Below are 49448 nucleotides of genomic sequence, written 5' to 3'. Positions count from 1 at the left end.
ATTTTAGCTTAAACTCTGTAGAATAATTTTGGTTATGCTTTAGAGACTTTAGCCCCTCGTGCCCTTGATATTGATAGGCTGTAGCCCAGTCTTTAATAGTACAAGGATTGACCCCAAACTGACGAGCTAGTTGAGAACAGGAGGCTTTACCTTCAAGATACCAGGTAACAGCCCTCAGCTTGCCTTCAAAAGAAACCTTACTTTTTCTAGACATAATAAAAATCCTACTTTCGTAAACAGTACTTTATGTATTTTTACTGTCTACTTAAGTAGGACTATATCAGTCTCAGTTGCTTTTAAAGTTCGTTAACGACGTATTCAAAGAGTTTGAGGTCTTCTTCGCGTTTGTCTAGGAGAAGCTCTGGATGCCACTGTACACCAAGAAAGCGAAGGTCTGGACTATTTGACTCAACAGCTTCGACTGTGTTGTCCTCAGGATCACGCGCAATGACACGAAGGTCAGAGGCCAAGTGTTTGATACTTTGATGGTGGAAGGAGTTGATAGAGGTTCCACATCCGTAGATTTCTGCCAACTTGCTGTTCTCATCAACAATCATCTCATGGTAGAGGTAATCAGAAGGCTTGTCCTGCCAGTGATTTTCAATATCTTGATGGAGGCTACCACCTAGTGCGACGTTCATGAGTTGGGTTCCACGACAGATTGAAAAGATGGGTTTCTTCTGCTTAGTGGCTTCCTCGATGAGTGCCATTTCAAAGATATCCCGTTCGAGGAAGAAGTCATCTTCACTGGCATGGTTCTCTTCGTTGTAGAATTTAGGGTCAACGTTTTGCCCACCGATCAGGATAAGCTTATCAATCATGGAGATGTAGGTCTTGGCTTCCGAAGGATCGGATACTGGTAGTAGGATTGCTAGGCCACCGGCTCTTTGAACTCCTTCTACAAAGCCTGATGGGGCATAGGACCAGTTGATGTCTTCATGGGCTGGATTAGGCCTTACATTGGCAGTGATTCCGATAATTGGTTTAGTCATTGTTTCTCCTTGATTTTTCTTCTTCTTTCATGAAATAGAGTAGGGTTTGTAGTTCGCTAGTCAAGTCTACGTATTGGACTACCACATGGCGTGGAAGATTGAGGTTGACCGGAGAGAAACAGAGAATGCCTTCAATTCCAGCATCAACCAAAAGATCAGCCACCTCCTGGGCCTTAACTGATGGCACTGTCAGGATGGCTGTTTTGATATCTTCTTGGGCAATCTTGTCCTTAATCTGGGAAATCCCATAGATAGGAATCCTGTCCTCGGTTTGAGTTCCAACCAATTCGTTATCGTCTGTATCAAAAGCCATGACCAGCTGCATGCGGTTACGCTCTTGAAAACGGTAGTGGAGGAGGGCACGCCCAACATTCCCAACACCTACGAGGAGTACCTTGGTAGTCGCATTGTCATTTAGGAGTTCAGCGAAAAATGTCATTAGCTTGTTTACGTCATAACCAAAACCACGGCGACCTAGCTCACCAAAATAGGAGAAGTCACGACGAACAGTAGCAGGGTCAATCCCAATCGCTTCAGCAATTTGTTTAGAGCTTGCTTTGTCGATATTTTCACGATGGAATCGTTTGAAAATACGATAGTAGAGAGAGAGACGTTTGGCAGTGGCGTTTGGGATGTTTTTCTCAAATGTCATTGATCGCTTTCCTTTCTTTAATTAGTATGATTCTCTTATATTTTAAGAAAAGTTTGTGAAGATTGCAACAAAATAGAGTAGATGAGGCGATATAAAAAACCTATCACATGGATAGGCTATTTCTATGTAGTAAGAAAAAATTTAGACTTCTTCTTGCTCAAAAACGTTACGATCAACCAAACTCTGCATCAAGAAGTAGAATTTTTCTTGCAAGATGTGGTGATCTTCATTTTTAAAGATATTAACGTTACGAAGGCCAGATTTGTCTGTGATAGACAATTTGAAGCCTGTCAAGTCTTTGTTAATAGTGATTTTGAGTGGGAAACCTTCGCCTGAGTTAGGCACTTTTTCGAGAAGGCGGTGCAACTCGTAGTTTCCGATTTTATTTTGCACAAAAGTCGTATCACGTAGAGTGAATTTTTTGACATTAGGACTGATAGTGTAACGGTACTTACAGTCAGTCAAATGAATGCTTTTTTCAAATGCCATGTTAGTCTCCTATGATTTGATTAAGTTTTTCTGCTAGGGCCTGGAGTTCTTCAGCGGTATTTTCCTCTGATAAACTAATGCGAATGGCTGTTTTTAGCTTGTCAGAATCCTTGCCATAGAGGGATTGAATGACATGGCTGGGATCAACGGTTCCAGCAGTACAAGCAGAGCCTGTTGAGACAGCGAAACCAGCCAAATCTAACAGAGTTAAGAGAGGACCATTTTCCTTACCAGGAAAACTGATGTTGATAACGTGAGGTAGGCTAGGACCAGCGCTATTAATCTCGTAAGGAACGGTAAGAGCGTCTAGGAAAGTCTGACGAATTGTTTCCACATGTTGGTAATTGGCTTGGTAATTCTCGCTAGCATGCTTGTAAGCTGCGGTCATTCCTGCAATTCCGACTAGATTTTCAGTACTGGCACGGCGTTTTTCCTCTTGTTCACCACCATGGAGAAGGTTGTCAAAGTGCAAGTCATTATGATAGAGCATGCCGACACCTTTAGGTCCATGGAATTTGTGGGCGCTGATAGAGACGAAATCGGCACCGAGTTCCTCAGGGTGAATAGGAAGTTTCCCTGCAACCTGAACGGCATCCACATGGAAGGCAGCCTGGTGGTCAGCGAGTAAGTTCCCAATTTCCTTGACAGGAAGCAGTTGGCCAGTTTCGTTATTGGCATACATGACAGAAACGAGAATGGTATCGTCACGTAGAGCATCAGCGATTTGTTGTGCTGTGATAACCTGATTTTTCGGTTGAATATAGGTTACTTCAAAACCAAAGCGTTCTTCCAGATAGGCCATGGTGTGAAGTACCGAGTGGTGTTCAATGGCCGTCGTAATCAAATGTTTCCCCTTAGCTTGATTGGCGAGGGCGTAACCTTTGATTGCTGTATTGTTGCCCTCAGTCCCACCAGAAGTGAAGATAAGCTTGCGGGCAGGAACGTCGAACTGTTTGGCCATTTCCTCACGTGCTTCACGGAGTTCTTTGGAAGCTTGGCGCCCATAAGCATGAAGACTCGATGGATTTCCAAAGGTTTCAGTCATGACATGGGTCATAGCAGAGATAGCAGTGGCATTCAATGGTGTTGTCGCTGCATTGTCCAAATAAACCATAGCTTAGTCCTCGTTAGATTTATAAGCAAAGAGTGGGCTAAGTGGTTGGCGTTCAAAGATACGAGTAATAGCGTTGGCAATGAGCTTACTTGCCGAAATGTATTTAACGTTTGTAGGAACTTTTTCTTTAGTTGCAACGGAGTCTGTCACCAAAATTTCTTTGACTGGTGCAACGTTGAGGATTTCAGCAGCTCCACCTCCGAAGAGACCGTGGCTAGCTACGGCATAGATGTCTTTCACACCAGCACGTTCAAGGATTTTGGCAGCTTCAGCAAAAGTTTTACCAGTATTAAGAATATCATCAACAATGATGGCTGTTTTGCCTTCAACTTCACCGATGATATAGCCTTCTTCACGTTCAGCATCATCTTGGGCGTAGTCGATGATAGCGATTGGGGCATCAAGGTATTCTGCCAAACCACGTGCACGTTTGACACCAGAGTTTTTAGGACTAACAACGACAATATCACTACCTGTGAATCCTTTTTCGTTGTAGTATGCCGCAAATAAAGGCATCGTGAAGAGATTATCCACTGGAATGTCAAAGAAACCTTGGACTTGGACAGCGTGAAGATCAAGAGTCAAAATGCGGTTAACGCCAGCTTTAACAAGCATGTTGGCAATCAATTTAGCAGTGATTGGTTCACGTGAAGCAGCGATACGGTCTTGACGTGCGTAACCAAAATAAGGCATAACCACGTTGACAGAGTTTGCACTGGCACGTTTGCAGGCATCAATCATGATTAGTAATTCCCAGAGGTAGTCGTTGACAGGTTTATTAGTAGATTGGATGATATAGATATCGTCCCCACGAACAGACTCTTCGATGTTAATCATGATTTCTCCATCAGAGAATTGGCGTGAAGAAACTTTACCAAGTGGCAATCCGGTAGCCTCAGCAATTTTTTCAGCAATTTCGGGATTTGAGCTGAGAGAGAACAATTTCAATTGTGGGTTTGCTTTTTGATGTACCATGATAATGGTGACTCCTTTAATAAATAAGTGCTAAGCCCAGTTAGGGCTATTATAAATTAAACTACAGATAGTTCTATTTTAGCAAAAAGCAGCAGAAATTTCAGCCATCAAACTATGATATGAACGAAAATGACGAACCTTTGGAGAAAAATTGTCTCTTGTATGCGTTTTTAGACCAAACAGTAATGGTATTTCTGGCTACTCCTTTGGTTATCAAAAAAGACAAGGCACAAACCTTGTCTCAGAAATGGAATGAATTTTTTATAGACTTACATCGTAACTAATGAGCAGATTTTTATCAGCTATTGTTAATTAGTCTTTGTCGCGCTTGAGAGTAGCTACAAAGCGTGCTACCTTACTTTTGGCATATTTAAAGTTAATGTTATTTTCTTTAAGAAAGGCATCGAAGTCATCTTTGCCTTTTTCGGCATCCAAAACTTCCAACTCCAGTTCATAGTCTTTCTTGTCAGCGTAAACATTGACATCAAGGGCCATAAGCCCAATGTTGGTCTGGTATTCACGACGAGTTGTGGTTAAATGCCCGAGAACGGTCAAGTCCTCTAACTTAACCCCACGCTCCAGAAGAATGGACTTGATTTGGCAATCGGGAAAGTCTAGTGACTTGGTCATAGCCTTAGCCTCTGCACAATCCATGGTGACGTTGTACTCCATGTTTCCAACCTTCTCAGGAATTTTCAGAGTCAGTTCTCCGTGAGTCGAGAGCGTTCGGATGCGTAAAGACAACTTTTTGCTCTTCATATCACCCTGAATGGTGTCAATGTAATAGTTTGTTTGTGTAACAGGTGTTACATGGGAGAAAAGCATAGCCAAACGATTATACTCATCTTTGGTGAGTAGAGTTTTGTACTCTATCTCTAAATGGTTCATGTGTGTCCCTCCCTCGTCCTTTAAATATGGTATAATATAACAGATTGTTTTTATTTTATAAAAACTAAAGCTTTTGACAAGGAGGAGTCCTATCTTGACCATGGATTGGGAAGAATTTTTAGACCCCTATATTCAGGCCGTAGGTGAGCTCAAAATTAAGCTCCGAGGCATTCGTAAACAATTTCGTAAGAAAAATCGTCATTCGCCCATTGAATTTGTGACGGGCCGTGTGAAGTCAGTGGCTTCCATTGAGGAAAAAATTGCCCTACGTGGCCTGTCTATTGAGAATTTGGCCAAGGAAATGCAAGATATTGCTGGACTGCGTATTATGGTCCAATTTGTCGATGATGTGGATGAGGTTTTGGCTTTGCTTCGTCATCGTAGTGATATGACTATTGTTTCAGAGCGAGACTATATCAGAAACCGTAAACATTCGGGTTATCGCTCTTATCATGTTATCGTGTCTTATCCTGTTGATACCATTGATGGTCGTAAGGAAATCCTTGCCGAAATTCAAATTCGGACTTTGGCCATGAACTTTTGGGCCACTATTGAACATTCCCTTAATTATAAGTATCAGGGAAATTTTCCAGAGGAGATTAAACTCCGCTTGGAAAATACGGCACGCATGGCCTATCAGCTTGATGAAGAGATGCGTAAGATACGTGATGATATTCGAGATGCTCAGTTGCTCTTTGATCCAATCAACAGAACTTTGAAAGATAGTGTAGGAAATAGTGATGACACAGATGAAGACCTTTTCGGATGAGATGAAGGTGGCTATTATTGCTAATGGCAAGCCCCAGAGTAGGCGTGTTGCCTCAAAACTTTTTAATGCCTTTCGAGACGATCCTGATTTTTATTTAACCAAGAAAAATCCTGATGTGGTTATCTCTATCGGTGGTGATGGCATGTTGCTATCAGCCTTTCATATGTATGAAAAAGAGCTTGCTCGTGTCCGTTTTGTTGGCATTCATACGGGGCATTTGGGATTTTATACAGATTATTTAGATGGTGAGGTTGAGCAGTTGATTGAGACCTTGCGTAAAGATCGTGGCGACAAGATTTCTTACCCGCTCTTAAATGTCAAGCTAACCCTGGCTGATGGCCGTTCCTTTACATCAATTGCCCTCAATGAAGCAGCTATTAAACGTAATGAAAAACTATGGCAGCTGATGTCTGCCTAAATGACATCTTATTTGAGAGCTTCCGTGGGGATGGACTGTCTGTAGCAACACCGACAGGTTCGACTGCCTACAATAAATCCTTGGGTGGTGCAGTTCTTCATCCCACTATTGAGGCCCTGCAATTGACTGAGATTGCCAGTCTTAATAACCGTGTTTACCGTACCTTGGGCAGTCCACTTATTGTTCCTAAGAATGAGAAAATTACCGTTTATCCTACCCGAATGGGGAGCTACACGCTTTCGGTCGATAATAAAACCTACACTAATCGTAATGTGCAAAAGGTAGAGTTCTCAATTGACCAGCGTAAGATTTCCTTTGTGGCTAGTGCCAGTCATACCAGTTTCTGGGAGCGTGTACGTGATTCCTTTATCGGAGACATGGAAGAATGAGATATGAATTTACTGTGGGACGTTCCTGCCGAGTAAAGACTTTTTTGAAGGAGCATGATGTTTCCAAAGGACTTTTGGCTAAGATTAAGTTTGAGGGCGGTCATATCTGGGTCAATGGTGAGGAGCAGTTTGCGACCTACCCTGTTCATGAGGGAGATGTGGTCGCTATAGAGATTCCTGATGAGGAACCACATGATACCTTAACTCCCATCCCGTTTGACTTGGATATTGTCTATGAAGATGATAACTTCTTGGTGGTGAACAAGCCATATGGTTATGCTAGTATTCCAAGTGTCAATCATGACAACACCATGGCTAATTTTGTTAAATATCACTTTGTTAGCAATGATTATCCCAATCAGCGAGTGCATATTGTGACACGTCTGGACAAGGACACGTCTGGACTTATGCTTTTTGTCAAGCATGGTTATGCCCATGCACGTATGGATAAGCAGTTGCAGCAGAAGTCCATTAAGAAGCACTACTATGCCTTGGTGGAGGGTGATACTAAACTTGAGGAACAGGGAGAAATCATTGCACCCATTGCGCGTGATGTGGATTCCATCATCACACGTCGGGTCCATAAATCAGGGAAATATGCTCATACCAGTTATCGTTTGGTAGGTGATTATGGGCGAGTTAAGTTGGTTGATATTAACCTTCATACTGGACGGACGCACCAGATTCGTGTGCATTTTGCTCATTTGGGCCTTCCTCTTTTGGGAGATGACCTTTATGGGGGCTCTCTAGATTATGGGATTGAACGTCAGGCCTTGCATTGTCACCGTCTTGCTTTTGTCAATCCCTTTACCAAGAAAGAGATGGTCTTTGCGTCTTCCTTGACAGATGACTTTGAAACCGTTATCATGGACTTACAAACTAAAAAGATTGATTGAGGAGTATTTATGCGTAGTCTATTTGGTGAACTTCGTGAACGTATTTTAGGAAAGAACATTAAGATTGTTTTTCCTGAGGGTAATGACGACCGTGTGGTTCGTGCAGCCGCCCGTTTGAAATTTGAAGGATTGGTGGATCCTATTATCTTGGGAGACCCAGCTGAGGTTCACAAAATCTTGAATGATCTTGGTTTTGCAGATTTTAACTATACGATTATTAATCCTGAAACCTATGAAGGTCTTGAGGAAATGAAGGAAAAATTTGTTGAAATCCGTAAAGGAAAAGCGACAATTGAAGATGCGGACAAGTTGCTTCGTGATGTTAACTATTTTGGTGTTATGTTAGTGAAACTTGGTCTTGCTGATGGTATGGTTTCAGGTGCTATTCACTCAACAGCCGATACAGTACGTCCTGCCCTTCAAGTTATCAAGACAAAACCAGGCATTTCACGTACTTCAGGTGTTTTCCTTATGAACCGTGAAAACACTAACCAACGTTTGGTTTTTGCTGACTGTGCTATTAACATTGATCCAAACGCTCAAGAACTGGCAGAAATTGCTGTTAATACTGCTGATACAGCTGCCATTTTCGGGCTTGATCCTAAAGTGGCCATGCTTAGCTTCTCAACAAAAGGTTCTGCCAAATCACCAAAAGTGGATAAGGTTGTTGAAGCAACAGCTCTTGCTAAGGAGATGCGTCCTGACTTGGCTATTGATGGTGAGTTGCAGTTTGATGCAGCCTTTGTTCCAGCAACAGCAGCTATTAAGGCACCAGACAGTGACGTAGCAGGACAAGCTAATGTCTTTGTCTTCCCAGGTTTGCAGGCTGGTAATATTGGCTATAAGATTGCCCAACGTTTGGGAATGTTCGAAGCTATTGGGCCAATCTTGCAAGGTCTCAATAAACCAGTTAACGACCTTTCTCGTGGTGCTAGTGCCGAAGACATTTACAATCTAGCGATTATCACAGCTGCTCAAGCACTTAATAATTAAAAGTAATGATAAAAGGAGGTCTGGCCGAGTGGCTGGGCCTTTTTATGCAACTTTTGTGATTAAAAATAAATCAACTTAAACTAAAGGAAATCCTTTATTGATAAGGAATCGCAGTGGTTTTCATGTTTACAGATATTATCGAATTGTACAAAAGATTCTGATAATAACTGTTCTTTTTGATTATTTATACTATAATGAAGCTGTAAAAAATTTTATATTTTGGAGAAATCTTATGAAAAAAAGTAAATGGTTAGCCTTAGCAGGCGTTGCCGTCCTTAGTGTTGGTATTTTGGCGGCTTGTTCATCTAAGTCTAGTACTAGTGGTACTACTTATGGTTACGTTTACAGTTCAGACCCTGAAACTTTGGATTACATTACCTCAAATACAGGACCTACAACAACTGCTGTGACAAATGGTGTTGATGGTCTTATGGAAACAGATAAATATGGTAATCTTGTACCTTCAGTGGCTGAAGATTGGTCTGTCTCTCAAGATGGTCTAACCTACACTTATAAAATCCGTAAAGGGGTTAAATGGTATACCTCTGATGGTGAAGAGTACGCTGATGTTACAGCTAAAGACTTTGTAACTGGTCTTAAGCATGCGGCAGACTCGAAAGCCGGTGCTCTCTATTTGGTTCAAGATTCTATTGCTGGTTTGTCTGATTACTTATCAGGTGCTGATAAAGATTTCTCAAAGGTTGGTGTTAAGGCAATTGATGACCATACCTTGCAATATACACTTAAACGACCAGAGCCATACTGGAACTCTAAGACAACTTATGGTTTGCTTTTCCCAGTCAATGCAGACTTCCTTAAGACTAAAGGAAAAGATTTCGGTAAGTCAACAGACCCAACCTCTATCCTATACAACGGTCCATTCCTTCTCAAATCTTTGACAGCTAAATCATCAATTGAGTTGACTAAGAATGAAAACTACTGGGATAAGAAGAACGTTCACTTTGATGCTATCAAATTGACGTATGATGATGGTTCTGATCCAGAATCTTTGGAACGTAGTTTCACTGATGGTGCTTATAGTATTGCTCGTGTCTACCCAATGAGCTCTAACTATGCATCTGTCGAAAAGAAATATAAAGATAATATCTACTATACAGCAGCTGGTGCGTCAACGTCAGCTATGAGTGTTAATATTGACCGTCAAAGTTACAAATACACTTCTAAAAAGACTGACGCTGAAAAGACCTCTACGAAAAAAGCTCTTTTGAATAAAGACTTCCGTCAAGCAATTAACTTCGCTATTGACCGTACGGTATATCAATCACAAGTCAATGGTAAGGATGGAGCAGCTAAAGCCATTCGAAATCTCTTTGTTCCTTCTGATTTTGTGAGTGCAGGTGATAAGACCTTTGGAGATCTTGTTACTGAAAAGATGAGTTCATATGGTGATGAGTGGTCAGGCGTCAACTTTGCTGATGGTCAAGATGGTCTCTACAATGCTGAAAAAGCTAAAACTGAGTTTAGTAAGGCTAAAGAAGCTCTCCAAGGAGAAGGTGTTCAATTCCCAATCCACTTGGACCTTCCAGTTGACCAAAGTTCTAAACTTAATGTTGCCCAAGCGCAATCTTTGAAACAAACCATTGAAAAATCATTGGGAAGTGACAATGTGGTGATTGATATCAACCAATTGTCATCTGATGATATGCAAAATGCAACCCTTAATGCGCCAAATGCGGCTGCAGAAGATTGGGATATTTCAAATGGTGTTGTTTGGAGTCCAGACTATCAAGACCCATCCACTTATCTTAATATCTTTAAGACAACATCAAATGAAAACACTAAGACCTTCATGGGATATGATAACCCAAATAATGCGGCAGCAGCCCAAGTAGGACTTAAAGATTATGATGCCTTGCTTGACTCAGCAGATTCTGAAACAACAGATCTCAATGTACGTTATGATCGTTATGCTCAAGCTCAAGCTTGGTTAGAAGATAGTTCACTTGTTATTCCTTTGACGGTTGGTAACGGTGCAGCTCCAGTTGTCTCACGTTTGACACCATTTACAGGTTCATATACTCAAGTGGGTGATAAGAGTTCAGGTGACTACTTCAAATATGTTAAACCGCAAGAAAAAGTAGTTACTAAGAAAGAATATGAACAAAGTCGTGAAAAATGGCTTAAAGAAAAGAAAGTATCTAACGAAAAAGCTCAAAAAGATCTTGCCAAACACGTTAAATAATGCAATGGAAAGAGGCGCAAGCCTTTTTCTTTTGGCCAAAGATCTATCAAAATACCTTTGAAAGTAGCTATCAATTGTGAGAAAGAAGGCATAAGACAAAATATTCTGAAAATTGCTGTTATTTCGATTTTTATGGTATAATGGTGACATAACTATGATTTTTTGGAGAATGCTTATGAAAAAAAGAAGATAGTGCGTTACGAATGCTAAACAGAAAGACAAGCAAGGTTGTGGGGAGGTCATCCTCAGGCTACTTTGGTGAATCAGAGTGTCCTACCAGCGCATGCTTGATTGATAACAGACTCTGGTGACTACTCAAGTAGGAGCTGAGGGTTCTGGCAGATGTTCACGCATCTTGAACCTAAAAAAGCTGTTGTCACTAAGAAAAATGATGATAAAGCCCGTGAAAACTGGTTTAAAGAAAAGTCTAAGTCCAACGAACACGCTCAAAAAATCATGAGAATGACGTTAAATAAAAGGACGATAGAACTTTCTCATTTGATTGGGAAAGTTCTTTTGGAGTTAAAGGAAGAGACATGAAAAATACATTTTATTGAGAACCCTTCGTTCTCTATTGTCAATATTTGTCGTGACGGCCTTGACCTACACCATTATTTATACCATGGTGCCGAGGCGTCTGATTTTCAGACAGGACCCTAACTACAACAAGATTGCAAAGACAGCCGATTCGAAGGCTAACTATGAAAATACAATCTATGAGCGAATGGGTTATATTGATTACTATGACACCAAGGAATTGCAGGAAAAAGCAAGCTCGCTTGATAAGTCTGTAACGACTAAACCAACCAAGGCCAATAAGGCTATCTACCAAAAATATGTGGATAGTTTGGGACGTGGCTGGCATTTGCAGCAGTTTAAGGAAAGTAAGCAATTTTATGCGACACGTGATGTGCCAGTACTTGAACGTGTATTTGGCTTCTATAAGCACCTCTTTGAATTTGACAATACTGGATGGGTGAAAGATAAAACAAATCCTAACTTGAAACGTTACATTCGAATTGAAAATGATCCCGCTATTGGTTGGTCAGTGGTTGGTTCAGGGACTAAGCATAAATATCTGCTTTACTTTAATGGTCAGTTCCCATTTGTTCACCAAAACTTTGTGAAGATGAACCTTGGTACGTCTTACCCAACCTATGCTGATCAGGGTGTCCTTGATGTCATTACGCAGGGCCAAGGACAAACCTTAACAACTGATGTGAATTTCCCAACGGGTAAAAAGCCATCTTCAGTGGATATTTACTCTCGTACCTATAAATCACCAAGTCAGGCTGACGAAAGAGACCGTTCTTTGTTTGGCAATGATCCTTATACAGCAACGAAAAGTCATTACCAGTATCCATCAATGGTGACAAGCTCTGCTATTGCTGGATTGATTGGACTAGTCTTGTCTTATGCTTTGGCGATTCCATTAGGGTCATACATGGCCCGCTTAAAGAACACCCTCTTTGATAGTGTGTCAACAGGTATTTTGACCTTCTTGCTTTCTCTACCAACTATTGCCTTGGTTTATATCATTCGATTGATTGGTTCTGAAATTGGGCTTCCGGATTCCTTCCCAATCTTGGGTGCAGGTGACTGGCGTTCTTATGTCTTGCCATCTGTTATTCTTGGACTCTTGTCAACGCCAGGACTTGCCATTTGGATTCGTCGTTATATGATTGATTTACAATCTCAAGACTTCGTTCGTTTTGCACGCGCCAAAGGGTTGTCAGAAAAAGAAATTTCAAACAAACACATTTTCAAAAATGCGATGGTATCCTTGGTTTCAGGAATTCCAGCATCTATCGTAAGTGTTATCACCGGAGCTACCTTGACAGAAACTATTTTTGCCTATCCTGGTATGGGTAAAATGTTGATTGACTCTGTTCGTGCTTCAAATAATGCTATGGTTGTGGGTCTGGTGTTTATTTTCACAGCCCTCACCATCTTCTCATTGCTTGTGGGTGATATCCTTATGACAGTGATTGACCCACGTATCAAATTGACATCTAAAGGAGGTAAATAATGGCTTCAATTGATAAAAGTAAGTTCCAATTTGTAAAGCGCGATGATTTTGCCTCTGAAACAATTGATGCACCGGCTTATTCTTATTGGAAATCGGTGATGCGTCAGTTCCTTAAAAAGAAATCAACAGTAGTCATGTTGGGTATCTTGATTGCCATTGTTTTGATGAGTTTTATCTACCCGATGTTTTCAAAATTTGATTTCAATGATGTCTCAAAAGTTAATGATTTTAGTTTACGTTATGTCCATCCTAATGCTCAATACTGGTTTGGTACCGATAGTAATGGTAAGTCTCTATTCGACAGTGTTTGGTTTGGTGCGCGTAATTCAATTCTTATCGCTGTCATTGCTACCTTCTTTAATGTTGTTATTGGTTTGCTTGTGGGTGCTGTTTGGGGGATTTCTAAGACCTTCGATATGGTTATGATGGAAATCTACAACATCATCTCAAATATTCCTGACCTCCTTGTGGTTATTGTCTTGACTTATTCATTGGGTGCTGGTTTCTGGAATATGATTTTTGCCATGACTGTGACGGGTTGGATTGGGATTGCCTATAGTATCCGTATTCAAATCATGCGTTACCGTGATTTGGAGTATAACTTGGCTTCCCGTACACTGGGAACACCAACGGCAAAGATTGTGGTTAAAAATATCATGCCTCAGTTGGTGTCAGTTATCGTGACCATGGCTAGTCAGCTCTTGCCAGGATTCATCTCTTATGAGGCCTTCCTTTCCTACTTTGGTTTGGGGCTTCCCGTTACAACGCCTAGTCTGGGTCGTTTGATTTCAGACTATGCTCAAAACGTTACGGTCAATGCTTATCTCTTCTGGATTCCATTGACAACCTTGATTCTCGTTTCTCTTGCCCTCTTTATTGTTGGTCAAAACTTAGCGGATGCTAGTGACCCACGTACGCATAGATAGGAGTCCAATATGACAGAAAATAAAAATGTAATATTATCGGCTCGCGATATCGTCGTGGAATTTGACGTTCGTGACCGTGTTTTGACAGCTATTCGAGGGGTTTCCCTTGACTTGGTTGAAGGTGAGGTTTTGGCCTTGGTTGGTGAGTCTGGTTCAGGTAAATCAGTCTTGACTAAAACTTTCACAGGGATGCTTGAAGAAAATGGCCGTGTAGCCAGTGGATCTATTAATTATCGTGGTCAAGATTTAACAAAACTTAAGAGTCACCAAGATTGGGCACCAATTCGTGGAGCTAAGATTGCAACAATCTTCCAGGATCCTATGACCAGTCTGGACCCTATTAAGACTATCGGTAGTCAAATTGTTGAAGTCATTGTCAAGCACCAAGGTAAATCGCCTAAGGAAGCTAAGAAAATGGCTATTGACTACATGGACAAGGTCGGTATTCCTGATGCGGAGGAACGTTTCAATGAATATCCTTTCCAATATTCTGGTGGGATGCGTCAACGTATCGTTATTGCCATTGCCCTAGCTTGTCGTCCTGATATTCTTATCTGTGACGAGCCAACAACGGCTCTTGACGTGACGATTCAGGCTCAAATCATTGACCTCTTGAAATCGCTCAAAGAGGAGTACGGTTTCTCAGTCATTTTCATTACCCATGACCTTGGTGTCGTAGCCAGTATCGCTGATAAGGTTGCGGTTATGTATGCTGGTGAAATCATTGAGTTTGCTACGGTTGAGGAAATTTTCTATGAACCTTGCCATCCCTATACTTGGAGCTTGCTGTCAAGCTTGCCACAGTTGGCTGCTGATAAGGGTGAACTCTTCTCAATTCCAGGGACACCACCGTCACTTTATACACCGGTTGTTGGGGATGCCTTTGCCTTGCGTTCAGACTATGCTATGCAGATTGACTTCGAGGAAAAAGCGCCACAATTCCAAGTTTCAGATACTCACTGGGCTAAGACCTGGCTCTTACATGAGGATGCGCCAAAAGTTGAAAAACCTGAGGTCATCCAAAATCTACATGAAAAAATCCGTGCCAATATGGGATTTGCACATTTAGAAGATGAGGAGGAAGGCAATGCCTGAGAAGTTAGTTGAAGTAAAAGATGTGGAGATTTCCTTCGGTGAGGGAAGCAAGAAATTCGTTGCGGTCCACAATGCTAATTTTTTCATCAACAAGGGTGAAACCTTTTCCCTCGTTGGTGAGTCTGGTAGTGGTAAAACGACTATCGGGCGTGCCATTATTGGTCTAAATGATACAAGTAATGGCGACATTATATTTGACGGTAAGAAAATTAATGGTCACTTATCTCACTCTGAGAAAAATGACCTTATCCGTCGTATTCAGATGATTTTCCAAGACCCTGCAGCGAGTTTGAATGAACGTGCGACGGTTGACTATATCTTGTCTGAGGGTTTGTATAACTTCCATCTTTATAAGGATGAAGAGGACCGTAAGGCTAAAATCAAGGAAATCATCAAAGAAGTAGGGCTTCTCGAAGAGCACTTGACACGTTATCCTCACGAATTTTCTGGGGGACAACGTCAACGTATCGGGATTGCGCGTTCCTTGGTTATGCAACCTGATTTGGTTATTGCCGATGAACCGATTTCAGCCCTTGACGTGTCAGTCCGTGCCCAAGTCTTGAACTTGCTTAAGAAATTCCAAAAAGAGTTGGGATTGACCTACCTCTTTATTGCTCATGACTTGTCAGTGGTCCGTTTCATTTCTGATCGTATCGCTGTTATCTATAAGGGAACAATTGTGGAAGTTGCAGAAACGGAAGAACTCTACAACAATCCTATTCACCCTTACACAAAGTCACTCTTGTCTGCTGTTCCTATTCCAGACCCAATCTTGGAACGTAAGAAAGTTTTGAAGGTTTATGATCCAAACCAACACGACTATTCTGTTGATAAACCAGAAATGGCTGAAGTACGCCCAGGGCACTTCGTTTGGGGTAACAAGGCCGAAATCGAGACTTACCGTAAAGAACAAAGTAAATAAGTCTTTTCAATGCAAAAAAAATCGTGTTCCAAAAGGACCACGGTTTTTATTTTAGTCTAAATTCAAGCGCTTGGTCATGATATAGTAGGTACCAAAGTAGCTTGCAGCGATAATAATGATAGACTGAATGATACCCAAAATATATGTCAAATTGTTCATTGAATTACTTGTGACATTTGAAGTCAAAGCAGCGCTAAATCCAAAGAAGAAACCAATAAAGAATAGGATGGACTGAATAGCGAAATAAGCGACAAATCCCATAAGAATTTTGTTAGTGTTGAAGAGATTTCCGATGCTAATACAGAGGTAATAAAGTAGAATACCGGCAATTGTTCCTAAAATTGTAGCAGGGATGAAGAGGTAGAGGGCCCCCATTTCTTTTAAGATTTGACCAAAGTAGCTGGTAGTCAGGAGGATATCTTTCATATCAAGGTTGAAAGCGGCTATAATGCCAATTGAAGCGAGTACAACGAGAGATGAAATCGTATCTAAAATAAAGGCTACAAAGAGTTTAGACAAGACAAGCTGGTGCGCTGAAACAGGAAGCGTGTTGCTTAGGTAGCCTTCTCGTCCAAAGACGCTGGTCGCAAAGCGTTTGATGATGAGGACAATAGTTGCGATGTAGATGGTTCCCCAAACAACAATGGTAGCAATAACAATCAGTGTAAAGAAGGCCATAAAAAGTAGGCTTGGTTCCTTATGGCTATGTTCAAAAGTGACTATTAATTTTTGAAGCATTAAGCCCAAAGGTATGGACAGTAGGATGGCAATCCCATAGATGCCAAGGTACCACTTGCGGACTGATTGTAATTCATACTTAACTAATTTCCAAAACATGCTCATACCTCCTAGTTGTGGAACATCTCTCTGAAGAGCTTGTCAATAGACTTGCCATGGGCTTGGCGGATATTATCGGCATCTCCTTGAAGTTCAATCTGACCGTATTTTAAGAAAACAACCTCGTCTAAAATAGATTCAACATCTGAAATCAAATGAGTTGAGATGATAACAGAAGCTTCTTCCGAGTATTGGTTGATGATGGTCCTGAGGATATAGTCACGAGATGCAGGGTCAACGCCACCAATAGGCTCATCAAGAAGATAGAGCTTGGCCTCTCGGCTCATAACCAAAATCAACTGAACTTTTTCCTTGTTTCCTTTTGAGAGGTCTTTGAGACGAAGATTAGGTTGAAGGTTTAGATCTTCCAGAAGTTGCAAGGCAAGAGGATAGCGAAAGTCGGCATAGAAATCTTGGAAGAAGTCCAAGTAGTATTGGATGGTCTTACTTTCATCTAAATAGGTCGTGTCAGGCAGATAAGCCACTTGTGACTTGGTGATAGGTGATGGCTCAAATCCGTTAATCGTTACAAGACCAGAAGTTGGCTGAAGGAGGCCATTTAAAATTTTAATGAGGGTCGTTTTACCACTTCCATTTGGTCCTAGGAGACCAACAATCTTTCCTGAAGGGATAGTCATAGTCACATCTCTTAGGGCTGGGATACCATTGTAGGTTTTGGTGAGATTTGTTAAAGTTACAATATCAGTCATCAGTCTATAACTCCTTTCCTCTTTGTTCAATGTAGTCGGTGATAATGGTTTTAATTTCAGGTGAACTGAAGCCAATAGCCGACATTTCAGTGACAAAGTTCTTAATCAGGTTTTGAGCAATTTCGTGTCGTTTTTGGTTAATGAGTTTCTCGTCTTCGGTGACAAAGCGACCAGAAGTACGGGCAGAGTAAACCAAACCTTCTTTTTCCAGTTCTTGGAAGGCCCTTTGTACGGTGTTTGGATTAACACCGGCTTCTTGAGCGAATTCTCGAACGGGTAAAAGTTGTTGCCCCATGCTTAATTCTTTAGAAGCAATTTTAAGTTTGACACGATAGGCGATTTGAAGATAAATGGGTGATTTTTCATCAAATGTCCAAACCATAAGAGACTCCTTTCTAGGAAATATCATTACATTATTTTTGTACTACAGTAACGATACAACTTAAAAACATAATTTGCAAGTGAAATACTATATTTTCTCTCATAACTGTGGCTTTTCCCTAACTTATGTTTCTATTTTTGGTACAATAGGAGCAAGTGTATTCGACCTGAAGGGAGATTATTTTGAAAATTTTAGCAACAGATATGGATGGTACTTTTTTGGATCATCATGGTACTTATGATAAAGCACGTTTGGATAGCCTGTTGGATGCTTGTGAGACCAAGGACTATGTTTTTACAGTTGCCTCTGGACGGGCTCTTTTAGCCTTGGAGGAGCTTTTTGACGGGTTTGTGGACCGTATTGCTATCATTGCGGAAAACGGAGCCTTGGTTCAGTATAAGGGTCAGGTCTTGTTTGAGTCAAAACTAGAACCTAAAGATTATTTGGAAATTGCAGACACGACTTTAGCCTTGCCAACCTGTGAAGGAATACTTCTGTCAGGCCGCCAGGGAGCTTACGCACCTAACGACGCTGCCCCTGCCTATCTTAAGGCTATGGAACGTTATTATAAAAATGTCGTGGCGACAGACCTTGAATCAGTGACGGATGATATTTTTAAGGTGACTGCTAAGTTCCAAGGGGATACCATCATGGAGCGTGGTGACTATCTCAACACGATTTTTGAGGATATGACGGCTGTGACAACTGGCTTTGACTCTATGGATATTATTCTTAAGGGTGTGGATAAGGGCTTTGGCCTCTACCATCTCTGTCAAGAGTTAGGGCGTCAGGCTTCTGATGTTGTGGCTTTTGGTGATAATCTCAATGATATGGAGATGCTGACCTTTGCGGGTCGTGCCATTGCGATGGGAAATGCGCGTGATGAGATTAAGGCTGTAGCTGATGAAGTGATTGGTCACCATAAAGATGGTGCCGTCTTTGACTATATGGAAGGGTTGGTAGGTTCAGATGTCTGAGATTAAACTACTGGCCTTGGATTTGGATGGGACGCTTTTTACCAAGGATAAGCAGGTTACTGTTGAAAATAGAGAGGCTCTAAAAGCGGCAGAGGCTAAGGGGGTTCACGTGGTCATTACGACTGGTCGTCCTCTTCCTGCAATCGACCATATTTTGAAAGATTTGGGCTTGTTGGACGACAAGCATTACAGCGTGACTTTTAATGGTGGCTTGGTTCAGCGCAATAACGGTGATATCCTCGTAAAGAAGGAGATGAGTCGAGAGGATATAGAGCAGGTTTATGCTGCTTTTGAACCTCTGGGACTTCCCATGGATGTTCTCAGTGATGGCATCGTCTATGGTGTGCCAAGTAAAGGAAACCACTCTCTCTACCGCCAGGCTAATCCAGCCCTGACCTTTGTTGATGTGAATAGCATTGATGACATTCCGAAGAATATCGTCTATAATAAGATTGTTACGGTCTGTGAGGAGGCGTTTTTGGATGCACAAATTCCCAAATTGCCTAAACAGCTTTCCGAAGACTTTGAAGTTTTTAAGTCTCGAGAAATTATCCTTGAAGTGATGCCTAAGGGTGTTCATAAGGCTGAGGGCTTGAAACTATTGTCAGATTATCTGGGCATTGACCAAAGTCAAGTCATGGCCATGGGTGATGAAGAAAACGATTTGACCATGTTGAAATGGGCTGGTCTCGGTGTGGCTATGGCTAATGGTGTTGATAAAGTCAAGTCTGTCGCAGATGCTGTAACAACCAAAACGAATGAAGAATCTGGTGTGGCTGAGGCCATCCATAACTATATTTTAGAGAAATAAGGAGAACCAAATGGGTCTATTTGATCGATTATTTGGACAGAAAAACGAACAGTCACAGGAAGCTGCAGAAACTGTTGCCAGCAATGATTTAACAGATGACATTTCAGAAACAGAGTCTCTTGACAATCAAGACTTGCAAAACTTTGACTCAGAAGTCGAGTTCCTGGATCATCAAGATTTATCAACAAGCGAGTCAGCTAGTGAGAGTCAAACTGAGCAGGTAAGTCAGTCAGAAAATCCAGAAGAAGCTTTATCCACAGAATCTGTTGATGAAGTGGCTGACGCTGTAGACGTGAGCAGCGAAGAAGTATCTGAAGAAGAAACGGTTGAAGATTTTTCTGAGGATAGTATTGCTTCTAGTGAGTCAGAAGTAGGTCAAGAGCCTGAAGAAAGTCAAGCTGCTGTGGATAACCATTTTGCTGATGTCATGGCTGACTATTATGCCAAGAAAGCACAAGTAGCTGCTGCTGCCGAAAAAGGTGAGACAGTTACTTTTGAAGCGGTTCAAACCCGTCAAGTTGAGGAAAAACCTGAAGAAGTTGCTCCTTCTCAAGTAGAAACAGAACAAGAAAAGTATGATCGAACACTCAAAAAGACCCGTACTGGTTTTGCTGCCCGTCTGAATGAATTTTTCGCTAATTTCCGTCGTGTTGATGAAGAGTTTTTCGAAGAATTGGAAGAAATGCTAATTCTCTCTGACGTTGGGGTCAATGTTGCGACACAATTAACGGAAGACTTACGCTATGAAGCTCGCCTTGAAAATGTCAAAAAGACTGAGGATTTGCAACGCTTGATTATCGAAAAGCTTGTGGATATCTATGAGAAGGACGATGTTTACAATGAGCAAATTAACTTTCAGGATGGCTTGACTGTTATGCTTTTTGTTGGGGTCAATGGTGTAGGTAAGACGACATCTATCGGTAAGTTGGCACACAAATACAAACAAGAAGGTAAAAAAGTCATGCTGGTTGCTGCTGATACCTTCCGTGCAGGGGCTGTTGCCCAGTTGGTCGAGTGGGGGCGTCGTGTAGATGTTCCAGTGGTGACTGGCGCTGAGAAGGCTGACCCTGCTTCAGTAGTCTTTGATGGTATGGAAAAGGCTCTTGCTGAGGACGTTGATGTTCTCATGATTGATACAGCAGGTCGCTTGCAAAATAAAGACAACCTCATGGCAGAGCTTGAAAAGATTGGCCGTATTATCAAACGTGTGGTCCCAGAAGCTCCTCATGAAACCCTCTTGGCTTTGGATGCTTCAACAGGTCAAAATGCGCTTAGTCAGGCTAAGGAATTTTCAAAAATCACACCCTTGACTGGTCTTATCTTGACTAAATTGGACGGTAGTGCCAAGGGTGGGGTAGTTCTAGCCATCCGCCAAGAATTGGATATCCCAGTAAAATTGATTGGTTTTGGTGAAAAAATTGATGATATTGGTGAATTCCATTCGGAAGAATTTATGCAAGGTCTCTTGACTGGCTTGGTTTAAAAGATAAGAATAAAAGAGTGAGTGCTAGGAAAATAGGATTCACTTTTTTAATGGTTCCCTCACCTTGAAAAAAGTCGCTTTTATTGGTAGAATAGTAAGGTAAAAGGCATGCTCCGGTGAGTGAGCTGTCACGGAATCAATCAACAACCCCCAAGCTGTAGAAATGAGCATCTGCTTTTCTGTTTTTACGGCAAGTTTAAAGAGATTTTTAATCTTAGTTTAAGGAGAAGACATGTCTGATCGTGGACTTTTAATTGTTTTTTCAGGGCCTTCTGGTGTCGGAAAAGGAACTGTCCGTCAGGAAATTTTTTCAACACCTGACCACAAATTTGAATACTCAGTCTCAATGACTACACGTGCCCAGCGTCCTGGTGAGGTTGATGGAAAGGATTATTTCTTCCGTTCTCGTGAGGAATTTGAGGAGCTTATTCGCAACGGCCAAATGTTGGAATATGCTGAGTATGTTGGTAACTACTATGGAACACCATTGACTTATGTTAATGAGACCTTGGATAAGGGCATTGATGTGTTTCTTGAAATCGAGGTACAAGGAGCCCTCCAGGTTAAGAAAAAAGTTCCAGATGCTGTCTTTATCTTTTTAACACCACCAGATTTGAACGAACTTCAAGAACGTTTGGTTGGTCGTGGAACAGATTCTGAGGAAGTGATTGCTAAACGTATTGAGCGTGCCCGTGAAGAGATTGCTCTTATGAGCGAGTACGATTATGCTATCGTCAATGACGAGGTGCCTTTGGCTGCTGAACGTGTCAAACGTGTCATTGAAGCAGAACATTTCCGAGTAGATCGTGTGATTGGCCGCTATCGTAATATGATTTCAGAAAAGAAATTATCAGATAAATAAATTAGAAATAGGTATAGAATTATGATGTTGAAACCCTCTATTGATAAGCTTTTGGATAAAGTACCTTCAAAATATTCATTGGTTATTTTGCAAGCCAAACGTGCTCATGAATTGGCAGCTGGTGCCGAACCAACTCAAGAATTTTCAGCTGTCAAATCTACGCTTCAAGCCCTTGAAGAAATTGAATCTGGAAATGTCACAATCCACCCAGATCCAGAAGGTAAACGTGAATTGGCACGTTTGAAAGTTATCCAAGCACGTCTAGCTGCTGAGGAAGAAGAACGTAAAATCAAAGAACAAATCGCTAAAGAAAAAGAAGAAGGCGATAAAATCTAAAATCAAAGTCTAGCTTTGGTTTATGAGGACAGGGGGAGCTGAGGCATAGTGCCTCAGCTTCCTTCTTTATGATGATAATCCAACTCAGGAGGTCCTGAGCACTACAAAATACTGGTCTTAAGGCAGTGATGGGAGGAGATATATGGTTTTAGTTGCACAAATAATTGTAGATGTTCCTCTGATGCAGACGGACAGGCCTTATAGTTACCTTGTACCCGAATCAATGCAAGGTCAAATTGCCATCGGTATGCGGGTTCATGTCCCTTTTGGTAAGGGAAATCGTCTTTTGCAAGGCTTTATCCTTGGTTTGGAAGAGCAGGAAAATGGAGACAATCTTCCAGAGTTGAAGCCTATTGCGGAGCTTTTGGATTATGAACCGGTCCTAAATCAGGATCAGCTGGACCTGGCTGACCAAATGCGACACACGGTTTTTTCCTATAAGATTTCCATCTTGAAGTCTATGCTTCCAGGTCTTCTTAATTCTCAGTATGACAAAGTTATCATGGCGACTGATAAGCTGAGTGAAGAGGAGAGGGTCACTTTTCTTCAGGGGCGAGACCACATTCTTTTCTCCCAATTATCAGAGAAACAAGGTCAAGCTATTCCTCGTCTGGTGCAATCTGGTTGCGTAACGGTTGATTACATTGCCAAGGATAAGCAAAATATAAAAACGGAGAAGCATTATAGTGTTCAAAAGGGCATTTTAGAGACTTTGGACATTTCGCAACGAGCCAAGAAACGGTTAGAGTTAAGGGACTTCTTGCTAGGAAAAAGTGAATCTGGGAAGTTGGCTGCCCTCTATAAATTGTTTTCTCGAGATGTGGTTAAGTTTTTCATTGAAGCTGGAGCTTTGGTCATCACTGAGGTTGAGGTCAATCGTGCCGATAGCTACTTTGAAAAGGTAGCAAGGACAGATTTTCTGGAGCTTAATGCGCAACAGGCGCATGCTGTTGAAGTCATGACAGGTCAGATTGGTCGTGGTGGCAAACCGTTCTTGTTGGAAGGAGTGACGGGTTCGGGTAAGACGGAAGTCTATCTTCATCTTATTGAGCGGACCTTGGCCATGGGGAAAACAGCCATTGTCTTGGTTCCAGAGATTTCCCTGACACCCCAAATGACTAATCGTTTCATCTCTCGTTTTGGAGACTTGGTAGCCATTATGCATTCAGGCTTGTCAGACGGTGAAAAATTTGATGAGTGGCGTAAGGTTAGGTCTGGTCAAGCCAAAGTTGTTGTAGGGGCACGTTCGGCTATCTTTGCTCCCTTGGACAATATCGGAGCAATCATTATTGATGAGGAACATGAGGCTACTTACAAACAAGAGTCCAATCCTCGCTACCATGCTAGAGATGTGGCCTTGCTTAGGGCTAAGAGTCATGGCGCTATTCTTGTCCTTGGCTCAGCGACGCCTTCTATTGAGACACGAGCGAGGGCTCAGAAAGGGGTTTACCATTTTCTTGAGTTGACGGAGAGGGCCAATCCTAAGGCTAAAATTCCGCAGGTAGAAGTGGTGGATTTTAAGGATTTTGTGGGCCGTCAAGAGGCGAGTGATTTTACGCCACCTCTTTTGGAAAAAATCAGAGAACGCTTGGCACGTAAGGAACAAGTCGTATTAATGTTGAACCGTCGTGGGTATTCCTCTTTTGTCATGTGTCGTGACTGTGGCTATGTGGATGATTGTCCCAACTGTGATATTTCATTGACCTTGCACATGGATACCAAGACCATGAATTGTCACTATTGTGATTTTCAAAAAGCAATACCACACGTCTGCCCTAACTGTCAGAGTCGTCAGATTCGCTATTATGGGACTGGAACACAGAAAGCTTATGACCAGTTGACAGAACTCTTGCCTGAAGCCAGAGTGATTCGGATGGATGTTGATACGACACGTAAAAAAGGGGCTCACGAGAAACTCTTGGAGGCTTTTGGAAGTGGTAAGGCTGACATTTTGCTTGGGACCCAAATGATTGCCAAGGGTTTGGATTTTCCAAATGTTACCTTGGTAGGGGTCTTGAATGCGGATACGTCCTTGAATTTACCGGATTTTCGTTCGGCTGAGCGTACCTTCCAACTCTTGACTCAGGTGGCTGGTCGTGCTGGTCGTGCGGACAAGGAAGGGGAGGTTATTATTCAGACCTATAATCCTAGCCATTATGCCATTCGGTTTGCCCAGCAACAGGATTACGAAGGTTTTTATGCCTATGAGATGGGGATTCGCCACCAGCTGGCCTACCCGCCCTATTTCTATACGGTAGGAATCACGCTTTCTCACAAGGATGAAGAGTTTGTAGTCCGCAAGAGCTATGAGGTTATGGCTTATTTGAAAGAGCACTTGTCGGACATGGTGACTTTTCTGGGACCAACGCCTAAGCCTATTGCTCGAACACATAACCTTTATCATTATCAGATTATTATCAAATACCGTTTTGAAGATAACTTGGAAGAGACGCTTAATGGGGTCCTTGATATGACCCAGGAACCTGAAAATAAGGACCTGCGTCTGATTATTGATCACGAACCTCAGAGTTTTACTTAATCTAGAAAAGGAAAAATATGACAAAATTAGTATTTATGGGAACGCCTGCATTTTCAGCGACAGTGCTGGAAGGAATTTTGACAGATGAGCGTTACGAAATTGTCGCTGTTGTCACACAGCCAGACCGTGCTGTCGGCCGTAAAAAAGAAATCCGCATGACACCAGTTAAGGAAGTGGCCTTGGCGCATGATTTGCCTATTTATCAACCTGAAAAATTGTCGGGTTCAGAAGAGATGGCTCAAGTAATGGCACTAGGTGCTGATGGGATTGTGACTGCGGCTTATGGACAATTTTTGCCAAGCAAGTTGCTTAATAGCATGGATTTTGCGGTGAATGTTCACGCTTCTCTCTTGCCAAAATACCGTGGTGGGGCACCGATTCACTATGCCATTATCAATGGTGACGCAGAAGCAGGTGTGACAATTATGGAAATGGTCAAGGAGATGGACGCTGGTGACATGGTTAGCCAAAAGGCCTTGCCAATTCTTGACGAGGATAATGTTGGTACCATGTTTGAAAAATTGGCCGTCTTGGGTCGTGACCTTTTGCTCGAGACCTTGCCTGCCTATATTGCAGGAGAAGTTAAACCTGTTCCTCAAGATGCCAGTCAGGTAACCTTTTCACCAAACATTAGCCCAGAAGAAGAACGCCTTGATTGGAACAAGTCAGCACGTGACATCTTCAATCAAATCCGAGGTATGTACCCATGGCCTGTGGCCCATACTTTGCTTGATGGCAAACGTTTCAAGATTTATGAAGCAGACTTGGTAGAAGGTCAAGGACAGGCTGGTCATATCATTGAAAAAACCAAGAAGAGCTTGGTCGTTGCTACTGGTCAGGGAGCCATTTCACTTAAGACAGTTCAGCCTGCAGGAAAGCCTCGTATGGCTATTACTGATTTCCTTAATGGGGTCGGACGCAATCTTGAAGTAGGTGATGCATTTGGCCAATGATTGGAAAAAAACAGCCCGTGGACAGGCACTTGAAGTCTTAGAAGAAGTCTTCCAGGAAGGAGCTTACTCAAATATTGCTCTCAATGCCCATCTGAGCAAGTCGCATCTGACAGATAAGGACAAGGCCTTGGTGACGGAAATTGTCTATGGGACCGTGGCTCGTAAGATTACGTTGGAGTGGATCCTAGCCCATGTCATCAAGGACCGTGACAAGCTTGAACCTTGGGTCTATGACTTATTACTTTTGAGCCTCTATCAGTTGGCCTATTTAGATAAGATTCCAGCCCATGCGGTGGTTAATGATGCCGTTTCTATTGCTAAAAATCGTGGCAATAAAAAGGGAGCTGAGAAGCTGGTCAATGCGGTTCTTCGTAAACTATCTAGTCAGCCTTTGCCAGATCCAAGCACAATCAAACGTGTCAATAAACGTTATTCCGTTCAGTATTCTCTACCTGTATGGTTGGTTAAAAAACTTATCGACCAGTACGGGGAAGACCGTGCCCTTGCTATTTTCCAAAGTCTCTTTGTGAGAAATAAGGCTAGTGTCCGTGTAACGGATGCGTCACGTTTGAAAGAGATAGCGGAGACCACTGGGGCTGATCGTTCAGTCCTATCACCAGTCGGGCTTGTTAAGTCTTCAGGTTACTTTGCTGGGACAGAGTATTTTAAAGAGGGCTTATTGACCATTCAGGATGAGACTAGTCAACTGGTTGCACCAACTTTAGGGATTCAAGGCGAGGAAGAAATCCTGGATGCCTGTGCGGCACCTGGTGGTAAGACGGTTCATATGGCCTCTTATTTGACGAGTGGACATGTGACGGCGCTTGACCTCTATGATCATAAGCTTGCCCTTATCGAAGAAAATGCCCAACGTCTTGGTCTAGCTGATAAGGTTAAGACACAGAAACTGGATGCTAGTCAGGTACATCAAGTCTTTCCGGCTGATAGTTTTGACAAGATTTTAGTGGATGCTCCTTGTTCAGGGATTGGACTTATTCGTCGGAAACCTGATATCAAATATAACAAGGACCTCCAAGACTTTGAGTCCCTTAAGGCTGTGCAGTTGGATATCCTATCCAGCGTTTGTCAAACCCTACGAAAAGGTGGTATAATAACATATAGTACTTGCACCATCATAGCAGAAGAAAATCAAGAGGTGATTCAAGCCTTTCTTGAGAGCCATCCTGATTTTGAGCAAGTTGCCTTAGACCATCCATGTAAAGACATCGTGGTCAATGGCTGTTTGGCAATTACCCCCGAACAGTATTTAACTGATGGTTTTTTCATCGCACAGTTGCGTAAAAAAGCTTAGGGTTACAGAGGAGGAAATGCTGACGCAAGTCAGAAAGAAAACTATGGAAATATCATTATTAACGGACATTGGCCAAAAACGGTCAAACAACCAAGATTTTGTTAATAAATTTGTCAACCAAGCTGGTGTTACCCTTGTCGTTGTTGCAGACGGAATGGGTGGACACCGTGCTGGAAATATTGCCAGTGAGATGTCAGTAACTGACCTTGGTCGTGACTGGATTAACACTGATTTTCGTGAGTTGAGTCAAATTCGTGATTGGATGATTGCTGCTATTGATGCAGAAAATCGTAAAATCTATGAGCTTGGCCAAAACGAAGAATATAAGGGAATGGGAACAACTATCGAGGTTCTTGCCTTTGTTGATAATGCTGTGATTTTCGCCCATGTCGGGGATTCACGTATTGCCCTTATCCGTAATGGTGAGTATAAGCAATTGACGAACGACCACTCTTTGGTCAATGCTCTTATCAAGGCTGGTCAGTTGACTGAAGAAGAAGCAGCGGTTCACCCACAACGTAATATCATTACGCAATCTATTGGGCAAGCTGCTCCGATTGAGGCTGACCTTGGTGTCCAACAATTGGAACCAGGAGACTATATTTTGGCCAATTCAGATGGTTTGACCAATATGATTTCAGTTGAACAGATTGTACATATTGTCAATAGCCCTGGTTTCGTCGAAGAAAAAACGAGTCGTTTGGTAGCTGCAGCCAATGAGGCAGGTGGTCTTGATAATATTACCGTTGCTCTCATTAAGATAGAAAGTGAGGAAGGATAATGATCCAAGTTGGCAAATTGTTTGCTGGACGTTATCGAATCCTTAAATCTATCGGACGTGGTGGTATGGCGGATGTTTATCTGGCTAATGACCTGATTCTGGATAATGAAGAAGTGGCCATTAAGGTGCTTCGTACCAATTACCAAACTGATCAGGTGGCTGTGGCCCGTTTCCAACGTGAAGCGCGTGCCATGGCAGAACTCAGTCATCCTAATATCGTTGCTATCCGAGATATTGGCGAAGAAGACGGCCAGCAGTTCTTGGTGATGGAGTATGTGGACGGTTCGGACTTGAAGAAATACATTCAAGACCATGCGCCACTTTCTAACCAAGATGTTGTGCGTATCATGGGGGAGGTCCTTTCCGCCATGACTCTTGCCCATCAAAAGGGCATTATCCACCGTGACCTTAAGCCACAAAACGTTCTTTTAACTAAGGACGGTACAGCCAAGGTCACAGACTTCGGAATTGCGGTTGCCTTTGCAGAGACTAGTCTAACTCAAACCAACTCTATGTTGGGTTCTGTCCACTACCTGTCACCAGAGCAGGCTCGTGGATCTAAAGCGACTATCCAAAGTGACATCTATGCTATGGGTATTATGCTTTTTGAAATGTTGACAGGTCATATTCCTTATGATGGCGATAGTGCAGTAACCATTGCACTCCAACATTTCCAAAAACCACTACCATCGATTTTGGCAGAGAACCGTAACGTTCCCCAAGCTTTGGAAAACGTGGTTATTCGAGCAACAGCCAAAAAACTAGAAAATCGTTACAATAGTACTTTGGAAATGAGCCGTGACTTGGTAACGAGTTTGCATCCTAGTCATCGACGCGATGCCAAGGTAGTCTTTGATGATATGACGGATACCAAGACCTTGCCGAAGGTTGATCCAGTTCCATCAGCAAGTCTTGAGAAAAAAGCCGTTGCTACTGAGCCATCAGAGCCTACACCTGCTCCAAGTAAACAACCAAGGAAAAAAACGACACCAGCTAAGAAGAAAAAGAAGAAAAACTTCTTCTCAACCTTGCTCAAGGTTTTCCTAGGACTGGTCTTTATTGGTATTATCATCTTTGCCTATTTGGTATTTACCAATCCTGATAATGTTCAGGTGCCTAATGTGGTCGGACAAGAGTTGTCAACGGCTCAGACGAAACTTGAAAGTGCAGGCTTTAAGGTCGGTGATGTCAAAGAAGTCGAGGATGATTCTGTCGACAAGGGCAAGGTTATCAAGACAGATCCTACAGCTGGAACGACTCGTAAAGAAGGAACAAGCATTGATGTCTATGTTTCTTCCGGCGACAAAGGATTCACTCTGAAAGATTACAAGGGCAAAAACTACAAGGATGCTGTCAAAGACTTAACCTCAAATTATGGGGTATCTGAAGATCAAATTGATATTCAAAATGTCGAAGATGATAGTGCCGATGAAGGTGAAATCTTGTCACAGAGCCCTGGTAAGAATAAGACCTTTAATCCTAAAGATTCTAAGGCTAAGATCAAGTTCCGTGTGGCAACACCTAAGACCATCACTATGCCTGATGTAACAGGCTTGACAGTTTCAACAGCAGTGCAGACCTTGAACCGTAAAGATATTTCAAGTAGTAATATTGAATATCACGACTATAATACAGGCGCCAAGTTGGATAAGGATAAGGTTCCTAGTAGTACTGAAGTTCTTTATCAAGATCCACAAGTTGGTACTGCCGTTGATGGTACGGTGATTCTCTACGTTTCTATCACAACAGCAAGTTCAAGTCTTCAATCAAGCTCAACAAGTACGACTCATTCGTCATCTACCAGCTCAAGCACTGAAAGTACATCTTCAAGTACAGAAACATCTACAGAAGCTACCCACACAGAACAACAATAGACTGCTTGTCATTGAGACGCTCTGAAAAGATAGGAATGGTTTTATGTATGCGAACGAAGCAAGCATAAACCGAGACTTTTGACTACGATAACTATGCCTGAACTTTAGAGTTTCAGACGTTCGGAAGCTTCATGATTGTAGTCATGAGACTCCAAAGGGTTTCGCTGACGTTTGTCTTTATCTAAGGAAAGTCTCAACAGAATTAATATCAAAGAGAGGTTGTGAGACCTCTCTTTTTCTACACTTTTTGTCAATTGGCCTAAAATTTGATAGAATGAAGCCTGTATACTTTTATGTGAGAGGTCCTTATGACCAAATTTAATTTTTCTTGGTAGTGGAAGCCTTACTTTTGACTTTAGGGTTAATCACTATCTTTAACAATGATATTACCAGTTTTATTTTTATTTTAGTCTTGACTCTCTTGGCTATCCGTTTCTTTAATAAAGAGTCTAAGAGTGATTTTGTCTTGACCATTAGTTTAATTTCACTTTTTTTGGTTTCCATGTGGAATGTCTATGTGGTACTTGCTATCTTGGTGGGTGTAGCCTATGTCATGATTAACCATTTTTCACAGGTTAAGAAAAAGAATCGCTATGCCCTCATCAAGTTCAAAGAAGACGATTTAGATCCTCGGGCTGTGCGAAATCAGTGGATTGGGACCCGTATGGAGCCAGTGAGTGATCGCTATGATTTTGATGACATCAATATTATCCGTTTCTTTGGGACAGATGTGATTGATTTGACTCAGGTTATTGTTTCAGGTAGAGACAATGTTGTGATTCTTCAGAAACTGTATGGGCCAACAACGGTCTTGGTGCCCATTGATGTCTCTGTTAAACTTAACATTTCTGCTATTTATAGCTCTGTTACCTTCTTCAATGAAGATGAATATGACCTTCGTTATGAAAGTTTGACCTTGCAAGGTGCGGAGTATGAGCATGCCTATAGAACAGTCAAATTGATTCTCAATGTGGGAGCCGGGCCAGTGGAGGTACGTCGCAAATGAAGAAACAGTACCTATTTTTAATCCTTATTTACTCGGTTGTTGTCCTGGTCGGTGTCACCTTGGTTGTGATGGACAGTTTCAATCTCAATTTTTCATTGGTTTTTGGCAGTCTTTCCCAAGCGTTTCACTTTCTTTTTAACATGTTCTTTGTGGTTCTGAGTTTGCTCATTCTGCTCTATATCCTGTGGGCTATTGCTAATGATAATAGTATGCGGTCGGTCAATCAGGATTTGCGTCGGATTATCAATAACCAATCTGTTAAGCGCCAGGGAGATATTGAGTTAGACAAGAATATGATGCGCCTGTCTCATAAGATGCGCAAATTGACTGAAGACCTGCAAAAGACTGAGAATGCTCAGGCCCTTCAAAGCCGTGATATTATCAAGAAGGAGCGAGGTCGTATTGCTCGTGATCTTCATGATACGGTGAGTCAGGAACTCTTTGCGGCTAGTATGATTCTGTCTGGGGTCTCTCAAATGGTGGATCAGCTGACTAAGGAGGACCTCCATAATCAGATACAGGCGGTGGAAGCCATGCTTACTGACGCTCAGAATGACATGCGTGTTTTACTCTTGCATCTTCGCCCGACTGAGCTTGAAAACAAGACCTTGCAAGAAGGTTTGCAGATGATTCTTAAGGAGCTAACCGATAAATCCAATATTCGTGTGATTTACAAGGATATGGTTAAGAAAGTGCCTAAGCGGATTGAAAATAATCTCTTTAGGATTGCCCAAGAGTTTATCTCTAATACCCTAAAACACGCCAAGGCTAGTCAAATAGAGGTTTATCTCTACCAAAATAGTCAGGAGATTCAGTTGAAAATGCTGGATAATGGTGTTGGTTATGATTTGAATGCCTCGACTGACGAAATGAGTTACGGATTGAAAAATATCCAAGAACGTGTCGATGAAATGGCTGGAACCGTACAGTTCCTATCTGCTAAAGGTAAAGGAACCTCCATTGATGTTCGTGTGCCAATATTGAGAGGAGAAAATAATGTCGAATAAGATAAGTGTGATTTTGGTCGATGACCATGAAATGGTCCGTTTGGGCCTCAAGAGTTTCTTGAATCTTCAAGGAGACGTAGAAGTGGTTGGAGAGGCAGGTAATGGCCGTGAAGGTGTCGACCTGTCTTTGGAATTACGTCCAGATGTGGTTGTAATGGACCTTGTCATGCCTGAGTTAGATGGCGTACAAGCCACTTTAGAATTGCTCAAAGAATGGCCTGAAGCTAAAATTTTGGTTTTGACCAGTTATTTGGACAATGAAAAAATTTATCCGGTCATTGAAGCGGGTGCTAAAGGTTACATGCTCAAAACTAGCAGTGCGGCAGAAATTCTCAATAGTATCCGTAAGGTTTACCGTGGTGAGGAAGCTATCGAGACTGAGGTAGACAATAAGATTAAGTACCACGATAGTCATCCGGATTTACACGATGACTTGACAGCACGTGAACGTGATATCTTGGCGCTTTTGGCTAAAGGCTATGACAATCAAACCATTGCTAATGAACTCTTTATTTCGTTGAAGACTGTCAAAACGCACGTTTCGAATATCTTGGGTAAACTCAACGTAGATGATCGTACTCAAGCAGTAGTCTATGCTTTTAGACATCATCTAGTTTCACAAAACGATGATTAAGGTGGCTCATGTCAACTCGACTGTAAAAAAAGACCAAGAGTATTTGCTTAAAGAAAATTTTTTCTGATTTTGTCAGTCAAATATATTGACTTTATGTCTAGCAAGACATACAATAGAATTATCCTAAAACTTTTCTTTTTTCATATGAGGTCACTCAACCTCGTATCATCCATCTAAGTGCTCTTAGATGATGAAATCTCCTAATTCAAAGCAATCGGTTAACCGGTTGTTTTTTTGTGAAAAAATGTTAAAAAGTGTTGACAGTCATCCTATCTTTCTGTAAAATAGTAAGAGTCTTTTGGGGTATAGCCAAGCGGTAAGGCAAGGGACTTTGACTCCCTCATGCGTTGGTTCGAATCCAGCTACCCCAGTTTTATCTGAGGGTAAAAAGATAAACTATGGTCCGTTGGTCAAGGGGTTAAGACACCGCCTTTTCACGGCGGTAACACGGGTTCGAATCCCGTACGGACTATTAGTACCAGCTAGAGAAAGCTGGTTTTTTGTATCCTTTTTGATAGAATAGAGAAGCTAATTGGCCAAAACAAGACCATTCATGCTACTCTAAAATTAAAGTCAATAGAAGCATCTGACGTGACTAAAAAGACTCATGTGATGATGACAGACATAGGTTCGCCTTGCCTTAAAATAAGAATGCCCAAGCGATTCACTGAAGTCTTTCACCTTTCTAGCAAGGAAGAGTTTAAGTTACTGCTTACTTTGATTGAGAAAAATAAATAAGGAATTTAAATGACATACTATAACGTTGGAAAGATTGTAAACACACAGGGCTTACAGGGGGAACTCCGTGTTTTGTCTGTAACGGATTTTGCGGATGAACGTTTTAAAAAGAAGAGTCTCCTAGCCCTTTTTGATGACAAAGACAACTACATCATGGATGTTGAAGTTGCTAGTCACCGTAAACACAAGAACTTTGATATTGTTAAGTTTAAGGGACTCTATCATATCAATGATGTCGAAAAGTACAAGGGGTACAGCCTCAAAGTTGCTGAGGAAAATCTAACAGACCTTGATGATGGGGAGTTTTACTACCATGAAATCATTGGTCTTGATGTTTATGAAGGGGATACCCTCATCGGTCAGGTTAAAGAGATTCTCCAACCGGGGGCCAACGACGTTTGGGTAGTGAAACGCAAAGGCAAGAAAGACTTGCTCCTGCCTTATATTCCTCCAGTGGTTCTCGATGTTGATGTTGCGGCTGGCCGTATTGAGGTTGAGCTTATGGAAGGATTAGACGATGAAGATTGATATCTTGACGCTATTTCCAGATATGTTTGCTCCCTTAGAGCACTCCATCGTAGGCAAGGCCCAGGAAAAAGGTCTCTTGGAAATTAACTATCATAATTTCCGTGAGAATGCAGAAAAGGCTCGTCATGTGGATGATGAACCCTACGGTGGCGGACAAGGCATGTTACTTCGTGCTCAACCTATTTTTGATACCTTTGACAAGCTGCAGGTGACTAAACCTCGTGTCATTCTCTTAGATCCTGCAGGACGTACCTTTGACCAGGCCTACGCAGAAGAATTGGCTCAAGAAGAGGAGTTGGTCTTTATCTGTGGCCACTATGAGGGCTATGACGAACGCATCAAAACCTTAGTGACGGACGAAATCTCGCTAGGGGACTTTGTCTTAACAGGTGGAGAGTTGGCTGCTATGACCATCGTAGATGCGACTGTCCGCTTGATTCCAGAGGTTTTGGGTAAGGAAGCTAGTCATAAGGATGATAGTTTTTCATCAGGACTTTTGGAGTTTCCACAGTATACTCGTCCAGCTGAATTTCGTGGTATGAAGGTACCTGATGTTCTCTTGTCAGGACATCATGTCAATATTCGACGCTGGCGGATGGAGCAAAGTTTGCGTAAGACCTTAGAGCGTCGACCAGATCTTTTGGAAAACTATGATTTTACAGATGAAGAACGTCAGATTTTAGAAGAGATAAAAGCAGAAGGAAAATAAAATGTCAGAAGAAATGATTTACGATATCACCATTATTGGTGGTGGACCAGTCGGTCTTTGGGCAGCTTTTTATGCTGGCCTACGTGGCATGACTGTTAATATTATTGAGAGTTTGTCAGAGCTTGGTGGTCAGCCTGCCATTCTCTACCCAGAAAAGAAAATCTACGATATTCCGGCCTTTCCTCAAACGACAGGTGCGGAATTGACAGAGAACCTTTTGATTCAGCTCAAGCGTTTTGAAGACCGTGTCGATATTCATTTGAAAGAGGAAGTACAAACCTTTGAGAAGACGGATGGTGTCTTCACGATAACGACTAGTAAGGGTCAACACTTGTCTAAGGCTATCGTCATTGCTTGTGGAAATGGTGCTTTCGCTCCACGTCCTTTGGGTGTGGACAATGAAGAAGATTATGCAGATAATAACTTGTTCTATAATGTGCATAGTCTGGACCAATTTGCTGGCAAGAAGGTTGTGATTGCTGGTGGCGGTGATTCAGCCGTTGACTGGGCCAATCACTTGGATGGTATTGCTGAGAGTGTGACCTTGATTCACCGCCGTGATGCCTTCCGTGCCCATGAGCACAGTGTTGAGTTACTTCATCAATCGTCAGTTAACGTGATGACGCCTTATGTACCGCTTGAAATTAAAGGCGAAAATGGTCTCGCTCAGAGTTTGACGGTTCAAAAAGTGAAGTCAGACGAGGTTGAGGAATTGCCACTGGATTCCCTGATTGTCAGCTTTGGTTTTTCAACTAATAACAAAAATCTTCGCAATTGGAATGTCGATTACAAACGCTCTAGTGTTACTGTTAACGCTCAGTTTGAAACCTCACAAGAAGGGGTTTACGCTATCGGTGATGCAGCAGAATATGAAGGCAAGATTGATTTGATTGCGGTTGGTATGGGTGAAGCCCCTATCGCTATTAACCAAGCTATCCAATATATTAATCCAGATGGTAAGAACCGCCCAGTTCACTCAACGTCTTTGATTGAAGAATAATTTTAAAAGAAGACTTTGCTTTCAATTTCAAGAGAGACTTGTCTCTCTTTTTTCATGTTTAAAAACGTGGTATAATACAGCTATGGCTAGAACGAAAAAAACAAAAAGGGGACGGATTCTAAGAGCAGTAAGAAGCGGCCCACAAAAGCAGAATTAGACAGACAGAAGGCGATTAAGCGGATGCTATGGACCTTCTTTTTTGCCTTTGTCTTAATTTTCCCAGTCTTTCGATTGGGTTTCTTTGGGATAACACTCTACAATTTCTTTCGTGTGTTTGTAGGCAGTCTGGCTTATCCATTGATTTTTGCCATCTATGTCTATCTTTTTGGGTTTAAATGGTTGCGTAAACATAGCAATTATGTGACGGGATTTTGGATGGCTTTTGTAGGCCTCTTGATAGAGTTTCATGCCTATCTCTTTACCTTAGATCGTATGGATGGTCTAGATATTTTCCCTGGAACGATGGATTTGCTTTTTGGGGAATTTGTGAGTGTGCAGGTAGCTCGCTTCACAGGGGGAGGTTTGGTAGGTGCTCTCTTGTATAAGCCTAGTTACTTCCTCTTTTCAAATCTTGGTAGTTTCATGATTGGTGGCTTGTTCATTCTCTTGGGTGCTTTTATTATGAGTCCCTGGGATGTTTTGGATGTCATTGATTATGCTAAAGCAGTATGGCAACGAGGTGCTGAAAAGCGTTTGGAACGAACAGCTCTACGGCAGGAGAAGAAGGCAGAGCGTCAGGCCCAGAAAGAGCGTGAAGCGCAAGAACGTGCTGAGGAAGAACGTCTGGCTGATTTGACCGTTGATGAAGAGACTGGCGAAATTTTAGAGGACGAGGCAGAGGAATTACCGCAAGAGGCCGAGATTTATACTCCCGAACCAGAAATCAGTGATTATGCCTCTGAGGTCTACGATGACAATTTTCCTCCAGAGGATTATGAGGATTTTCAAGCGAACTTCCCTCCTTATCCAGAGGATTTGCCAACCGAAGAGTTTCCACCATCTATGGTGGTTGAGGGCGATGATGCTCCTGTTGAGGTAGATTTTACACCTAAGGAGCTCTTGCAGTACAAACTCCCTACTATCGATCTTTTTGCACCAGACAAACCTAAAAGTCAGTCTAAAGAGAAAAACATTGTTCGTAAGAACATACGTATCCTTGAGGATACCTTCAAGAGTTTCAACATTGATGTCAAGGTTGAGCGGGCCGAAATTGGGCCATCTGTGACCAAGTACGAGGTCAAACCTGCTGTTGGGGTTCGGGTCAATCGTATATCCAATCTAGCGGATGACTTGGCTTTGGCTCTTGCCGCAAAAGATGTCCGTATTGAGGCGCCTATTCCTGGAAAATCTTTGGTTGGTATCGAAGTTCCTAACTCTGAGATTGCGACGGTGTCTTTCCGTGAACTTTGGGAGCAGGCTAAGACAGATCCTAATAAACTCTTGGAAGTTCCTCTTGGTAAGGCGGTTGACGGTTCGGCTCGTAGCTTTGATTTAGCTCGCATGCCTCACTTGTTAGTGGCTGGGTCAACAGGTTCTGGTAAATCAGTTGCGGTTAACGGAATCATCTCAAGTATTCTGATGAAGGCTCGCCCAGATCAGGTTAAGTTCCTTATGGTTGATCCTAAGATGGTTGAGCTCTCTGTTTACAACGATATTCCACATCTTCTCATCCCTGTAGTGACCAACCCACGTAAGGCGGCTAAAGCCCTACAAAAAGTGGTGGATGAGATGGAAAATCGTTACGAACTCTTTAGTAAGTTTGGTGTACGTAACATCGCTGGCTACAATGCCAAAGTTGAAGACTGGAATGCCCAATCGCAAGAGAAACAGATTCCTTTGCCTTTGATTGTGGTTATTGTCGATGAGTTAGCTGACTTGATGATGGTGGCCAGCAAGGAAGTGGAAGATGCTATCATCCGTCTGGGACAAAAGGCGCGTGCAGCAGGTATCCACATGATTCTTGCCACCCAACGTCCATCAGTTGATGTTATCTCTGGCTTAATTAAGGCCAATGTACCTTCTCGTGTGGCCTTTGCCGTGTCTTCTGGAACAGATAGTCGTACCATTTTGGATGAAAATGGAGCTGAAAAATTACTCGGACGTGGGGACATGCTTTTCAAACCTATTGATGAAAACCATCCCGTTCGTTTGCAAGGGTCTTTCATTTCTGATGATGATGTGGAACGCATTGTGACCTTTATCAAGGAACAAGCCTCAGCTGACTACGATGAGAGCTTCGACCCTGGTGATGTTTCTGAAAATGATTTTGGAGGAACTTCATCTGCCAATGGTGGGGGGTCAGAAGGCGATCCGCTTTTTGAGGAAGCTAAGGCTTTGGTATTGGAAACGCAAAAAGCAAGTGCATCCATGATTCAACGTCGTCTATCAGTTGGTTTCAACCGTGCCACTCGTTTGATGGAAGAATTGGAAGAAGCAGGTGTTATCGGACCAGCCGAAGGTACCAAACCTCGTAAGGTTTTGATGACTCAAGAATAATGATTTAAAGTGGCCTGTAGCCTATAATATTCTAAAATGACTAAAGGATATGAGAAATAACTGCGTTTAGTGGATTTCTCATATCCTTTTTTTATTGGTAGGGAGAATAGTTCTTACTTTAGAAAAAAACGCTTTCAAATTCACCTTTATTTTGTGTTATAATGAGTGTATGTATTACTTAGATAGAAAAGGAGAAAAAATGGACAACAGGGTAATCGTTCATTTTCACAGTATGAACGGTGAATATTCAAAATATAGCATGTGGAGGTGGCTAGATGGCTACTGGGGAAAGGATGCGTTTTTTTCAGGCCAAGATGACTTTGGCTTAATTGGAGAAGTATCATTTCCAGCATCCCGTTTTATTGATTCTGTAAATTTGTTGGTAAAAAGCGGGAACTGGTCTAGTCAAACACATGATTATCATATTCGTCGTTTTTTGGGGGATGCTCCCAATGAGATTTGGTTGGTAGAGGGAGATCCTGAAGTTTACTATTCAAAGCCAGCTGCTTTAACTAGCAGTTGCTTTACTGAACGTGACCATCATGCCTTTGACATGGCCATTCGTAAGAAAGAATTCGATCAAAAATGGGGCTTTCAAGGCTGGTTAGGTCACAAATATCATGCCAAAGAAACAGAATTTCGTTTGTGGGCTCCTTTGGCTCATCGTGTTCAGGTCCTCATCTATAGAAAAGATGGAAAACGTCCTCGCATCATTAAAATGAAAAGAGGGACAAGTATCAACAAGGATCACCATCAGTTAAATAATCAGGGTGTGTGGACAGCTAAAATCAAACAAAACTTAGATGGAGTGGCTTACCAATATCGTGTGTATCATGAAGAAAGATTCTACCAAGACACACGAGATCCTTACAGCCTGGCACTTAGCTTAGATAACAAAAAGAGTCTGGTCGTCAATCCAGAACGAATGATTCCAAAGGGCTATCAAAAAGTCACAAAAGCCAATGCCCACTGGCGAACAAAAAATCCTTGTTCTGCAGTCATTTGTGAAATGCATATCCGTGACTTCTCTAAGTCAAAGACTTCAGGAGTCAAAGAAAAATACAGAGGAACCTACCTCGGTGCTTGTCAAGAGGGAACAAAGAATGCTCATGGTGATGTGACTGGATTTGATTACATCAAGGGTATGGGATACAATTACATACAATTGCAACCTGTTTTTGACCACCATAAGACCTATGACGAAAAGGGCAATATCCTATACAACTGGGGATACGATCCTGAAAACTATAATGTTCCCGATCGCCAGTTTGCCGCTGACCAAAAGAATCCTTTAGCCCCTATTTTAGAACTGAAGAATATGATTCAGGCCTATCATAAGGCAGATATTGGAGTTATTATGGACGTTGTTTATAATCACACCTACTCTTCTTACAGTTCACCCTTCCAATTGTCTGTACCAGCTTATTATTACCGTATGCATGACAATGGTTCGTTTCAAGATGGTTCTGGTTGTGGAAATGAAACAGCGAGTGAAAAGGAAATGTTTCGTAAGTATATGATTGATTCCTTGACTTACTGGGTTGAAGAATTTGGTGTTGATGGTTTTCGTTTTGACCTAATGGGATTGCATGATGTTGAAACAATGAATGCTGTCCGCTCAGCCATGGATGCTATTGATTCCCGTATTTTACTCTATGGTGAAGGATGGGATATGGGAATAGGTTTAGCCAGTGAACAAAAGGCTAAGAAGGATAATGCAGCCCTCCTTCCTCGTATAGGTTTCTTTAATGACAATTCACGTGATGCCGTTAAAGGGGCAGAAGTATATGGCCATATCAGTAAAGGTTTTGTTTCAGGTGCTCCAACAGAAGATAAAATTGCTAAGAGTCTCTTGGGAAGTCGTGGCTTTGTCAATTACTTGATGCCAGGACAAGTATTAAATTATATTGAGGCTCATGATAATTATAATCTTAACGATCTCATGAATCACTTACATCCTGAAGATTCTGAAGAAGATATTGAAAATCGTATTTACTTAGCTAATGCTTTAAATCTGAGCATGCAGGGAATGTGCTTCATGCAACTTGGTCAGGAGTTTCAACGGACTAAGATGGTGGGAACTGGACCTGATGGTGCCATTACCAATGAAGATGAACAACGTGCTATGAATAGCTATAATGCGCCAGATGAAGTTAGTCAGGTGGACTGGAACCAAGTTACGCTTAAAAAAACTTTGATTGCCAAGGTTGCTAAGTTGATTGAAAGAAAAAAACAAGTCCTGAATTTTCATACCATAGTTTCGCAGAAATTTATGATAATCTTTTTGTATTTAAAGCGGAGTATGACTCAGGTATTGTGGAATTACATGTTTCTGGTCATCTAAATAAAGCATTTGTTTTTAACAATGTGAAAAAAAGTTTAGATATTTTCTGACAGGGCATAGAAAATATGATATAATTTAGTAAACGCTTACATAGAGGCTTTGATAGCTCACGCATTATCTAGAAAAGTTTTAGTGTAGTAGAATTATCAATTTTCAGGAAGGAGAGATGATATGAAACATGATGAAGCTATGTATACATTTGGAATAGGTGAGAATTTCCATTTACAAAATTATCTAGGTTCACATGAGATAGATGGTAGTGAAGAGGGCTATGTTTTCCGTGTCTGGGCACCCCATGCTGAAAATGTTCAGGTGATTGGTGACTTTACAGGATGGTTTGACGAACCCTTAGACATGGTTAAAAATCATATTGGTGTTTGGGAGGTAACGTCAGACCTCCCAGAAGAAGGTCAGCTTTATAAGTTTTTGGTTAAGCGCAAGGGTGGTCAAGTGGTCGAAAAAATGGATCCTTTTGCCACTTACTTGGAACCTAGACCAGGAACAGGAGCTGTGATTCGTAAAAAAGTTGACAAAAAATGGAAAGATGGCCTTTGGATGGGCCGTCGTAAGCGTTTAGGTTTTCAAAAACGTCCCGTTAATATTTATGAAGTTCACGCCTCTTCTTGGAAGTTAAAAGAAGACGGTCAACCATACACCTTTAAAGAACTCAAAGAAGAGTTGATTCCATACTTGGTTGAGATGAAATACACACATGTTGAGTTTCTTCCTTTGATGGCTCACCCTCTAGGAATGAGTTGGGGTTATCAACTGATGGGGTATTTCGCTTTTGAACACACCTATGGTACACCAGAAGAATTCCAAGACTTCGTTGAAGCTTGTCACCAAAATAACATTGGTGTTCTGGTAGACTGGGTTCCAGGGCATTTTACTCAAAACGATGATGCCTTGGCATACTTTGATGGAACGCCAACATTTGAGTATCAAGATCATGACCGTGCCCACAATTATCGTTGGGGAGCCTTGAATTTTGATTTAGGAAAAAATCAAGTACAGTCTTTCCTTATCTCAAGTGCACTTTATTGGATTGAAAATTATCATATCGATGGTATCCGTGTAGATGCTGTATCTAATATGCTCTATTTGGACTACGATGAAGGTCCATGGCTACCAAATAGGGAAGGTGGAAATCGAAACTTAGAAGGCTATGGCTTCCTACAAAAATTGAACCGAGTCGTTAAAGAACGTCATCCAGGTGTTATGATGATTGCTGAAGAATCAACGGCAGCAACACCCATTACTCAGCCTATTGAAGAAGGCGGTTTAGGCTTCGACTTCAAATGGAACATGGGTTGGATGAATGATATTCTTAAGTTCTACGAAGAAGATCCAGTTTATCGTCAGTATGATTTCAATCTTATGACCTTCAGCTTCATGTACTGTTTCAATGAGCATTATGTCTTACCATTCTCACATGACGAAGTAGTACACGGTAAAAAGAGCATGATGCATAAGATGTGGGGCGATCGCTACAATCAATTTGCCGGCCTACGTAATCTCTATACTTATCAGCTTTGCCACCCAGGTAAAAAGTTGTTGTTCATGGGTTCTGAATTTGGCCAATTCCTAGAATGGAAGTATGACTACCAATTGGAATGGGTGAACCTTGAAGATAAATTGAACCAACAAATGCAAGAATTTACTAGCTTTGCTAATGGTTTCTATAAAGACCATCGAGCATTGTGGCAGATAGATGATTCGTACAGCGGTTTGGAAATCATTGATGCTGATAACCGTGCTGAAAGTGTTCTGTCATTCATTCGTTGGAGTGAAAAGGGTGAGTTCTTGGTATGTGTCTTCAACTTGGCACCAGTAGAGCGTAGAAACTTCACCATTGGATTACCAGTAGCGGGTATCTACCAAGAAGTTCTTAACACTGAAATGGAAGAATTTGGTGGTGTTTGGAAAGAAGGAAATCCTAATACGAAGACGAAAAAATCTAAGTGGAAGGATTATGAAAATACCCTTACCTTCACTTTGCCTGCACTTGGTGCAAGTATCTGGCGTGTGAAACGTCGTCTAAAATAACATTTTTAGTAACGATTTAGTTTTGCTATTATCGTGGAACGTAACAATAGCTTTATATTTATAATTTGTCATACTCAACTTCGTGAAAGAAAAACGTTAATAAGGAGTCTTATCCATCACCGTCTTTCTCTTCAAACGATTAGAGGCTAAAACTAATTGGAGGAATTTACATGAAAAATGAAATGTTGGCTTTGATTCTTGCCGGTGGGCAAGGAACTCGTCTTGGGAAATTGACCCAAAGCATTGCCAAACCTGCGGTACAATTTGGTGGTCGCTACCGTATCATTGACTTCGGTTTGTCTAACTGTGCCAACTCTGGCATTAACAATGTTGGTGTCATTACTCAGTACCAACCATTGGCTTTGAACAGCCATATTGGTAATGGTTCAAGTTGGGGCTTGGATGGTGTAAATTCTGGTGTTTCAATTCTTCAACCATATTCTGCAAGTGAAGGAAACCGATGGTTTGAAGGAACTAGCCATGCCATCTACCAAAACATTGATTATATCGACACTATTAATCCTGAGTATGTCCTTATCTTGTCTGGTGACCATATCTACAAAATGGACTATGATGAAATGCTAGAATCACATAAGGATCATAATGCTAGTCTTACGGTAGCTGTATTAGATGTACCACTTAAAGAAGCAAGTCGCTTTGGTATCATGAATACTGATGCAAATAATCGCATTGTAGAATTTGAAGAAAAACCAGAACATCCAAAATCTACGAAAGCATCAATGGGTATTTACATCTTTGACTGGAAACGTCTACGCAACATGTTGGTATCAGCAGAAAAAGGTGGCATTGAAATGTCAGACTTTGGTAAACATGTTATTCCTGCTTACTTGGAAACTGGGGAAAGCGTTTATGCCTATGAATTTTCAGGTTATTGGAAAGATGTCGGTACTATCGAATCCCTTTGGGAAGCAAATATGGAATACATTTCACCAGAAAATGCTTTGGATAGCCGTAACCGCCAATGGAAGATTTACTCACGTAACATGATTGCTCCACCAAACTTCTTTGGTGAACATGCCCATGTTGAGGATTCCCTTGTAGTCGACGGTTCATTAGTTGATGGAACAGTTAAACATTCTGTCCTTTCAACCAATGCTCAAATTCGTGAAGGTGCTGTGGTTGAAGATTCAGTAATCATGAGTGGTGCAGTCATTGCTAAAGGTGCAAAAATTAAACGTGCCATTATCGGTGAAGGAGCACACATTTCTGAAGGCGTTGAAATTGACGGAACAGAAGAAGTGCAAGTCGTAGGATACAATGAAGTAGTGGGGGTACCAAAAGATGAAGATTGATAAATATTCTGCAATTCTAGGAAATACCGTAGGGTATCATGACATGGATGGTTTGACGGCACACCGTCCTATTGCCAGCCTACCATTTGGTGGAAAATATCGCCTCATCGACTTCCCTCTCTCTAATTTGGCTAATGCTGGTATTCGTAGCGTCTTTGGTATCTTCCAAAACGAAAACATTAGCTCAGTTTTTGACCACATTCGTTCTGGTCGTGAGTGGGGCTTGTCTACTCTCTTGAGTCACTACTACCTTGGTATTTACAATACTCCTGTTGAAAGCTCAACTGTTGATGAGGAATACTACCGTCAAATTTTGACTTATTTGAAACGTTCAGGATCAGATCAGACTGTAGCACTTAACAGTGATGTATTGGTTAACATTGACCTTAATCAAGTTTTCCACCTTCATAATACTACAGACCAAAAAATTACAGTAGTTTATAAGAAATTGCCAAAAGAACAGATTTCATCAGTTAACAGTGTGTTTGAAATCGATGAAACTGATAAGATTGTTTCGCATGAACTCTTCCAAGACAATGGTAAAGAAATTTATAACATGTCAACAGATATCTTTGTAGTTGACACTCCTTACTTGATTGAAAAATTGGAAGAAGAAGCTGCTAAGGAAGAACCTCGTAAACTACGCTATGTTCTTCGTGATTTGGCAGCTGCTGAGGGTGGATTCGCCTATGAATATACTGGCTATCTTTCAAATATCCATTCTGTAAAATCTTACTTTGACGCTAACTTGGATATGTTGGATACTCAAAAATTCTATTCACTCTTTGCTCCAAATCAAAAAGTGTATACAAAAGTGAAAAACGAAGAGCCAACTTACTACTCAAATAGTTCTGATGTTAAACGTTCTCAGTTTGCATCTGGTTCTATTGTACGTGGTCATGTTGAAGATTCAGTAGTGTCTCGTAATGTAGACTTGCAAGAAGGTTCTAGTGTGACGCACTCTGTTGTTTTCCCTCGTGTTGAAATTGGTAAAAATGCAACTGTTGATTACGCTATCGTTGATAAAGGTGTTACAATTGCTGATGGTGTAACCATTCGAGGAACTGAAAACAACCCTGTTGTTATTACAAAAGGAAGCGTTGTAACAGAGGATATTGTACGATGAAAGTTTTATTTGTAGCAGCTGAAGGTGCACCTTTTGCTAAAACAGGTGGTCTTGGTGATGTAATCGGTGCTCTTCCTAAATCATTAGTTAAAGATGGAAATGAAGTTGCTGTTATTCTTCCTTACTACAATATGATTGCCGCAAAATTTGGTGATCAAATGGAAGATTTAGGCTACTTCTACACGAAATTGGGATGGCGTTGGCAATATGTTGGCATGAAGAAAACCACCCATGAAGGTGTTGACTTCTACTTCGTGGATAACGAACAATACTTCAATCGTGGAACAGTTTATGGTGAATGGGATGACGGCGAACGTTTTGCTTATTTCCAATTGGCAGCCTTGGAGTTAATGGAAAAAATTGACTTCATTCCAGATGTTCTTCATGTGCATGATTACCACACAGCCATGATTCCTTTCTTGCTTAAGGAAAAATACCACTGGATTAAAGCCTATAAAAATATCAGGACTGTCTTTACCATTCATAATATTGAATTCCAAGGTCAATTTGATAGTGGCATGTTGGGCGATCTTTTCGGCGTGGGCTATGAACGTTATGAAGATGGAACACTTCGTTGGAACAACTGTCTCAACTGGATGAAAGCTGCTGTGCTTTATGCCGATCGTGTAACAACTGTTTCACCATCATATGCAGAAGAAATTAAAACACCTGAATTTGGTAAAGGCCTAGACCAAATTATGCGTATGGAATCAGGTAAGTTATCTGGTATTGTTAATGGTATCGATACAGACCTCCTTGACCCAGAAACAGATACTCATATTCCTTATCATTTTTCCGTTAAAGATTTGTCTGGTAAGGCCAAAGATAAAGCTGCCCTTCAAGAACGTGTTGGCTTGCCGGTACGCAAAGACGTCCCTTTGATTGGTATGGTTTCACGTTTGACTGACCAAAAAGGATTTGACTTGGTTGTTAATGAATTGCATAACATTTTGCAACATGATGTTCAGGTTGTTCTTTTGGGAACAGGTTATGGCGATTATGAACATTCTTTCTCTTGGTTTGGACAAGCCTATCCTCAAAAAATGTCAGCCAATATCACATTTAACCTTGAATTGGCACAACAAATTTATGCAGGCTGTGACATTTTCCTAATGCCTTCTGCTTTTGAACCATGTGGACTTTCTCAAATGATGTCTATGCGTTACGGTACTTTGCCAGTAGTTAGCGAAGTCGGTGGCTTGCGCGATACGGTTGAACCCTACAACGCTGTTACTGGTGAGGGTACAGGTTTCTCATTTGGTAACTTCTCTGGTTACTGGATGGTACAAACCCTTGAAAAAGCGCTTGATCTTTATGAAGATGATCCTAAGGCTTGGAGAAAATTGCAAGATAATGCAATGACTCGTGACTTCTCATGGGATACTGCAAGCTTGGCATATGTTGATTTATATAAGCAATTAGTTTAAAACGATGATAACTTTTCTCAATTTGAGAAAAGTTATTTCGTGTCATGAGAAAGATTACTCACATTTTAACCATGACAGGGAATGTCTTGTAAAGGCGAATGAAGTTCTAGAACTTCTTCACAAAGTTCATTTTTTAACCTACAAGGATTTGCTTTGATGTGGTATAATCTACATAACTAGTATGTAGTCTGCTTGAACATACTAGAATACGAAGAGATATTCTCCTAAAAATAAGTGATGACATTCTCCTCATATTACTTTGTGATTGGGATGATAGGTCTTATCTAATAACGCCTTTAAAAGGGGCAATGTGATCTTAGTCCTCTCTGCTGTCTATGATTGGTGTTTTATCAGAAAAAGATTTCCCCTTTCGTCTGTGCCATTAATTATGGTAACTCTCGAAATAGGATGTCCTATTTAGGGGATGTCTTGTGATTTACTGCTTTAAATTGCATTTGAGATAATGGCAATTAAGAAAGGATTTCTATGCAACTTGAAAATTTAACTCCAGAACAATTTATTCGTGACTTTAAAGACACACTCCACCAAGAACAACTCATCAAGGTTGCCAAAGCAACACCAACTGAAATTTTTACAGCCTTGGCTGGTTTGATTCGTAAGTATTACACGAACACATGGATTACACGTAATCATGAACTTTCAGAAAAACAAGAAAAGATTGCTTACTACTTCTCAATTGAGTTTCTTCCAGGTCGTATGTTGGAAACTAACCTTCTTAACCTTGGTATTCTTGATGTTGTTAAAGAAGGTTTTGCGGAACTTGGCATTGACTTCCGTGAAGTTGTAGAAGCAGAGCATGACATGGCTCTTGGTAATGGTGGTCTTGGTCGTTTGGCAGCTGCTTTCATGGATTCACTTGCGACTACTGGTTACCCAGGTTTCGGTAATGGTCTTCGTTACCGTTATGGACTCTTTAAACAACGTATCGTTGATGGTTACCAAGTGGAACTGCCAGATGGTTGGTTTGGTTCAACAGGAAATGTTTGGGAAACTCGTAAAGACCATGATATTGTAAATGTTAAACTTTATGGTGATGTTTACCTTGAAGCTAACGAAGAAGGCCGTATTGTTCCAACTTATAAGAACGCTCAAGTTCTTCGTGCTGTTCCTTACGATGTGCCACAAATTGGTTTCCAAAACGACGTCATTAACAACCTTCGTCTTTGGGATGTTGAAATTCCTGAAGAATACGAATTGGACTACAGAACATTGGAAGATCGCCGTCGTGTGAAAAATATCACAGCTATTCTTTATCCAGATGATTCAACTGTCGAAGGAAAAGAATTGCGTTTGGTTCAAGAGTACTTCATGACAAGTGCAGGTCTCCAAACAATCATTAAATCTTATCTCAAGATGGGCTTGCCATTGAAAGATATCCATAAAAAAGTCTCTGTCCATATCAATGATACTCACCCAGCGGTTGCGCCAGCTGAATTTATGCGTCTCCTTCTTGACGAATACGGACTTTCATGGATTGATGCTTGGAATGCCACTGTTAAGACCATGAGTTACACTAACCACACTATTCTTCAAGAAGCCCTTGAAAAATGGGATCAAGAACTCTTCAAACGTGTTCTTCCACGTGTTTACCAAATTATTTTGGAAATCGATAACCGTTATGTAGCTGAAATGGCTGGACGTGGTGTTGCTGCGGATGTTATCGAACGCACACGTATTGTGAAAGACAACCAAGTGCACATGGCTAACCTTTCAATCATTGGTGGTCACTCAGTCAACGGGGTTGCTAAACTTCACACAGAGCTTCTTAAAGAAGATACTCTCCACGATTTCTATACTATTTATCCTGAAAAATTCAATAACAAGACTAATGGTATTGTTCAACGTCGTTGGACACAAATTGCAGCACCAGAACTTTCTGCAGCTATTGATGATGTGATTGGTAACGGTTGGCGTAAAGACATCCATGAGCTTGAAAATCTGACAACTTACTTGGATGATAAAGCAGTCTTGAACCAATTCTATCAAGTTAAGACAGCAGCTAAACAACGTTTGGCAGACTACATCAAGGAAAGTACAGGCATTGAAGTATCTACAGATGCTATCTTCGACGTTCAAGTTAAACGTCTTCACGCTTACAAACGTCAATTGCTTAATCTCCTTCACATTATCAAACTTTACTGGGATCTTAAAGATAATCCAGATAAAGACATGGTACCACGTGTCTTCATCTTTGGTGCTAAAGCTGCTCCTGGATATCACTTCGCTAAATCAGTTATCAAACTTATCAATGAAGTGGCTAACCTTGTCAATAATGATGAAAGCCTCCAAGGCAAACTTAAGGTTGTTTTCCTTGAAAACTACCGTGTAAGCTTGGCTGAAATTATTATCCCAGCAGCTGATGTCTCTGAACAAATCTCATTGGCTTCTAAAGAAGCATCTGGTACATCAAACATGAAATTCATGATGACCGGTGCCATTACTTTGGCAACACTTGACGGTGCCAACATTGAAATCAAAGACGAAGTTGGTGATGAAAATGTTGTCATCTTCGGTATGAACAAAGACGAAGTTTACGAACACTATGCTCGTCACGATTATTATTCTCGTGCAGTTTATGAAAACAACCCTGTGATTCGTCGTGTTGTGGATACTTTTGTCAATGGTACTATTCCAAATGCTCAATCAGAAGGTACTGAAATCTATGAAGCGCTTATCACACATAACGATGAGTACTTCCTCTTGGAAGACTTTGCAGCTTATGTAGAAGCTCAAGAGAAAATCGATGCGCTTTATCGTGACCATGACAAGTGGGCACGCATGAGCTTGGCTAATATTGCTAAATCTCATAAGTTTACTTCTGATGATACTATCACAGAATACGCTAAAGAAATTTGGGAATTGAAAAATAAGCGAAAGCTAATACATCAAAAAAACAACGGCTAGAAATGGTCGTTGTTTTTGATTGCAGACAAAGTCGGCTCTTTGTCAACTGTAGTGGGTGACGAAAAGCTAACATCTAGAGAGAACCTGATAGGTTTTCTCTTTTTGTATGTTCAGAGTGATGAAAACACGCTTCCTAAAGTTAATAAAGTTTCTAAAACCGAAGCCCAGACGTTTAATATCTTTGATAAGCTTATTGGTGCCCTCCAATTTTGCATTTGAGTAATGTGTTTCTAGCGCATTTTTGATGTATGGTTTGTGTCTAAGGAAGGTCCTAAAGACAGTTTTGAAGTAATGATTAACCTTGCTTATATTCTCCTCTATGAGCTCAAAAAACTCATCTACCCTCTTCTCCTGAAAGTGAAACAGCAACAGCTGATAGAGGTTATAATAATTAGCGAGTTCTTCTGAGAAATTCAGTGTCTTCTTAACGACTTCATGTGGACTTAAGGTTTGACCAAAGGTCTTCGAGTGAAATGACTTACAAGATAACTTACGGCTGTCCTTTTGGAAGAGTCTCCAGTGATTTTTCAAGGCTCGGTAGG

41 protein-coding genes, 2 tRNA genes and 3 pseudogenes are annotated in these 49448 nt (G+C 41.4%); 35 read left to right on the top strand and 11 right to left on the bottom strand.

The features are described 5' to 3' along the window. The 7 genes from HSISS3_RS08260 to HSISS3_RS08230 form a co-directional block, all read right to left on the bottom strand. A partial coding sequence (locus HSISS3_RS08260; protein WP_134954304.1) for a helix-turn-helix domain-containing protein occupies positions 1-214 on the bottom strand: 214 nt, incomplete at its 3' end. 82 nt (positions 215-296) lie between these two features. After that, positions 297-992 carry a gamma-glutamyl-gamma-aminobutyrate hydrolase family protein gene (locus tag HSISS3_RS08255; RefSeq protein WP_002891450.1) on the bottom strand — a complete coding sequence of 232 codons (696 nt, stop codon included), beginning with the start codon at positions 990-992 and terminating at the stop codon, positions 297-299. Beyond that, a complete protein-coding gene (locus HSISS3_RS08250) occupies positions 985-1644 on the bottom strand; it encodes a redox-sensing transcriptional repressor Rex (protein WP_021152362.1) in 660 nt (219 codons plus the stop codon). Before HSISS3_RS08250 ends, HSISS3_RS08255 begins: the two co-directional genes overlap by 8 nt. 141 nt (positions 1645-1785) lie before the next feature. Next, positions 1786-2133: a DUF1831 domain-containing protein gene (locus tag HSISS3_RS08245; RefSeq protein ID WP_002884733.1), complete on the bottom strand. Its 348-nt coding sequence runs from the start codon at positions 2131-2133 to the stop codon at positions 1786-1788. A gap of 1 nt (position 2134) precedes the next feature. Further along, a complete protein-coding gene (locus HSISS3_RS08240; RefSeq protein WP_021152361.1) occupies positions 2135-3247 on the bottom strand; it encodes a cysteine desulfurase family protein in 1113 nt (370 codons plus the stop codon). A gap of 3 nt (positions 3248-3250) precedes the next feature. Beyond that, complete coding sequence (locus HSISS3_RS08235) at positions 3251-4222, bottom strand: ribose-phosphate diphosphokinase (RefSeq protein WP_021152360.1); 972 nt, start codon at positions 4220-4222, stop codon at positions 3251-3253. A 312-nt stretch (positions 4223-4534) separates the two neighbouring features. Next, entirely contained in the window at positions 4535-5110 is a 576-nt protein-coding gene (locus HSISS3_RS08230; RefSeq protein WP_021152358.1) for a CYTH domain-containing protein, read from the bottom strand. 94 nt (positions 5111-5204) lie between these two features. Between HSISS3_RS08230 and HSISS3_RS08225 the strand changes: the two genes are divergently transcribed. The 10 genes and pseudogenes from HSISS3_RS08225 (at position 5205) to HSISS3_RS08180 (ending at position 15750) form a co-directional block, all read left to right on the top strand. Then, on the top strand, positions 5205-5879 hold the full coding sequence (locus HSISS3_RS08225) for a GTP pyrophosphokinase (RefSeq protein WP_021152357.1): 675 nt from the start codon (positions 5205-5207) through the stop codon (positions 5877-5879). Then, positions 5851-6686: pseudogene (locus HSISS3_RS08220) on the top strand (NAD kinase). The gene HSISS3_RS08225 and the pseudogene HSISS3_RS08220 overlap by 29 nt, the downstream one beginning before the upstream one ends. Next, positions 6683-7582 (top strand): RluA family pseudouridine synthase, encoded by a 900-nt coding sequence (locus tag HSISS3_RS08215; RefSeq protein WP_021152354.1) that lies wholly within the window; start codon positions 6683-6685, stop codon positions 7580-7582. Before HSISS3_RS08220 ends, HSISS3_RS08215 begins: the two are co-directional and overlap by 4 nt. Positions 7583-7591: 9 nt before the next feature. Further along, a complete protein-coding gene (gene pta / locus HSISS3_RS08210) occupies positions 7592-8575 on the top strand; it encodes a phosphate acetyltransferase (RefSeq protein ID WP_002889407.1) in 984 nt (327 codons plus the stop codon). Positions 8576-8807: 232 nt separating this feature from the next. Continuing rightward, positions 8808-10778, top strand: coding sequence for a peptide ABC transporter substrate-binding protein (locus tag HSISS3_RS08205; RefSeq protein WP_021152353.1), 1971 nt, complete (start codon positions 8808-8810; stop codon positions 10776-10778). 342 nt (positions 10779-11120) lie between these two features. Next, positions 11121-11318 (top strand): hypothetical protein, encoded by a 198-nt coding sequence (locus HSISS3_RS08200; protein WP_021152352.1) that lies wholly within the window; start codon positions 11121-11123, stop codon positions 11316-11318. 7 nt (positions 11319-11325) lie between these two features. Then, positions 11326-12807, top strand: a complete 1482-nt coding sequence (locus HSISS3_RS08195) for an ABC transporter permease (protein ID WP_042771947.1) — start codon at positions 11326-11328, stop codon at positions 12805-12807. Then, positions 12807-13733 carry an oligopeptide ABC transporter permease OppC gene (gene oppC / locus HSISS3_RS08190; protein WP_021152350.1) on the top strand — a complete coding sequence of 309 codons (927 nt, stop codon included), beginning with the start codon at positions 12807-12809 and terminating at the stop codon, positions 13731-13733. The genes HSISS3_RS08195 and oppC overlap by 1 nt, the downstream gene beginning before the upstream one ends. Before the next feature lie 9 nt (positions 13734-13742). Continuing rightward, positions 13743-14828, top strand: a complete 1086-nt coding sequence (locus HSISS3_RS08185; protein WP_021152349.1) for an ABC transporter ATP-binding protein — start codon at positions 13743-13745, stop codon at positions 14826-14828. Continuing rightward, the gene (locus HSISS3_RS08180) at positions 14821-15750 is read left to right on the top strand and encodes an ATP-binding cassette domain-containing protein (RefSeq protein ID WP_021152348.1); all 930 of its coding nucleotides are present in this window, start codon (positions 14821-14823) and stop codon (positions 15748-15750) included. The genes HSISS3_RS08185 and HSISS3_RS08180 overlap by 8 nt, the downstream gene beginning before the upstream one ends. A 51-nt stretch (positions 15751-15801) precedes the next feature. Here HSISS3_RS08180 and HSISS3_RS08175 read toward each other — a convergent pair whose 3' ends face one another. From HSISS3_RS08175 to HSISS3_RS08165, 3 genes are read right to left on the bottom strand one after another with little or no spacing between them, the layout of a single operon-like run. Continuing rightward, the gene (locus HSISS3_RS08175) at positions 15802-16587 is read right to left on the bottom strand and encodes a hypothetical protein (protein ID WP_021152347.1); all 786 of its coding nucleotides are present in this window, start codon (positions 16585-16587) and stop codon (positions 15802-15804) included. Between the two features lie 11 nt (positions 16588-16598). Beyond that, on the bottom strand, positions 16599-17297 hold the full coding sequence (locus HSISS3_RS08170) for an ABC transporter ATP-binding protein (protein WP_021152346.1): 699 nt from the start codon (positions 17295-17297) through the stop codon (positions 16599-16601). Between the two features lie 4 nt (positions 17298-17301). Continuing rightward, positions 17302-17679, bottom strand: coding sequence for a GntR family transcriptional regulator (locus tag HSISS3_RS08165; protein WP_021152345.1), 378 nt, complete (start codon positions 17677-17679; stop codon positions 17302-17304). A 182-nt stretch (positions 17680-17861) separates the two neighbouring features. Between HSISS3_RS08165 and HSISS3_RS08160 the strand changes: the two genes are divergently transcribed. The 25 genes and pseudogenes from HSISS3_RS08160 (at position 17862) to HSISS3_RS08040 (ending at position 48906) form a co-directional block, all read left to right on the top strand. Beyond that, positions 17862-18656 carry a Cof-type HAD-IIB family hydrolase gene (locus HSISS3_RS08160; protein WP_021152344.1) on the top strand — a complete coding sequence of 265 codons (795 nt, stop codon included), beginning with the start codon at positions 17862-17864 and terminating at the stop codon, positions 18654-18656. After that, entirely contained in the window at positions 18649-19467 is an 819-nt protein-coding gene (locus tag HSISS3_RS08155; protein ID WP_021152343.1) for a Cof-type HAD-IIB family hydrolase, read from the top strand. Before HSISS3_RS08160 ends, HSISS3_RS08155 begins: the two co-directional genes overlap by 8 nt. A 10-nt stretch (positions 19468-19477) precedes the next feature. Next, positions 19478-20950, top strand: a complete 1473-nt coding sequence (gene ftsY / locus HSISS3_RS08150) for a signal recognition particle-docking protein FtsY (RefSeq protein ID WP_021152342.1) — start codon at positions 19478-19480, stop codon at positions 20948-20950. A gap of 232 nt (positions 20951-21182) precedes the next feature. Continuing rightward, positions 21183-21812: a guanylate kinase gene (gene gmk / locus HSISS3_RS08145; RefSeq protein WP_008535152.1), complete on the top strand. Its 630-nt coding sequence runs from the start codon at positions 21183-21185 to the stop codon at positions 21810-21812. A gap of 21 nt (positions 21813-21833) precedes the next feature. Further along, the gene (gene rpoZ, locus HSISS3_RS08140) at positions 21834-22148 is read left to right on the top strand and encodes a DNA-directed RNA polymerase subunit omega (protein ID WP_002889391.1); all 315 of its coding nucleotides are present in this window, start codon (positions 21834-21836) and stop codon (positions 22146-22148) included. A gap of 142 nt (positions 22149-22290) precedes the next feature. Then, positions 22291-24687, top strand: coding sequence for a primosomal protein N' (locus tag HSISS3_RS08135; RefSeq protein WP_021152340.1), 2397 nt, complete (start codon positions 22291-22293; stop codon positions 24685-24687). 17 nt (positions 24688-24704) lie between these two features. Beyond that, positions 24705-25640 carry a methionyl-tRNA formyltransferase gene (fmt, locus tag HSISS3_RS08130; RefSeq protein ID WP_021152339.1) on the top strand — a complete coding sequence of 312 codons (936 nt, stop codon included), beginning with the start codon at positions 24705-24707 and terminating at the stop codon, positions 25638-25640. Further along, on the top strand, positions 25630-26952 hold the full coding sequence (gene rsmB / locus HSISS3_RS08125) for a 16S rRNA (cytosine(967)-C(5))-methyltransferase RsmB (RefSeq protein WP_021152338.1): 1323 nt from the start codon (positions 25630-25632) through the stop codon (positions 26950-26952). Before fmt ends, rsmB begins: the two co-directional genes overlap by 11 nt. Positions 26953-26995: 43 nt before the next feature. Next, positions 26996-27733, top strand: coding sequence for a Stp1/IreP family PP2C-type Ser/Thr phosphatase (locus HSISS3_RS08120; protein WP_037603112.1), 738 nt, complete (start codon positions 26996-26998; stop codon positions 27731-27733). Further along, positions 27733-29607: a Stk1 family PASTA domain-containing Ser/Thr kinase gene (pknB, locus tag HSISS3_RS08115; RefSeq protein WP_021152336.1), complete on the top strand. Its 1875-nt coding sequence runs from the start codon at positions 27733-27735 to the stop codon at positions 29605-29607. The genes HSISS3_RS08120 and pknB overlap by 1 nt, the downstream gene beginning before the upstream one ends. 328 nt (positions 29608-29935) lie before the next feature. Beyond that, complete coding sequence (gene liaF / locus HSISS3_RS08110; protein WP_042767094.1) at positions 29936-30613, top strand: cell wall-active antibiotics response protein LiaF; 678 nt, start codon at positions 29936-29938, stop codon at positions 30611-30613. Then, on the top strand, positions 30610-31620 hold the full coding sequence (locus HSISS3_RS08105; protein WP_002889372.1) for a sensor histidine kinase: 1011 nt from the start codon (positions 30610-30612) through the stop codon (positions 31618-31620). The genes liaF and HSISS3_RS08105 overlap by 4 nt, the downstream gene beginning before the upstream one ends. Beyond that, a complete protein-coding gene (locus tag HSISS3_RS08100) occupies positions 31610-32254 on the top strand; it encodes a response regulator transcription factor (RefSeq protein ID WP_002889370.1) in 645 nt (214 codons plus the stop codon). The genes HSISS3_RS08105 and HSISS3_RS08100 overlap by 11 nt, the downstream gene beginning before the upstream one ends. Before the next feature lie 299 nt (positions 32255-32553). Next, positions 32554-32625: transfer RNA gene (locus HSISS3_RS08095), tRNA-Gln, on the top strand. Positions 32626-32654: 29 nt separating this feature from the next. Continuing rightward, positions 32655-32726 (top strand) — tRNA-Glu (locus HSISS3_RS08090). A 275-nt stretch (positions 32727-33001) separates the two neighbouring features. Then, positions 33002-33520 (top strand): ribosome maturation factor RimM, encoded by a 519-nt coding sequence (gene rimM / locus HSISS3_RS08085; protein WP_008535143.1) that lies wholly within the window; start codon positions 33002-33004, stop codon positions 33518-33520. Further along, positions 33510-34229 (top strand): tRNA (guanosine(37)-N1)-methyltransferase TrmD, encoded by a 720-nt coding sequence (gene trmD, locus HSISS3_RS08080; protein WP_021146191.1) that lies wholly within the window; start codon positions 33510-33512, stop codon positions 34227-34229. The genes rimM and trmD overlap by 11 nt, the downstream gene beginning before the upstream one ends. A 1-nt stretch (position 34230) precedes the next feature. Continuing rightward, positions 34231-35229, top strand: a complete 999-nt coding sequence (locus tag HSISS3_RS08075; RefSeq protein ID WP_021152334.1) for an NAD(P)/FAD-dependent oxidoreductase — start codon at positions 34231-34233, stop codon at positions 35227-35229. Between the two features lie 93 nt (positions 35230-35322). Continuing rightward, positions 35323-37725, top strand: a pseudogene (locus tag HSISS3_RS08070) (DNA translocase FtsK); the annotation flags it as partial. Between the two features lie 259 nt (positions 37726-37984). Next, positions 37985-40069 carry a type I pullulanase gene (gene pulA, locus HSISS3_RS08065; protein WP_367998935.1) on the top strand — a complete coding sequence of 695 codons (2085 nt, stop codon included), beginning with the start codon at positions 37985-37987 and terminating at the stop codon, positions 40067-40069. Positions 40070-40240: 171 nt separating this feature from the next. Beyond that, complete coding sequence (gene glgB / locus HSISS3_RS08060) at positions 40241-42115, top strand: 1,4-alpha-glucan branching protein GlgB (RefSeq protein ID WP_002889364.1); 1875 nt, start codon at positions 40241-40243, stop codon at positions 42113-42115. 170 nt (positions 42116-42285) lie between these two features. Further along, the gene (locus HSISS3_RS08055) at positions 42286-43428 is read left to right on the top strand and encodes a glucose-1-phosphate adenylyltransferase (RefSeq protein WP_002889363.1); all 1143 of its coding nucleotides are present in this window, start codon (positions 42286-42288) and stop codon (positions 43426-43428) included. Beyond that, a complete protein-coding gene (gene glgD / locus HSISS3_RS08050) occupies positions 43418-44554 on the top strand; it encodes a glucose-1-phosphate adenylyltransferase subunit GlgD (protein WP_021152331.1) in 1137 nt (378 codons plus the stop codon). Before HSISS3_RS08055 ends, glgD begins: the two co-directional genes overlap by 11 nt. Continuing rightward, entirely contained in the window at positions 44551-45981 is a 1431-nt protein-coding gene (gene glgA / locus HSISS3_RS08045; protein ID WP_008535133.1) for a glycogen synthase GlgA, read from the top strand. Before glgD ends, glgA begins: the two co-directional genes overlap by 4 nt. Positions 45982-46467: 486 nt before the next feature. After that, on the top strand, positions 46468-48906 hold the full coding sequence (locus tag HSISS3_RS08040; RefSeq protein WP_021152330.1) for a glycogen/starch/alpha-glucan phosphorylase: 2439 nt from the start codon (positions 46468-46470) through the stop codon (positions 48904-48906). Between the two features lie 73 nt (positions 48907-48979). Here the strand turns inward: HSISS3_RS08040 and HSISS3_RS08035 are convergent. Continuing rightward, positions 48980-49448, bottom strand: a pseudogene (locus HSISS3_RS08035) (transposase); the annotation flags it as partial.

The organism is Streptococcus sp. HSISS3, from assembly GCF_000448605.1.
Classification (GTDB): Bacteria; Bacillota; Bacilli; order Lactobacillales; family Streptococcaceae; genus Streptococcus; species Streptococcus raffinosi.
This window is presented reverse-complemented; position numbering and strand designations above follow the sequence as displayed.

Coding starts and splice junctions, on each gene's coding strand:
- HSISS3_RS08255 (WP_002891450.1), bottom strand. CDS start 992: ATGACTAAACCAATTATCGGAATCACTGCCAATGTAAGGCCTAATCCA.
- HSISS3_RS08250 (WP_021152362.1), bottom strand. CDS start 1,644: ATGACATTTGAGAAAAACATCCCAAACGCCACTGCCAAACGTCTCTCT.
- HSISS3_RS08245 (WP_002884733.1), bottom strand. CDS start 2,133: ATGGCATTTGAAAAAAGCATTCATTTGACTGACTGTAAGTACCGTTAC.
- HSISS3_RS08240 (WP_021152361.1), bottom strand. CDS start 3,247: ATGGTTTATTTGGACAATGCAGCGACAACACCATTGAATGCCACTGCT.
- HSISS3_RS08235 (WP_021152360.1), bottom strand. CDS start 4,222: ATGGTACATCAAAAAGCAAACCCACAATTGAAATTGTTCTCTCTCAGC.
- HSISS3_RS08230 (WP_021152358.1), bottom strand. CDS start 5,110: ATGAACCATTTAGAGATAGAGTACAAAACTCTACTCACCAAAGATGAG.
- HSISS3_RS08215 (WP_021152354.1), top strand. CDS start 6,683: ATGAGATATGAATTTACTGTGGGACGTTCCTGCCGAGTAAAGACTTTT.
- pta (WP_002889407.1), top strand. CDS start 7,592: ATGCGTAGTCTATTTGGTGAACTTCGTGAACGTATTTTAGGAAAGAAC.
- HSISS3_RS08205 (WP_021152353.1), top strand. CDS start 8,808: ATGAAAAAAAGTAAATGGTTAGCCTTAGCAGGCGTTGCCGTCCTTAGT.
- HSISS3_RS08200 (WP_021152352.1), top strand. CDS start 11,121: ATGTTCACGCATCTTGAACCTAAAAAAGCTGTTGTCACTAAGAAAAAT.
- oppC (WP_021152350.1), top strand. CDS start 12,807: ATGGCTTCAATTGATAAAAGTAAGTTCCAATTTGTAAAGCGCGATGAT.
- HSISS3_RS08185 (WP_021152349.1), top strand. CDS start 13,743: ATGACAGAAAATAAAAATGTAATATTATCGGCTCGCGATATCGTCGTG.
- HSISS3_RS08180 (WP_021152348.1), top strand. CDS start 14,821: ATGCCTGAGAAGTTAGTTGAAGTAAAAGATGTGGAGATTTCCTTCGGT.
- HSISS3_RS08175 (WP_021152347.1), bottom strand. CDS start 16,587: ATGTTTTGGAAATTAGTTAAGTATGAATTACAATCAGTCCGCAAGTGG.
- HSISS3_RS08170 (WP_021152346.1), bottom strand. CDS start 17,297: ATGACTGATATTGTAACTTTAACAAATCTCACCAAAACCTACAATGGT.
- HSISS3_RS08165 (WP_021152345.1), bottom strand. CDS start 17,679: ATGGTTTGGACATTTGATGAAAAATCACCCATTTATCTTCAAATCGCC.
- HSISS3_RS08155 (WP_021152343.1), top strand. CDS start 18,649: ATGTCTGAGATTAAACTACTGGCCTTGGATTTGGATGGGACGCTTTTT.
- ftsY (WP_021152342.1), top strand. CDS start 19,478: ATGGGTCTATTTGATCGATTATTTGGACAGAAAAACGAACAGTCACAG.
- gmk (WP_008535152.1), top strand. CDS start 21,183: ATGTCTGATCGTGGACTTTTAATTGTTTTTTCAGGGCCTTCTGGTGTC.
- rpoZ (WP_002889391.1), top strand. CDS start 21,834: ATGATGTTGAAACCCTCTATTGATAAGCTTTTGGATAAAGTACCTTCA.
- HSISS3_RS08135 (WP_021152340.1), top strand. CDS start 22,291: ATGGTTTTAGTTGCACAAATAATTGTAGATGTTCCTCTGATGCAGACG.
- fmt (WP_021152339.1), top strand. CDS start 24,705: ATGACAAAATTAGTATTTATGGGAACGCCTGCATTTTCAGCGACAGTG.
- HSISS3_RS08120 (WP_037603112.1), top strand. CDS start 26,996: ATGGAAATATCATTATTAACGGACATTGGCCAAAAACGGTCAAACAAC.
- pknB (WP_021152336.1), top strand. CDS start 27,733: ATGATCCAAGTTGGCAAATTGTTTGCTGGACGTTATCGAATCCTTAAA.
- HSISS3_RS08105 (WP_002889372.1), top strand. CDS start 30,610: ATGAAGAAACAGTACCTATTTTTAATCCTTATTTACTCGGTTGTTGTC.
- HSISS3_RS08100 (WP_002889370.1), top strand. CDS start 31,610: ATGTCGAATAAGATAAGTGTGATTTTGGTCGATGACCATGAAATGGTC.
- rimM (WP_008535143.1), top strand. CDS start 33,002: ATGACATACTATAACGTTGGAAAGATTGTAAACACACAGGGCTTACAG.
- trmD (WP_021146191.1), top strand. CDS start 33,510: ATGAAGATTGATATCTTGACGCTATTTCCAGATATGTTTGCTCCCTTA.
- HSISS3_RS08075 (WP_021152334.1), top strand. CDS start 34,231: ATGTCAGAAGAAATGATTTACGATATCACCATTATTGGTGGTGGACCA.
- pulA (WP_367998935.1), top strand. CDS start 37,985: ATGTGGAGGTGGCTAGATGGCTACTGGGGAAAGGATGCGTTTTTTTCA.
- glgB (WP_002889364.1), top strand. CDS start 40,241: ATGAAACATGATGAAGCTATGTATACATTTGGAATAGGTGAGAATTTC.
- HSISS3_RS08055 (WP_002889363.1), top strand. CDS start 42,286: ATGAAAAATGAAATGTTGGCTTTGATTCTTGCCGGTGGGCAAGGAACT.
- glgD (WP_021152331.1), top strand. CDS start 43,418: ATGAAGATTGATAAATATTCTGCAATTCTAGGAAATACCGTAGGGTAT.
- glgA (WP_008535133.1), top strand. CDS start 44,551: ATGAAAGTTTTATTTGTAGCAGCTGAAGGTGCACCTTTTGCTAAAACA.
- HSISS3_RS08040 (WP_021152330.1), top strand. CDS start 46,468: ATGCAACTTGAAAATTTAACTCCAGAACAATTTATTCGTGACTTTAAA.